Source organism: Collinsella aerofaciens (assembly GCF_015546965.1).
Lineage (GTDB): Bacteria > Actinomycetota > Coriobacteriia > Coriobacteriales > Coriobacteriaceae > Collinsella > Collinsella aerofaciens_X.
Genome location: NZ_JADMUF010000001.1, coordinates 230,687 through 288,357 on the forward strand (window position 1 = coordinate 230,687; position 57,671 = coordinate 288,357).

Genomic DNA, 57,671 nt, shown 5'->3' on the forward strand with positions numbered 1-57,671 from the left:
ATCGACGGGTAGCAGATGTCGTTGTTCACATAGCGCAGGCCGGCCTCGACGGCATCGTGGTCAGTCGAGGGCAGCAGCTCCAAGTTGTAGCCGGCACCGCGGAACACCTCTTTGACCAGGTCAAAGTGGATCGGGGCCATCTGCGGGCACAGGATGGTGTAGCCTTCCTCGCGCATCTGCTCGGTAAAGGGCACCTTGGGCCACGCGGTCGAAGCACTCTCGCGCTGAGCCTCAAACGTGTACTTGCGGCTCGCGAACGCGGGGGCATCCGTGGAGGGCGCCACCGGCGCGGCATCGCCCTGCTCGTAGGCCTCGCCCGCGGCCGTGGCCTCGGCCAAGCGCTCGGCCTCCTGGTCCTTAAGCGCTGCCATGAGCGAGCGTATGCGGATGCGCGCGGCACCCAAGTTGGATACCTCGTCGATCTTGAGCACGGTGTAGATCTTGCCGCTGGCCTCCAAGATCTCCTGCACCTGGTCGGTGGTCAGAGCGTCCAGGCCGCAGCCGAAAGAGTTGAGCTGGATCAGGTCCAGGTCGTTGCGCATCGTCACAAAGCGGGCGACGGCGTACAGGCGGCTGTGATACATCCACTGATCGACGACGCGAATCGGACGCTCGGGCTTTACCAGATGCGCGAGCGAATCCTCGGTAAAGACCGCAAAGCCAAAGCTCGAGATAAGCTCGGGCAGGGCGTGGTTGATCTCGGGGTCGTTATGGTAGGGACGGCCGGCGAGCACGATGCCGTGGCCGCCGTGGTCCTCGACCCACTTAAGGGCCTCCTCGCCCATGGTCTGGATATCCTCGTGGAAGCGCGCGTCGGCCTCAAAGGCAGCGTTGACGGCGGCATCGACCTCGGAGCGCGTGATCTTGGGTCCACGCACGCGACCGCGACCGGCCTCAGCATCGGCCACACGGTCGACGGCGAGCACCTGGAACAGACGGCGCTTGAGCTCGGTCTTGTCGTGATAGGGCACAAACGGGTACAGGAACTCGATGTTCTGCTCGCGAATCTCGTCAATGTTGAGCGCCAGCGCCGTGGGGTAGCTCATAACGATGGGGCAGTTGTAGCAGTTGCCGGCGGTCGGATCCTCCTTGCGCTCCCAGCGCACGCACGGCATCCAAATAAAGTCGACATCGCGGTCGATAAGGTTCATCACGTGACCGTGGCTCATCTTGGCCGGATAGCACACGCTCTCGGACGGCATGGACTCGATGCCCGCCTGGTAGGTCTTTTTGCTCGACTGGTCGGACAGCTGCACGCTAAAGCCCAGCCGCGTAAAGAACGCGTGCCAGAAGGGGTAGTTCTCGTACATATTGAGCGCGCGCGGAATGCCGACGGTGCCGCGCGGGGCCTCGTCGGGGCTCAGCACCTCGCGGTTAAAGAGCAGCTCGTTTTTCTTTTTGAAGAGATTGGGAGCCTCGGTCTTTTGCTTTTTGTGGCCGGCGCCCTTCTCGCAGCGGTTGCCGGTAATGAAGCGCCTGCCGCCGCCAAAGTCGTTAACGGTGAGCTGGCAGTTGTTGGAGCAGCGACCGCAGCGGACATGCTTTTGCGTCACGGTGAGGTGCGCGATATCCTCGGCCGAAAGGACGGTCGAGACGCCGTCGGCGCCAGCGCGATCGCGGGCGAGCAGGGCCGCACCGTAGGCACCCATGCAGCCGGCGATGTCGGGGCGCACGGCATGAACGCCGGTGAGCTGCTCAAACGCGCGCAGCGTGGCATCGGACATAAAGGTGCCGCCCTGGACGATCACCTGGCTGCCGATCTCCTTGGGGTCGCGCAGCTTAATGACCTTGAACAGGGCGTTCTTGATGACGGAGTAGGACAGGCCGGCAGCGATGTCGCCCACCGTGGCGCCTTCCTTTTGCGCCTGCTTGACGCGCGAGTTCATAAAGACCGTGCAGCGGCTGCCCAGGTCGACAGGGGCCTTGGCGTGGATAGCGGCGTCGGCAAACGCGCGCACGTCCATGTTCATAGACACGGCGAAGCTCTCGATAAAGCTGCCGCAGCCCGACGAGCAGGCCTCGTTGAGCATGATGTGCTCGATCACGCCGTCCTTCACGCGCAGGCACTTCATGTCCTGACCGCCAATGTCCAGGATGAACTCGACGCCAGGCAGGAATGCCTTGGCGCCGCGCAGGTGCGCGACGGTCTCGATCTCGCCGGAGTCGGCCTTGAGCGCCTCGATGAGCAGCGCCTCACCATAACCGGTGGTGGTCACATGGCCGATGGTGCAGCCGGCAGGGATGTGGTTGTAGAAATCGGCCATGATGACCTTGGCCGTGCCCAGGATGTCACCGTTGTTATTGCCGTACCAGGTGTGCAGCAGCTGGCCGTCCTCGCCCACGAGCGCGGCCTTCATGGTGGTGGAGCCGGCATCGATGCCAATGAACACGCGGCCGGTGTAGCCGTCGAGCTTGCCCTTGGGGACGACCTCGGTGTCGTGGCGGCTCTTGAACTCGGCAAAGTCCTCGTCGGTGGCAAAGAGCGGGTCCAGACGCTCGACCTCGGCACCCTGCGTGTCACCCAGACTATCGATGGCATCAATGAGCTGCGGGAACGTGCTGAGCTTGTTGGACTCATGCGCCATGGCGGCGCCGCTTGCCACAAACAGGTGGGCGTTTTGGGGCACGATGCGGTGCTCCTCGTCCAGGTTGAGCGTGAGGTAGAAGCGGTGGCGCAGCTCGGAGAGGTACTGCAGCGGGCCGCCCAGGAAGGCAACATTGCCGCGGATGGGACGGCCGCACGCCAGGCCCGAGATGGTCTGGGTCACGACGGCCTGGAAGATGGAAGCGGCGACGTCCTCGGGGCGGGCACCCTCGTTGAGCAGCGGCTGCACATCGGTCTTGGCAAAGACGCCGCAGCGGCTGGCGATGGGATAGATGGTGGTGGCGTTGGCCGCGAGCTCGTTGAGGCCGCTCGCGTCGGTGTGCAGCAGGGTTGCCATCTGATCGATGAACGCGCCCGTGCCACCGGCGCAGGTGCCGTTCATGCGCTGCTCGATGCCGTTATCGAAGTAGATGATCTTGGCGTCCTCGCCGCCCAGCTCAATGGCAACGTCGGTGGCCGGGATGAGGGTCTCGACGGCGCGCTTGCTGGCGATGACCTCCTGGACAAACTCCAGGTCGAGCCACTGGGACAGCAGCAGGCCGCCCGAGCCCGTGATGGCGCAGGTCATCTGGGCCGTCGGCAGCACGGTCGCGGCGCCCTCGAACAGATCGCGGGCGCAGGCACGGACATCGGTGTGATGACGCTGGTACTTGGCGTAGACAATCTGGTTGTCGTCGTTGAGCACGGCGAGCTTAACGGTGGTGGAGCCCACGTCGATGCCCAGGTGCAGGTTGCCACGAGCGTTCTCGGAGTTGAAGATCGCGCCTTCGGGGGCCCGGCCGGTGGCTACGGGCTCAGCGGCGGTGGTGGGCTCGCTGGTGACGGACGCCTCCCCTGCCGCGTTCTTGGCATCGACAATTGCCTCGGCAACTTTCTCGGCGGCGGCAGTCGCGGCCTTCTGCGCGGCGTCCACCACGGCGGGCGCGGCCTCGCGTGCGGCAGCGACCATGCGGTCCTTAATGCCCTCGACGAGTTTGCTCATTATCTCTCCTCTTAGTTGTTGGACTCGACGGTTGCGGCGGTGTCGGCCGTATCCTCGAGCTGCAGGTTCAATAGCTTCAAGCCGTATTCCGGCACGTTGATATCGATGGGTTGACCATATAGGTCGCCGGGACGCACAAAGGCGATAACCGTCATAATGCGTGCCATGGCCTCGGGCGATTCGGTGAGGCCGCGCTCAAACCAGCGCTGGATCAGACCAACCTCGGCACTCACGACGTAGGTAACGTAGTAGTCAAAGAACGTGCCCAGCGCCAGGCCCAAAATGCCCGTCTGCGCACGAGGCACCACGGCCTCACGCGCGGTGTCGATAATCTTCTTAATGAAAGCCTGGTCGCCGCCCGGGCCCAGCAGCGATCCGATTAAATCGCGGTTGGCCGCAAGGTAGCGCAGCAACTCAACCGAACCGGGCGCCGGCTCGAGCTCATCGATGTTGTGATAGAGATCGGGCAGCTGAGCTGCGGTGATGAGCTCAATGCGCTCACGGATCTCGGCCAGCAAGCCGTCCTCGATTTGATTGATAAAGTCGGGGATATCGCGGTAGTGCGAATAGAACGTGCGGCGCGTAAGGCCAGCGCGCTCGGTGAGCGACGCGACGTTAATGCGCGAAAGGTCGCCGCTCTCCGCAAGCTCGCTGGCAAGCGCCTGGCGAAGGGCACGCTGCGAGCGAAGGGACCGGCGGTCGCATTTCTCGAGCTGGGACAAGCGTCCTCCTTGTTACTCAGCCTGTGCGCTATTGCACAGTGCGAGTATTATTGCACACCGTGTGCATCAACACGTAAAGGCAATATTTGGATGCGACAAAGGGGCAGTCCCTTTGTCACATCGAGCCGCTGCTTGGTCCCGTTAATGGGACCAGCAATCGCCGCACCCGTTGCATCATGCCGGTAACGATTGATAAGGAGGCCGACATGAACAATCAGGCAAGCGATGGCATCACCGATGCCGGCAAAGACCTCGTCCTCAGCTGCATCAAAAGCCAAGAGCTGCGAGACCACATGCGTAAATACCTACACTGGCCGGCGCCAATCATCGCCGGCTCTCTTAAGACGCTTGATGAAAAGCGCACCATGCTCGAGCAACTCCGCAAGGAGGTTTCGCCGGAGCTGACCGAAGATATCGATTCGCATCTCGCCCAACTCAACGGCGCGCTTGAAATACTCGACAACATCGAGCGCGACCGCGGAATCCTCCTGCTGCACGTCATGGTCTACAACGAGGAGGAGCGCGACGCCGACGCCCTCGACGGTCCCTTCCCCACCGCATCGTGGGAGGCCGCGCAGGCGCTCATGAAGCGCTACATCGAAGAGTATCCTGAAGACGACTGGTCCGAATCGTACTGGAAGATCGACCTATACACCCCAGAAGACCTGCACGAGCATCAAACGGCGCAGTCCTCCCTGGCGTTTGCGGCAACCAAGGATGGCGAGCTTATATTTCTCCGCGACCAGCGCAATAACCGCACTCGCAGATCGCATGTCGAAAGCGTCTGGCGAAACGATAGCAGGCGGTTCTGCGCGAACAACGAGCCTATCTACACGCCGTGGGTACCGGGCGACATCCTCCAAATCGACGGTCGCCCCTTCGACCACGGACCTCGCTTTGCCATTGTGCTCGAAAACGACTACGAGCACACGCTCCGGGGACAGATCTGGTGCGCAGGGCCTAGCAAAGATCACGGCGTTAAGGAGGGTTCGCTTTCATCCGGCACCTACAGCGACAGTCTCTTGGACCCCTTCATCCCCTCTGCTCTCTACACCGCTGAGCGCTACACCGGCGAGCTGCCGGGCGACTGCGCTTTTATGCTCGAGCTTTCGCAGAAGCTGCACGACGACCCCGACTACGGCAAGCAGTGGTCCGAAGGCTCGGTCGGACACGATTGCCTGCAGCCGCACCGCAAGCCTACCAGCCAAAGTGAGCGGGATATTCGTCCGGACATCTTTGAGTTTTTGGACTCGCTCAGCATTAAGGAGCATCTTCAGCGAATCAACTACGAGCTCACCACACCCGTAGCGGCTTTCATCGTCAATTGCTCGCATAAAGCGACGCTGCAGCAAAAGCTCGAAGGCTGGCAAAAGGTCATCGACAATATGCCCAATTGCACCATGAGCCGCAGAAATGACACGGTCAACATCCCGAACTTCCACGCCTTTCTGCGCAATGTCATCAAACAGGAGCAAAGGAAGTTCGTGCACTTCACAAGGACGGACGGCAAGAGTCTGTATTTCTTTGAGGACTACTCGTGGGACCAGCGCGACCAGGGCAGTTGTCTTTACGGCCCTTATAGCAGCTATCAAAAGTGCTTCGATGCAATCTGGAAAGAGCTCGACGGTGACGATCCCAAAGCCATCAGGATCACTCGTCGTCCCATCGACCCAGACGAAGACCACTATGCCGACGACATGGTCTTACTCAATGCGAACGGCGAAGTAATGTCTTGCGATTACCGCAACAAAAGCGAGTGGAACGAGGCGGGCACCGCAAGCGATTTTGAGGACATGTGGTTCGATATCCCAACGCCCTTCCATGCCGGAGACATCGTCTGCAACCTCCAACGCCCCGACGAGCCGATGGTGCTGTTTGACCTGCAAACCTGGGGATCCGAACGAGTCGACAAAGAGCTTGCCTCCTCCGTCTACAAAGAGCGCCTCGTTCAAAAGGCCGACAAGCTATTGCGCTGGCACCGATATGACGGCGACACCAGCGACATGTACGCCTACGGCTGCCAAGTCTCATCCGCCTTGCATTTCCCCTTCTATATTGGGGAGCCCGAGGGGTTTCTTTTGGATATCGACTATTACCGCGCGCCGCTCAAGTCGGAGGAGCGAATTCTCTACGGCGTCAGGGCGTATGTCAAAGGAGACCTGGCGATTGACTCGCTCACCGCGATGGCCAGCGCATGCGAGCTGCAGGCGCTGGCGGAGAAGAAGATGCGCGGATTCGAGGATGCAGACGGTTGGCTCAAGGACCGCTACCCGGAACTGTTCGACGCGACGGCTGAGCCGGTCACAGCCGATCCCTCATAGCCCCTGAAAGTGTCCTCCCAGGCCTCCGCCATACCGGCGCTATTCGTCACAAGATCCAGCATCATATTCTCCATGGCAATCCTTTCAGTGCGCACACCCATGTACCAGTGCGTTTCCAGAAGTATGTTTGACGTGAGATTCATATCAGACCCGTTAATGGGACCACAAAGCACAACCTCTGATGGATGTTAACGGCAACGACCGAATTGGAGGTTGCTATGGACAGCCAAGCAGATACCGTAATCACCGACGCCGGCAGGGAGTTCGTTTGCAGTTGCATCAAGGACGATGAGCTGCGTGCTCATATGTTCAAACACATGGGAATGGCAGATGGCTCCCTCTGTAAAATCATCGGCGGCTCCCTCAAGACGCTCGACGAAAAACGGGCCATGCTCGAACAGCTTCGCAAAGAGGTCTCATCGGATTACGCCGAGGCGATCGACTCCGGCCTCGAACAGCTCGACACTGCACTCGATTTACTTTACAACGTTGACCGTGACCGCGGTATCTTGCTGGTCTCCGGCATGTTTTACGGTGAAGAGGAGCGCGGGCACGACACCTTTGATGGCCCCTTCCCCGTTGCCTCTTGGGATGCCGCTCAAACCCTTATGAAGCAATACGTCGATGACGACCCCGATGAAGATTGGTCCGAATCATTCTGGCAGATTGAGCTCTATACCGCCGAAGACTTACACGACCGCCCGCGCGCTCAAGCCTCGCTGATATTCGCCGCGACCATGACGGGCGATTTGGTCTTTTTGAGCGACCGCCGGAATCAGCGAACTCCGCATCAAAGCATCGATCACTTGCCGTGGAACAATAGCAAGCACTTCTGTGCCAATGGTGAGGTCTACTACACCCCCTGGTCCCCCGGCGACATCATCAAGATCGATAGTCGGCCCTTCGACCACGGTCCACGTTTCGCCATCGTGCTCGAAGACGACTACGATAGTTCGTTCAAAGGCCAGGTTTGGTGCGCCTATCCGAGCAAAATCTACGGCGTTGAGGAAGGCAATCTCCGCTTGAGGGATTTCACGGACGGCTTCCTCGACGACTTCACACCCTCTGCGCTCTACACCGCCGAACGCTATATCGGCGACTTGCCCGATGATTGCTCCTTTATGCTCGAACTCTCGAAAAAGCTGCACGATGACCCCAGCTACGGCAAACAATGGTCGGACGGATCGGTCGTACACGACTGCCTGCAGCCATACCGCATATCGGCCGGCGCCGGCGCCATACGTTCGGACATTCTCGAGTTTCTCGACTCACCCGACATCAAGGAACACTTAAAGGACATCGGCTACGAGCCCACCACGCCCGAGGCAGCGTTCATCGTCAACCGTTCGAGCGAAAAGACGCTGCAACAGAAGATCGAGGCCTGGCAAAAGATTCTCGAAAACATGCCCAATTGTGCGATGAACAGACGATACGGCACGTTCAATATCCCCAACTTCCATGTCTTTCTTCGCGACGTCATCAGATGGGAGCGCAAGAAAATCGCCCGGTTCAAACAGCCTGGCAAGCACATGTATTTCTTTGAGGACAAAACGGGAAGCCCCCATGAGAGCGGGTGCAATTATGGCCCCTACACCAGCTACGAAAAATGTTTCGAGGCAATCTGGAATGAGCTTGAGGAGGAGAATCCTACCTCGATTGAAATAACACGCCGCCCAATCGATCCGAACGAAGACTACTATGCCGCCGATAAGCTCATGCTCGACGCAAATGGCAAGGTCATGGATTGCCAGCTGCGCTGCATCGACAAGGAACGCGAGGGCGAAGACCCCACTTTTGCCTTTGAGCTGATGTGGTTTGACATCCCGACGCCATTCCACGCCGGCGACATCATTTGTCGTCACGGCGACCCTGGCGACCCCATGCTGCTTCTCAATATGCAGACATGGACCACGAAGCGGGTCATGGATGAGCTTCCGCCTTCCACCTACAGGGAATGCGCCGCAAATAAGGCCGACGACCTGCTCAGGCACCATCGGCAAAATGGCGATACGAGTGACATGTACGCCTACGGCTGTCAGATTGAATATCCCCTGGAGTACCCCGTCTATATCGGAGAGCCGAGTTGTTTTCTTCTCGATATGGAATACTGCCGTACCCCGCTCAAGCCGGAGGCGAGAATTCTGTACGGCGTGCGGGCATATCTCGACGGCAATCTGGGTCTTGACTCACTTATTGCGCTATCAAGTCTTTTCGAGCTGCAAGCGCTGGTCAAGAAAAAGGCCAAGCGGTTTGAAGGGGAAGACGGCGGGCTCAAGACCCGCTATCCGGAGCTGTTCGATGACACGATAGCCCCGCCGACACGATTCAAAACAAAGAGGAGCTAACCATGGACATCTTGGATTTTGTTGACTCCTGGGACATTCGGGAGCACCTGCGCAGCATCGATTTTCGGCCTAGCACCGTCGAAGCCGCCTATCTGGTTTGGTTTTCGAAGACCGCCACGCTCGATCAGAAATGCGAAGCTTGGCAGGAGATCGCCCGAACCATGCCCAATTGTTCGCTAGAGGCAACCCATGCCGGTCTTGAAAGGCCGGCCATCTCCGATTTCCATGCTTTTTTGCGCTGGACAATCGATTACAACAAGCGGTGCGTCGATGCGTTTACGAGTGGGACGGACTACGTTTATCAGTATGAAGAGGAGATTGTGCCCGACGGGCAACTTTGCGGGGCTTTCGGCGCGCCATTCAGCTGTTATGAAAAATGTGCCGAGGCGTTGCACGGTGATGATGAACTGGCGAGCCGTCCAGAGGCACGCATACGCATCACCCGGTGCCCGCTCGATATCGATGAAGCTCATCGCCGAGAAGATTGGCTCATGGTGAACGGTAAAGGCGAGGCCCTTTCCGTTTATTGCCCTTCGGCCGGCCCCGTTGAGAACGATTGGGAGATCGCATTCGAGTTCATCTGGGTCGATATCCCCACGCCGTTCCACACCGGCGATATCGTCTGGACGCCGCGAGGCAGTGCCCGTGAGCCGTTCACGTTGTTCGATCTGCCCACGTGGGACCGGACAAAGCTTGAGGCAGAGCTTCGGCAGGCAGACCGTTCTGACGAATGGCTTGATCATGCGCAGCAACGCCTCGAGCACTATCGCCATGCAGGGGACATCAGCAACATGCGTGCCACTGGTTGCTCGATTACCTACAACGAGACGTTTCCCCTCTACATCGGCGAGCCAGACCCGCTCTACCTGAATCTTGAGTATTATCGCGAGCCGCTCAAAGACGAGCAGCGAATTTTAGTCGCAGCCCAGGCGTACCTGCGTGGCGACCTGTATGTCGACTCACTTGTAGCGTTTATCGACACCATAAGGATGGAGTCCAAGGCAAGGCGCAACCTAGAAGAGCTGCGTCTTGATCAGGCACCGCTCAAGGAGAAGTACCCGCAGCTATTCGAATAGATGCAGCCATGGCCGAATCCACAAGAAGTCGCACCAATAACTCGGAGGCTATCGTGCACGAAGAAATAATCAACCTCATCGAATCTCCGGAGCTGCGAGAGCATTTGCTGCATAATCCGCAGCTCCTGAGTGGCGATCATTACGCGCAAATCATCGGTGGCGCGTCGATAGAAATCAACCGCAAACGGGAGATGCTCAGCAGGCTGGTTGCTGCCGAGCGCAGCTCGTCAGGCGAAACCTTTGATTGGTACGGACCAGAGATTTGTATCGACTACATCGATGGCTGCCTGAACGCGCTAAAGGCCGTCGACGGAAACAGGAAAGTGCTGCTTATTAGCGAAATTAGCTTTGTCGACAACGAAGTGGGATCCGCCATCACGCATGGCCCCTTCCCCGTAGCATCGTGGCAGGCAGCCCTTGCGGCAATGAAGGCATACGCGGAAAAGTGGAGCGAAACGACAGATTTATCGTCCTCATACTGGATGATCGAGCTGTTCAACCTTGCCAACGACCCGAGCTGTTCATATCCATACGACGGCTTTCTACAGCCAGACTACACTTACTACGCAAACGTCTCCGGCGAAATCCAGTACCTCTGCAGGGAAGAAGAGGGCGAATGTAGCGAGGTGCTCGACTGCATTGTGGGTGGAATCTTTGGCCCGTGGTTCAAGGGGGCATATGTCGACCTACCCACGCCGTACAGAAAGGGCGACTTTCTTGAAATCGACTGCAGGCCATGGGCACCAGGTCCTTGTTATTGTCTGGTAGCAAACTCGAAATTGGACTGCCTGTATCCCGATGGCGATGGGCGGATCAGATGTGGCTCTATCCCCTACGGCAGCTGCTTTGCCGGATGGGCGCATACGAACCTGATGTTATCGCCTGTGTTCAGAGCGAAGAAAGTAACGCAACCTTTGCCGGAAGAATACGCGACCTTGCAAGCGGTCGAGCTGGACAGGATAGAAGGCTTGCTTGAAGAGTGCGCCGACAACAAAGAGGAAGAACCCGGCTGGCTGGATATATATCGGCATCGCGCTCGATGACGGAAACTGACAATTGAAACAATTGCTGCACTCAACTCAACGCGGTCACCGTCAATCCGAGCTCTTGTGCCGTATCTTTCTAAACTGACCGCCCTATAGGACAATAAACACATGATTAGCGTTGTTATTCAAAGGAGCGCTCATGAACGATGAGAAAGAAATTTTAATTGCCAAGGTTTTTTGTGGTGGATATCTTCTCGATGGCGAGAATATAGGCCATGAAGTCATTGATTTTTTCGACACCGATAAAGGCGAAAGATATCTATATATAGCTCCTAGCGGAAACGTTAATGACCACCCCAATGTTGAAGCAGTGCTTCTAATTCGATCATATGGAAACACACTGGGTGAAGCCGTTGGGCTAGCATGCGACCTTGAAAACATTTGTTCCCCGAGAAACAAGGGGGAAACTCTTCCGATAACATATGGCAGCGTTTCCTATAATGGCGTTTCCGTGGACAAGATATTTGCCGAAAACATTTACAGGGGAGAAAAAGAAGGGACGTTCAACAATCTCAGCTACCGTGCGGGATCGTTTAAGACCCCCAACCCCAAGCACCATATCTTTATTTCCATGGACAAAACAAAAGACGAAGACAAGCGTCGTCATCCAATTGAGCTTATTTGCAATGACAAGAAGCAATGGGGTCATCAACGAACATATATCTCCAGCGTCGATGATCCAGAGGCTTATGCACGGCTAAAAGAGCTGATAGCGGATGAAGAAAAATGGGAGGAGCAAATCGAGACAAAAACCGTTAAGTCGGTGAGTTGCGGCAAAACGCAACCCTCGTTCCTTGAAATTATCGGAAAAGAAGACGATGAGCTCGTGTTCTCCAATTTGCTGGGACATTACCTAAGTTGCAGCAAAAAAGGATTTGAAGTGTTTGCCAGAGAAATTCTCGGCATTAGCGACTTCGGTCCACACCCCACGATCATTCGCGAATCAAAACACCACGTGGATGTATGGATTGAAAATGAGCGGCACATCGTCGTAATCGAAAACAAAATCCATTCGGCGATTAATGGCATTGATCCCAATTGCTCAAAAACGCAGCTTTCAAAATATCGTGAAGCAGCAGAAGACGAATGCAAAAACAGAACAGTTGAGTGCTATTTATTTGCGCCGGATTTCAATAATGTCGACGAGACAAAAGCGAAAGAAGAGGGATTTGAGGTCAAATACTATAGCGAGCTGTATGCATTTTTTAAAACCAATAAAAGCCTATTTACTGGAGATGAACGCTACGGTGTAGATGGACATTACGATGAATTCCTCATTGGGCTGGAACGACATACCCTGGCTCCTGCAGAGCGTAATGAGCGAGCGATGCTCGAAAGGTTCTCGTACATGATAGATAGAGCAAAACAAAGTTGAGCGAAGACCGACTCAGCCGGGAAGACCGTAGCCGTCATCTCGATCAACCCAGTCGGTAATAGGAGCCGCAGCCCGAGAACTCGTTAATTTCAACACGAGTTCTCGGGCTGCCGATTCTGCGTGAGGCAAGAGTTCTCATTTGATGCTCACGCTGCCCACGCACCAGGAAGCCAAGGAATCCGGCCTCCACTCAAATTAGGTCGCCGTTATCTTTCATGAACGACACCATGTTCAGATGCCTGACACCGTCTCTCTCCTGTAGCAGGGGATCAAGCGTGAAAAGGTAGCGCGGATACCCATCCCTGATGTGGCCGAACGGCCTGTACTCCCGCTCCTCCACGTCCCTATCGGCGATTGTCATCGAGACCTGGATATAAGCATAGGCATTGCGTCTGCGGGCGATGAAGTCGCACTCCAGCTTCCCGATGCGGCCTACGGATAGCTTATATCCCCTCGAGCGAAGATAGATGTACAAGGCATTTTCCAGCGAGGGCCCATAATTCAACCGAACATCGACGTTGCGAGCAAAATAGATGCCTGGATCCGCAAGGTAGTACTTCTCCTCGCCTCGTAACGATTTGCGGGACTTAAGGTCGAATCTCTCGCATCTGTAGAGCACCTTGGCATCGACGAGCATCTGGATATAGGCGGCGATCGTCCGCCGCTCGACGGCGACACGCTCCGTCTTGGTGAAATAGTCGTGGAGGCTGGTGAGGCTCGTCGGCGCACCGTAGTTGTTGATGACATAGGTCATGACACGGTTGAACGTATCAATGTTCCGAATCTTGTTGCGAGTCCTGATGTCCTTGTCGACGATCTGCCCAACGACATCCTCGATGTAGCGAGCCTTCGCCTCGGGATCGTCGTATTCCAGAGACCGGGGAAACCCGCCATACCGTAGATATTCGTCAAACTCGATTCGCGCGTCACCGACCTCTTTGCCCATGAACCTCTTCATGTCGAGGAACTCGGAAAAGGATAGGGTGAACATCTCGAACTCCACGTATCGACCCGTGAGCTTGGTCATCAGCTCACCAGACAGCAGATACGAGTTGGAGCCAGTGATGAAAATCGAGAAGCCGCCATCCGAGTTGTAGGCGTTCACGACCTCTTCGTAGTCTCGGACGTTCTGCACCTCATCGATGAAAAGGTATTTGAAGTCGTTGTCAGCCAGAAGCGACTCGATTTTTTCCTCCAGCTGATCAGGCGTCTTAATTGAGCGGTTGCCGCGCCTGTCGAGGTCGAGATAAATGATGTCCTTATCTTCGACACCACGGTTTCTCAGTTCCTCGGCAATCGTCGACATGAGGCACGATTTGCCGCAGCGGCGGATGCCCGTGATCACCTTGATCAGATCGTCGTCGTAGAACGGTCGAATCTTCTTCAAGTATTGCTCGCGATGATACAGTTTCATGGAAATCGCCTCCTCCGCTTAGCTTATCAGAGAGGATGATAATTGTCAGTTAAGGCACCTATTTTTTCGCTTTTACAGAAATTGGTTTCTTAAACATTATTCTCACTCACTAAAAATAACTGGCCCGCAGCGCGGGCGCACCACGGGCTGGGCTGTCGTTATTGGTTGCGGCTTTAGCCGAAAACTCGCGCGGAAGATGGGTCCGTGCCATCGGAGCTCATGCGGACGAGGGCGTCTGCATTGCAGTGGGTCTCCGTGAATGTTGCGTCATCCTCTCGGCCCTCAGCCGCAAAGCAGCCCGCTAGGATGGCGGATGTTGGGCTGAGCATGTTACGTAAGTCGCGCAGGACAGCGTTTATCGGGCGGTTGTCATCGAGCATCTCGAGTCCGTCGATTACGACCACGACACTCTCTAGTACTGCTCTGTTCCACGTTTGGTCGCCGAGCAGCCAGCTCGTTAAAAGGTCCATGGTCATGTTGTCCTCGACAAAAATGCCTAGGTTGCGCTGCTTAAGTCGCATCGTTGCGCGAATCGCCTCGACTTGACGCTCTTCAGAATCCTCCGGCACTTTGGTGCCCATCTCGGCACGAATAAGCCGGGCAATCGCATCCTCTTCACGCTCCCGAATCGGCACGTAGAGCACGGCGCATTGCCCACTCAGACGCAAGGCCGCATGCACTAGCACGTTGGAGACATCTTCATGCGTGCCGCCAATCACGCTGAGCTTGCCCAGCCCAACGCCGCCACCTAGAGCATCATCGACCGGCATACCGGTCTTCAACACCCGCGGAGCTTCAAGCACCGACGTCTCCACACCACGGTCGAGTCCAGAAGCCAGTCGATTGCGAAACCCGCTGAGGTCAAAACCCTCGTCATCACGCTCTCCATGATTCCCGCCGCACCGATTCGCGGACGGCGGCATCACACCCGGGAAGCTCATCATCTCGCCCATGCCCACGGAACGCCCGATTCGGTCGTCTCCAGCATTGATCTTGAGCGCCATCACAATCCTCCTTCGAACCAAAGCGGCGGCCCTCACTTCGAACCGACCAGCCTAGCCATCGATTTCCGTTTAACCACCTTTCGCCCTATTCGGGCTCTTATTGCTGCGAATACTACGGTCGCGCGGGCTACAATGAGTCCCAATAACGGGTCTTGTTTTGTATCTCCGGCTGATACCCTGCCGGCGAAAGGAGACAACGTGGCGAACAGACCAAATCAAAAGCTCCGGCTTCTGTTCCTGCTTAAAACCTTGATGGAAAAGACCGACAGCACGCACGGGCTCACAACGCAGCAGATTATCGAGGAGCTCGCCTATCACGACCTTGAGGCAGAGCGAAAGGCCATCTATCGCGATCTGCAAACGCTTCGCGACTTTGGACTCAACATCGACCAGCGCGGTGGCAAGGAATGGGCGTTGGTCTCACGCCCGCTCGACCTGCAAGAACTCATCATGCTTGTTGACGCCGTGCAGAGTTCGCCGTTTTTGACCGATGAGTTGACCGACCACCTCATCGGCAAGCTGCAGAGCCTCGCCAGCCTGGGCGAACGCGAGCTGATGCACAAACGCGTCGACGTGCCTTCGCGTGTGAAGATGCAAAACTCCGATGCCCTGCTCAACATCGACTTGATTCAGCAGGCTATGCGCGAAAAACGCAAGATTCGGTTTCGTTACTTCCACTACGACGCCGCCAAGCAAAAGGCCCTTAATCATGACGGAAAGACCTACGAGCTCACACCCGTGCGCCTTATCTACTCCGACGAGCTTTATTACATGATCGGGTTTCGAGATAAATGGGCTAATGCCGGCTCGGGTCATCAGCCGTTCACACCTTATCGCGTCGATCGTATGCTCGATGTTGCGGTGTCCGAGGAGCCCGCGACCAAAGATCCGCGCATTGCCGGCTATGTGCTCGAAGATCACGTCTCGCCATCATTTGGCGTGTATGCGGCGGACAAGACCACCGTGGTGCTGGAACTCGATGACCGCGCGATGAACCCGCTCATCGACAAGTTCGGGCTCGACGCCGTTGTGTTTGAGAACCAGGATGGGCGCTTGCTGGCGACCGTCAAAGCTCCGTTATCGCCGCAATTTTTTGGCTGGCTTTTGCAGCTCAGCACCTTCATTAAGATCGTTCAACCTCAAAGTGCCATCGATACGTATCTCGACTATCTCGATAGCACGCGTGCGCTCTACCAGGAAGACAGGTAATACTGCCATGAACATGACCCCCGAACTCATCGCATCGCTCGACCGGCTAAACCCCGAACAGCGCGAGGCCGTCGAATGCCTAGATGGTCCGCTGCTCGTCATTGCCGGCCCCGGCACCGGCAAGACGCAGCTGCTGAGCCTGCGCGCGGCGAACATCCTGGCCAAGCGCGATACCGCCCCGCGCAACATCCTCTGCCTCACCTATACCGAGGCGGGCGCGGAAGCCATGCGCAAGCGCCTGATTGAGCTGATCGGTCGCGACGCGTACGGCATCGAGGTCAGCACGTTCCACGGATTTGCGAGCAGCGTCAGGTCGCGCTATCCCGAGTACTTCACGCGCCCTTCGACCGACACGCTCGTCACGAGCCTGCACCAACAAGAGATCTTCGACCGCCTGCTCAAATCGCTGCCCTTTGGTTCTCCGTTAGGCGGAGGATCACCTGATATGCCTGCGCAAAACATCGGTAAGATGATCGGCTTTGTCTCCAAAATCAAACGCAGTGGCCTGAGCTACGACACGCTGAGCGCCATCGCGCAGCAGAATATCGACGCCGCCACCTGGCTCACCGAACATTCCGAGCTGCTTACACTTGTTTGCGGAAGGGCAAGCGCAACGCTGGCAGAGCATTTTGAGGAAGAGGTCGAGCGCGCCTGCGGTATGGCGCCAGCATCGCTCGCTCGCCCGGTCGAATGTCCCGCCGGCACGTATGTGCCCTTCATCCTTGAGCTGCGCGACACCGTTCGCCGCACCGAGCTTATTGACGAAAAGGGCAAGTCGTCGGGATACACTAAGGTGCGCGACAACTTCTTTGGCGGAAGCAACTCCCAAGGGCGTACGTTTAAGATTGCCGAGCAAAGCGAACGTCTTAAGGCTGCTTGCGACGTGGCACGCCGTTACCAAAACGAGCTCGATCAACACCATCTCTACGATTACGACGACATGATCGGCGATTTTGTTTACGCCGTTGAGTACAACGGCACACTGCGCCAGGCGCTCCAGGACACCTATACCTATATCCAGGTTGACGAGTTCCAGGACACCAATGGTGCCCAAATGCGCATCATCGAGCTGCTCTGCGATGGCGTTGATGCGCCCAATATCATGGCCGTCGGCGATGACGATCAGGCCATCATGCGTTTCCAGGGCGCCACGATCGAATGTGCCAACCAGTTTGCGGCCGAGTTCTCACCGCGGAACATCGTGCTCAAGACCAATTACCGCTCCACGCCCGCCATCGTTGAGCTTGGTCAAGCTATCGCCCAGCAAATCGAATACCGACTCGACGCCAGCTCGAATAAGTCAATCGAAGCCTTTAAGCCTCAAGGCGATCAGGTCAGCTTTAGCGAGAACGTCTATACCGGTAAAGCCGAGGAGTACGCCGCCGTCGCCGCAAGCATTAAGCAGCGGCTTGATAATCACTATCTCGATGAATGCGAAGATCCCAACGAAGGGATTGCAGTCATCTCCGCCAAACACGCCGCCCTGCGTTCGCTGATTCCCTTCCTCATCAAAGAGAATGTGCCGTTCTCCTATCGCGAGCGACAGAATCTCTTTGCCTCCGAGCGTATGCAGACGACGTTGACACTGTTGCGATGCGTCACCGCACTTGCACGCGGCCAGAAGGAACTCGCCAGCAGTTATCTTCCGCAGATTATCTGCGCGGCCGAGCTGGGCGGCGACCATCCGTCGTCTGTCGCTTTTGCGCTCAGCGCCAAGCGCGAGCACCACGGTGACTGGATGGCCGCCATGCGTGAGAGCGATAGCCCCCGCGTCAAGGAGCTGTACGACAACCTGATGCAGTGGGCGGCAGAGGCTGACGCCTCCCCCGTCAGAGCGCTGATCTTTAATATTGTCGAGCGCAGCCTTGGTTATTACCGGCATCGCAAGGAACAGGACCCGCTGGGGGTTGCCGAATTCAATGCCGGCATCCGCGCCCTGCTCGCGTTTGCCGAGGGCGAAATGGGAGATGCGCGCCGCATGGGTCGGACGCTTCGCCTGCCCGATATTGTCGACAAGCTCAATGCCGCTCAAAAGTTTGGCGTGAGCATCGATGCGTCGATCGACCTTGGCACGCCGGGGGCCGTTCGCCTTACCAGCGCCCATAGCTCTAAGGGCCTGGAATTCGACTGCGTCTATCTGCTTGATTCTGACGACTCAACCTGGCACAAGGGTGCCGGCGGCATGAGCTTGTATCCGACCAACCTGCTCATCCGCGACGAAAAGGATGACGATGATGCGCGTCGTTTACTGTTTGTCGCCATCACGCGCGCCAAACGTCATCTTGAGTTGTACCGTGCCGGCGGATCGACGCTGCAGGAGCTAACAGGGCTCATCGACTCTTGCGAAGTTTCCGTCGAGGCGGACCAACTCGGCGCTGCCATCGAAACCGAATGGCGCGACAACTATGTGTTCGATACACCCGAGCTCCGCGCGCTTTTGGAGCCTCACACCGACGTAAAACACCTCTCCGCCACAGCGCTCAACAACTTTGTGACCTACGAGCCTGGGTGTGCCAATAGCCAGCATTTCCCCGAAAAGCAAATCGTTCGCCTGCCCACCGCGCCCACGATTCAAACCGAATTTGGCACCATTGTTCACGCGATGTTCGAGGAGATCGTTAATCGAATGGCGGCCGATGGTGAAGTGGCAATTGAAGCCATCGAGGCCGAGTGCCGCCAGCAAATCTCGTGGCTCGATTTTACCCCCGAGGATGTCCATCGCTATTCGGAGCGCTTCGAGCGCATTTGTCATGTCTTCGTTCCTTGGCTTGTCGAGCACGTAGATGGTTACCGCTGCATCACAGAAGCGAATATGCAATGTCTAACTGCCGGCGGAACCCCACTCTTTGGCTTTCTCGATTTGCTCCTCGTTGACGATGCGGCCAAAACGGTGCAGATCGTCGACTACAAGACCGGCTTTGGCAAAGAGGTGCCAGCGGGCTATCATCGCCAGCTCAAGTTCTACAAACTGCTCGTCGAAGCTTCGCCCGAGTTTTGCGGCTACACCGTCACCTCCATGGGCGACTACTATGTGGAACCCGACAAGGCAACGGGAGAGCTACGCCCGCCGTTCTCGACGACCGCCAACGCCGATGACATTGCCGAGCTTGAGCAGCTTATTGACGCCGTATGGGCCCGCATTGAGCACGGTGCCTGGGATACCAGCGCTTTTGAGCAGAGCGATGCCTACGAGCTGGCCGTCGAGGAACAAAAGGGCTGCCGCAAAAAGGCCGACAAGACCGAGATCATGCAGCGCGCCTACGAGCGCTGGCTTGTCGAGAACTCCAGAATGTGACAAAGGGACTGTTCCTTTGTCACGTTATTCGATTACGGTGCGGGAGTTCTGCTCGTGCATGGTGGCGAGCATGTGCTTGGGGACAGCATGGGTCGTGCAGCTGCCGATGGTTGCACTTGCAGCAGCCTTGGCAGCATCGCTGCCATTCTTGGTGGCATAGCTGTGACGGAAACGCTTGAGCATTGCAATATCGTTGCCGCCGTCGCCGTAGACCGCGACCTCGTCCTCGGCGATACCGTAGTAGTTCGCCAGCCACGCCACGCTCTCGCCTTTGTTGCACGCCACGTCGGTGATCTCGAACATCACCGGGTCGAATGGCGCGTTGACCACACGGTCCGAACGCTCGGCCAGGTACGCCTTAAGGTCGCGCTCCAGCTCGGGTGAGGTCACGCGACAGTTGATCTTGCACACATCGTGGCGCAGGATGTCGCCGATTGACTGATCGAAATACTGCTCCTCGTGATACCCACCACGGGCGCGCATGCCGCGCATCACAATGCGTTTGATGGGACTGTCCTTCTTAAAGCCCGCCTGGTGCATCTCGAACGAGCCGCTCGAGAACATGCCATCGGGCGTGGAGCAATCAAAGCAAATGTCAGGGAACTCCTTGAGCAGCTCCTCGGTGATCTGTGGGTCGATGGTCCAGGTCTTGAGAACCTCGCCATGGCTGTCGCGCACGATGGACCCATTGGAGCAGCAGGCGTCAAGCGCCAGGCCCGTAAAGCCATGCTCACCAATCGGCAACGTCGAGCGCCCGGTCGCGGGAACCACATGCAGGCCAGCCTCGGTCAGCTCGCGAATGGCACGGCGGATGGTCCCATCTGCCTCGTGCAGGGCGTTCAGCAGCGTTCCGTCTAAGTCACTCGCAAACATCTTGATCATGGGCATGCCTCTCCTTCGCCTGCACGATATTGTAGACGAGAACGGGCGCGCCCCAAGAGAGGCACGCCCATCAGGCGAAAGATTGTCCTACACCGCGGCGGAGCCGTGTTCGCCGGTGCGGATGCGGATGACTTCCTCGACCGGCTCGACCCAAATCTTGCCGTCTCCAACGGCACCGGTGCGGGCGGCGTTGCAGATGATGTCGACAATTCCGTCGACGTGCTCGTCGGCGCAGATGAGGGTGAACTGCACCTTAGGAATCATGTTGACAAGCAACTCGTTGCCGCGCACGTATTCCTTCCAGCCATGCTGCGCGCCGCAGCCCTGCACCTGGTTGATAGTCATGCCACAAACATCGGCAGCAAACAGCGCATCTTTAAGAACCTCAAGCTTCTCGGCACGAACGATCGCCGTAATCTTCTTCATAGTGAATTCCTCTCAATAATCAACGTATCCCTTTACATGAGACGCGGGTTTTCCAAGTGCCGCAAACTAACCTCAGAAATCAAAAAAGTTCAACTGACTGGTCTTAGCAGGTTTCCCAAGTGCCGCAGATCGGCCTGAAAGAGGAGTGCCGCGTACTTAAGGTACGCAAACGACGATTGAAGGCCGAGGTGCGGTGCTTGGGGAAGCTGCTAATCGAGTCCCGAGAAGGAGGGGTAAGCACTCTCGCCGTGCTGACTCGCATCCAGGCCCAGCGCCTCGTCGGCCTCGTCCACACGCAGGCTGCCGTGGAACAGCGCCTTGACCACCGCGGCGATCACCAAATCGAGCACCAGCACAATAGCGACCGTCACCACAATGCCCAAAATCTGAGAGATGAGCAGTGAGACATCGCCCGTGTAGAACAGGCCACCCTTACCGGTCCACGAGAGCTCCGGCACGCAGAATAGGCCCGTGAGCACGCCGCCCAAGATGCCGCCGATACCATGACAACCGAACGCGTCGAGCGCATCGTCGTAGCCGAACTTGGTCTTAAGATGACTGATGGCCAGGTAGCAGACGGGCGAGACGATCAGGCCCATGACCAGCGCCGCCCACGGTTCGACAAAGCCCGCGCCCGGCGTGACAACCACAAGGCCCGCGACCAGACCGGTGCTGGCACCCACCAGCGTGGGACGACCGGTGTGCACGCGCTCGACGGCAAGCCACGAGACCATGCCCGCCGCGCTGGCCGTCACGGTGTTGAGGATGGCAAGCACAGCCACGGCGTCGGCCTTAAACTCGCTGCCGCCGTTAAAGCCGAACCAACCAAACCAAAGCAGACCGGCGCCCAGCGCCACAAACGGCACGTTATGCGGGCGATAGCTCACCATACCAAAACCGCGACGACGGCCGAGCATCAGACAGAGAATCAGGCCCGTCAGACCGGACGAGATATGCACCACGTCGCCGCCGGCAAAGTCCAGCGCGCCGATGATGTCGCCGATAAAGGAGCCCTCGCCGCCCCACACCATGTGGGCGAGCGGCGCGTAAACCACGAGCAGCCAAATGCCCAGGAAAGCCGCCATAGCGCCAAATTTAACGCGCCCGGCAAGGCTGCCCGTGACGATGGCGGCCGTGATCATGGCAAATGCCATCTGGAAGGCGATGTTGACAATCTCCGGGTAGACAGCACCGTCCGTCGCGGTGCCCTCGGCCGCCTGCAGCACCTGGTTGAGCACCGGCAGGCACAGCAGCTGGTCAAAGCCTCCAATAAACGGGCTGGAACCGTCGCCGCCGTAGGCCAGCGACCAGCCGGCCACAATCCACAGCACGCCCACCAGGCCAATGACTCCAAAGCACATGAGCATGGTGTTGATGACATTTTTGCGCCTAGACAGGCCGCCATAGAAAAACGCCAGGCCCGGTGTCATTAAAAACACGAGCATGGTGCAGATGAGCATAAACGTTGTCGATCCCGTATCGTACATTCGCTCCCCCTTGGTCGCATGAACGTTGTCGGCGCTCATGATGCGGCCGAGGAGCAACTGGTGTAGACCAGATACGGCGTTGTTAAACGCCGCGTTGTCGAATGGAAACGGTGCCGCAATCTTGGAAATGGCGCGGCAACGGACGCGAAACGAACGGGAAACGTGCGGGCGAAAGGGGCGCGCCCGGCCCGGCCCCGGCTAGCGACGGAACAGCTCGCGAGCGCGATCGCGGAGGTTGGTGGCTCGGATGACGCCTTCGTAGCGGTTGATGCGCAGGCGCGGGAAGGCATTGAAAAAGCGCAGGTCGCGGCGGCTGAGCGACACGCTCGGCACCGGACGACTCGCGCGTTTGCCGGCGCGGAGACGAGTAAGCGACGGACGCGGCATGCTCGGCGCTGCATCGGCAACACGGCGAGCGGCAAGCGCCAGGCCGCGAGCGCCGTCCGAGATAAACGTCGGCACCGAAGCCTTCTCGCGCAGGGCATCGAGCGCCGCATCGCCCAGCTCCGCCAGCCACGCGTTAACGGCACGACTGCGGATATGCGTCTGCGCCATCGAGTCAATCGTCGAATCGGGAATACGTTCGAGCATGGAGTCAGACGCATCGGCAAGCGACTCATTGATGCGGTCGGCAAGGTCGGCTCGGACGCGCTCCAGCTGATCGGACAGACGCCGCCAGCTCGCCAACGAGCACGCCGCGTCGACCATCATCGCGACCGCGACGATAAAGGCGGACAGCCGCACAATCAGCACCGGCAGATGGCCAAGCAGCCCCAGCAATGCCGGCTCCACCACGCGACAAATACACAACGCACCCAGGCCAAACGCGCAGGCCCAGTACAGGCAGATGCGCCCGTGCAGGTTAAACGGCAGATGCGAATAGTCCCAAAAGCGAGCGCCCGTTGTTTTTTCCAACAGCACGCCCACACTGTACTCAATCACGCTGCATACGAGCGCCGCAGCGACAAACTGGCTCGAGGCATCCGGAATCCCGCGCAACAGCAGCCAGCAGGCAATGCCGCCCGCGCCATAGATGGGGCAGCACGGTCCCAGCAAAAAGCCGCTGTTGGCAAAGCGCCCGTGGTTGAGCATGGCGCAGACTGTCGATTCCCATGCCCAACCGCAAAAACCGTAGAAGGCAAACGAGAGCACCAGCGCCGAGAGCGGGCAGGCGGCAAGCGTCGCGCCGCCAAACGCCATGTCGATCGCGGTCCCCACCGTCTACCCTCTCCTCTTTTCGCTCGATTCGCCGCTCACGCCATCGTCCGCCTCGTCCTTGCGCCGCAGACGACCGGCGACCGTCTCGCGCAGAGCACACCATTTATCCGCCAGGCACACAATCCATGCCTCACGACACGTCGGCGGCACTGGCACCAGCGGAAACATATGCCGCACGATGATATTCCGCTCGCGCGGCGTCAGCTCAAAATCTTCCTCGGCACGCGCCAGGGCAAAAAACGGGTGGCGAAAGCCATGCAGGCGATGGCTCGGGTCGGGATCGTGCCAATCGTAGAGAAAGTAATCGTGTAACAAGGCTCCGCGCAGCAACGAGGCGCGGTCGACCGAGACACCGACGCGGCCCAGGCGCTCGGCAAAGGACAGGCTCGCCCGCGCCACCGAGGTCACATGCGTATACACCGTCACATCGCCATGCTGGATAAACTCGCGCGTCAGGCCCAAGCGGCCCGTTTGGGCCAGCTGGCGAGCAGCATGGTCTACTTCGCACGCGATTTTCCCGGCACGAACGACATCAGACATGCTGTCTCCTTCCAGCGACTCACGGCGACAAGCTACGGCCTGTGCACAATCGATAAAAACATCATGGAACACATTAGTATGGCATCGGACAAAACGTTTTGCCCCACCAGTTGGCGAATTACCGCGCCGCCGTCACATATCAAACGCCAAAATGTGCGAGACTGTCTTGTGCAATTGTGCCGGCCGAGGGAGCGCCGGCGCTCGATTCGCATGGAGTAACCCACAACGATGCTGCTTACGCAAACGACAACGCCCGAGGACGTCAAGGCTCTTAATCGCGCCGAGCTCCCGCAGCTCTGCGGCGAGATCCGCCAGGCAATCCTCGAAAGCTCCGCCGCCGTCGGCGGGCACGTTGCCCCCAACTTGGGCGTCGTTGAGCTTACGGTTGCGCTTCATCGCGTGTTCAACTCCCCCATCGACAAGATTGTCTTTGACGTTTCGCACCAGACCTACGCCCATAAGGCGCTGACGGGGCGCGCGTACACTTATATCGATCCGGAGCGTTATGGTGAGGCTTCTGGCTTTGCCAATCCCGACGAGTCCGAGCACGACCTGTTCGCCATGGGCCATACCTCCACGTCGGTGAGCCTGGGCTGCGGCCTTGCCCACGCGCGCGACCTGGCGGGCGACACGTACAACGTCATTACCGTTATTGGCGACGGCTCGCTTTCGGGCGGTCTGGCGTTTGAGGGCTTTAACAATGCCGCCGAACTCGATAGCAACCTGATCATCATCGTCAACGATAACGACCAGTCCATTGCCGAGAACCATGGCGGCCTGTATCGCAATCTGGCCGAGCTGCGCGCCAGCAACGGCACCTGTGAGCGCAACGTTTTCCGCGCGATGGGGCTCGACTACCGCTACCTGGACGCCGGTAACGATGTGTTGGCCCTCGTCGACGCGCTACAGGAACTGCGCAATATCGATCACCCCATCGTGCTGCACGCCTCCACCGCCAAGGGCAAGGGCTTTGAGCCAGCCCAGAGCGACCCCGAGCGCTGGCACCACGTGGGTCCGTTTGACATGGCGACCGGGCGCAAGCTCTGCCCGGGCCATCCGAGCGAGCCTGCGCCGCGCACCTATGCCGACATTACGGGCGAGGCGCTCAGCGCCGCCATCGCGAACGACCCGCAGGTTGTCGCTATCACGGCTGCCACGCCCTATATCATGGGCTTTACGCCCGATCTTCGCGCCGCGGCAGGCAAGCAGTTTGTCGACGTGGGCATTGCCGAAGAGCATGCCGTCACCTTTGCCACCGCGCTCGCCAGCGCCGGCGCCAAGCCGGTCTTTGGCGCGTACGGCACGTTTTTGCAACGCGCCTACGACGAACTGTGGCACGATCTGTGCCTCAACGACGCCCCCGCAACCATCCTGGTGTTTGGCGCGTCGATTTTTGGCACCACGTCCGAGACGCACCTCTCGTTCTTTGATATTTCCATGCTGGGCGGACTTCCCAACATGCGCTACCTGGCACCGGTCTGCATGGAAGAATACCTGTCCATGCTGAGCTGGTCACTCGACCACCGCGAGCATCCCGTGGCGATCCGCGTACCGGGCATCGGCCTGGTAAGCCGCCCCGATCTGGCGCCCGCCGAGGGCACCGATTATGGCGTCGCGCGCTACGACGTCGTGCGTCAGGGTCGCGACGTTGCCGTACTCGCGCTTGGTGACTTCTTTGAACTGGGCGAGCGCGTGGCAAACCGCTTGGCTGCCGAGTACGGCATCGAGGCCACGCTCGTCAACCCGCGCTTTGCAACCGAGCTCGACCGCGAGTTCCTCGACAGCCTTGCCGCCGAGCATCGCGTTGTCGTCACCCTCGAGGACGGCATCTTGGACGGCGGCTGGGGCGAGCGCGTGGCGTGCTATTTGGCATGCACGCCGTTGCGCACGCGCACCTTCGGCATCGCCAAGGGCTTCCCCGACCGCTACGACCCCAACGAACTGCTCGCGCAGAACGGCATGACGGTCGAGAACATGGCCGCCGAAGCCGCAAGACTGCTCAACGAGTAGAAAAACCTCCGCAAGGGAAGCACCCCTGCGGAGGTTTTTGTTTTCGCGGCGCGATTATCTCGATCTGTAACATCTAGGGCCCGAATTCCCGTCTATCTGTTACAGATCGAGACAAAACGTCTTAGTCCCTGACCTTTGTCTCAATCTGTAACAGATAGAGACCTTTTGTCCGTCCAGATGTTACAGATCGAGACATTCGAATTCCCCTGAAGAGAAAATCTCGATCTGTAGCAGCTACTCGGCAAAAACGGCTGCAGATGTTACAGGTCGAGACAAAGCAGCGAGACAGGCCACCACATCTGCAAGAACCACCACAAAGGTGCCTGTCCCCTTTGTGGTGGTTTTAAGTCGTAGTCGGCGCGAAAAACGAATAACCGTTCATACGCGATCTCCTTACTTATATATGTGTCGCGCTGCCGCCATTATAGCGACCGCTGCGAGCGATCATGCCGTCTGCAAAGCGCTATCTCAGCTGCAATAATCGACGTTTGCCCAGATAAAACCTGCCAAAATAAACCTGTCCCTATTTGGAAGATAGAATTACCCATAAGGTAAGTATGTTTCTGAGTTATTTCGTGTTGACCCATTTGAGCGCGATAGGGTATAACTCTACTCAACCGCTAGGGATTTTATTGAGAAAGGTGTTCTACCATGAGCAAGAACCTCTCCCAGCAGGTCGTTCTCGACCGCCGCGGCTTTGTTGCCGCCACCTTCGCAACCGTCGCCGGCCTTGGTCTTGCCGGCTGCTCCGACACCAGCGCCGAGGCCGACAAGGGTTCCGCCGCCGGCTCCTCCAAGAGCTCCGAGGATACCGAGGCTTCCACCACGCTCGACGCTAAGGCATTCGACAAACTCGTCGACAACGGCCCCAAGGCCGATGACGACGCCATCGCCGCCAGCACCTGGGCCACGGCCGTTAAGGACGCCGGCGTCTTTAAGATCGGTAGCGTTCAGACTTCCACGCTCTTCTCCCTCCTCAACGAGAAGGACGGCAAGACCCGTGGCTTCGATGCCGGCATCGCGCAGCTTCTGTCCAACTACATCCTGGGCGAGAACAAGGTCGAGATCACCCAGGTGACCTCGGACACGCGCGAGTCCGTCCTGCAGAACGGCCAGGTCGACGCCGTCTTTGCCACCTACACCATCACTGACGAGCGCAAGAAGCTCGTCTCCTTTGCCGGCCCCTACTACTACACCCAGCAGGCCATCCTGGTGCTCGCCGATAACGACGACATCAAGAGCGTCGACGACCTGGCCGATAAGAACGTCGCCGTCCAGTCCGGCTCCAACGGCCCCGCCATCCTGGAGGAGTTCGCCCCCAAGGCCAGCCAGCAGGAGTTCAAGACCGACGAGGAGGCCCGCCAGGCACTCCAGCAGGGCCGCGTTGACGCCTACGTCATCGATAACAACATGCAGCAGAGCGCCCTGGTCCGCGAGCCCGGCAAGTACAAGATCGCCGGCAAGCCCTTCGGCAGCAAGGAGCCCTATGGCATCGGTCTGCCGCTCGATTCCGACGGCGTCGCCTTTGTCAACGACTTCCTTAAGAAGATCGAGGACGACGGCACCTGGACCAAGCTGTGGCAGATCTGCATTGGCGACCGTACGGGCGACACCAATGTTCCCGAGCTGCCCGAGGTCGGCGCCTAAGCGGCGAGCCTAGTAACGGCCGCAACGAAACCATACGGAAACGCACGATGCGCTTTATTGCGCTAAACTGTTTCCTCACTGAGTTGTCGGGGCTTCCGTACACACGGGAGCCCCTTTCCTTATCGGCAGGAGGTCCGCATGAGTCTCTCCGAGCTCTGGTCGCTCTATGGCCAGAACTATATCGACGCGTTGCTAGCAACCTGGGGCATGACGCTTGAGTCGTTTGCCATCGCCATGGTGCTGGCCGTCGCAGTCACCGTGATGCGCGTGTCGCCGCTCAAGCCGCTGCGCGTCTTTGGCGACCTGTATGTCCAGGTCTTCCGTAACATCCCCGGCATCGCACTGCTCATCATCGTCGTCTATGCGCTGCCGCCGCTCAAGGTCGTTCTGCCCTACCGCACCTGCGTTATCGTCGCCACGGTCCTTTTGGGCTCGGCCTTTGGTTCCGAGAACTTTATGAGCGGCATCAACACCGTTGGCGTCGGTCAGGTCGAAGCCGCACGTTCGCTCGGCATGAGCTTTAACCGTATCCTCGCCAAGATCGTGATTCCGCAGGCACTGCGCTCGAGCGTGCTGCCCATGACGAACCTCTTTATCGCCGTCATGCTCACTACCGCCTTGGGCAGTCAGGTGCCGCTTAAGCCGCAAGAGCTCACCGGCGTGGTGAGTTATATCAACACGCGCTCACTTGGCGGCGTTGCTGCGTTCTTTATCTCGGCGCTCGGCTACCTGGGCACGGCCTTTGTGGTTAGCCACATTGGCAACTACATCGATAAGAAGGTGAGGATCCTCCGATGAGTAAGCATTCCTCCCCTGCACTTACCATGCGCGATGCGCTCTACGAGGCTCCCGGCCCCAAGATGCGCGCCAAGATTCGCATCGGCACCGCCATCTCGCTTGTTGCCGTCGCCGCGCTCGTCGCCCTGGTGCTGCAGCGCTTTTATGTGACCGGCCAGCTTTCGGTCCACTATTGGTATTTCTTTACGCACCTCACCACCTGGAAGTTCTTGCTTGCCGGCTTTGAGGGCACCGTTAAAGTCGCACTTACCGCTGGCGTCATCGCGCTGGTGCTGGGCTTAGCCCTTATGCTCGGCCGCACCAGCGACATTAAGCCGCTGCAGTTGGTCTGCCGCGTGCTCACCGATTTCTTCCGCGGCGTGCCGAGCCTTCTGTTCATTTACTTCTTCTTTTTGGTGCTGCCCCAGTACAAGATTGCGCTGCCGTCGTTTTGGATGCTCACGCTCCCCGTCGCACTCGCTGCAGCCGGCGTGCTGGCCGAGATTTTCCGCGCCGGCGTCAACGCCGTGCCGCGCGGGCAGGTCGAGGCGGCCCAGGCGCTCGGTCTCTCCAAGGCTAAAATCACCTTTAAAATCGTGTTGCCGCAGGCCATTCGATTTATTATTCCGTCGTTGATTTCGCAGCTTGTGGTCGTCGTCAAAGACACCACCGTCGCCTACGTGGTGAGCTACCCCGACCTCATGCAAAATGCCCGCGTGCTCATTACCAACTACGACGCCCTCGTGTCGGTCTACCTGGTAATCGCGGTCATCTACATCCTCATCAACGTCGCGATTAACAAAGCCGCTGTCTACGTTTCGCACAAGACCGGTGCGACCATCATCCGCTAACGATTTGCCATTTCCAGTCATAAGGAGCCGAGCACCATGGCACAGAGCACTTCTACTTCTGGCAATCAGCCGCTTATCGAGCTCAAGCATGTCGATAAGCACTATGGCGATCTGCACGTCCTCAACGACATCAATCTCTCGGTCGACCGCGGCGAGGTCGTCGTCGTGATTGGCCCCTCGGGTTCGGGCAAGTCGACCATGTGCCGCACCATCAACCGCTTGGAGACCATCGACTCGGGCGAGATCCTCATCGAGGGCGAGCCCCTGCCGCAAGAAGGCAAGGATCTTGCCCGTATGCGCGCCGAGCTGGGCATGGTGTTCCAACAGTTCAACCTGTTTGCACATATGACGGTGCTGCAGAACGTCATGCTGGGACCGGTCGACGTGCTGGGCGTGTCCAAAGAGGAGGCTCGTGAGCGCGCCATAGACCTGCTGAGCCGCGTGGGCGTGGCCGAGCAGGCCGACAAGGTACCCGCACAGCTTTCGGGCGGCCAGCAGCAGCGCGTGGCCATCGCCCGCTCGCTCGCCATGCAGCCCAAGGCCATGCTTTTTGACGAGCCCACGAGTGCCCTTGACCCCGAAATGATCAACGAGGTGCTCGAGGTCATGGTCCGTCTTGCCCAGCAGGGCATGACGATGATCGTCATCACGCACGAGATGAACTTCGCCCGCCGCGTAGCAGACCGCGTCGTCTTTATGGCCGACGGCCAGATCGTGGAAACCGGCACGCCCGACGAGTTCTTCGACCACCCCCAGACCAAGCGTGCCCAGGACTTCCTCAACTCCATCAAGGGCCACTAGCCCAATTGCCAGCGGGGCAAATTCATCAGTAACGTTTGCCCCACGCCACCTTGTGCCATGTCCACCCGGATTCGAAAGCTACACCTATGATCGGAACTCGCACTTCATCGTCATACACCCCGCACGTCGACGTCGCCAGCGCCGACCGTCCGCTCATCCTCGTCGCGCCGCGTTGGGAAGAAGCGAAGCCGTTTTTGAGCGAGACGCTCTCCCCCAACGAGGAAATCGCCAGCGTCTTTGTCGATGCCATTCTTGCCGCCGGCGGCCTGCCGCTGCAGATGTCCATCACCGAGGACATTGAGGCCATCCGTCATTACGTCGATATCGCCGACGGCATCGCCATTCCCGGCGGCCCCGATGTCAATCCCAAACGTTGGGGCGATGATCGACCCTACGACCCCACCCTCTGCTGCGAGATCCGCGATAGCTTTGAGTTTAAGCTGGTCGGCGAGGTGCTCCGCGCCAAAAAGCCGCTCTTTACCACCTGCCGCGGCACGCAGTTGCTCAATGTCGCCACTGGCGGCACCCTGTGCATGGACGTGCCGAGCCTGGGCGCTCGTGAGGGCCGCACGCAGTGGCGCCATACCCACGTGCTCAACGATCCCGTGCATCCCGTCGAGGTCGTACCGGGCTCGCTGCTCGACCGCGCGGTTGGCGGGCACAGGCTGATCCAGACCAGCTCGGCACACCACTGCTGCGTCGATCGTCTGGGTAAAAGCACGCGCTTAGTCGCCAAGGCAACCGATGGCGTGCCCGAGTGCATCGAAGTCGAGGGCCAGCCGTTCTGCCTGGGCGTGCAATGGCATCCCGAGTACACCTGGCAGACGCTCGAGACCGACTTTAATCTGTGGAAGTCGTTTGTCGAGGCGGCGGCCAAGGTAAAGCAGGCCCGCTAGCTCGCAAGCCACACAAGTTAAAGTCTCCTAAACCAGCGGGGGGGCTGACACCAGCACGGTGCCCGCCCCCCTGTATTTGGTATGCTCGGTATGATTATTCCTCACAAACAATCAAAGAAATCTCGACCGCAATCGGTCTACGGTAAAGCAAATGGTAAAAACGCTTGCTACGTTAATTAGGCAGTCAATTAAAATCGAAACGCATTGACCGTCCCCCAACGGGGTCACGCCGCAAATCCACATGAGCATCGAGGACGGAAGCGGAAGCATGGAATTGGCCCCGAGCTGTATGTAGATCGCCACGACGTTGACAAGCAGCAGCATGCCAATCGGACCGATGCCGGACCCAAAATAGGAAACAACGATTACGCAAGAAACCACGTATGCAAGGCAGGCAGCGGCGGCAAGAACAAGTCGATAGCAAAAAATATTCAGGTTGAAATACTGCTGAGCATCCAAAACGATCGCGCAGTTAAGACAGTACAAAACGACACTCGTCAGGATAAACGCGCCCAAAAGGGCAAAAGAAGACAGCACCACTCGCGCAACGATAGCGCACACACGCTTCTCTCCCCGAGCCTCCGACAACCCCCACGGCTCCTCGACAAAGCCCGAGCTGACAAAGCGCGGCACGATACAAGCCGCGATGAACGGAAAGAACAATGCATGAGCCAACGGGGCTACGTTGAACAGCAGACCGCGAAAAACCTCTGCATTACCAAATAGAAGGACATCCTCCGCCGATAACCGAAGCGTCGGGTCTGGGAAAAAGCCCAAGAAACTGTTCTCACGGAGGCTACAGAACCACATCGGGAAAGAATCAAGCTGCAATACCACCATGTACGCATAAACTACCAGGATTAAGGCGTACGCCCATTTGCTCACATGCTTCAATTCTGACTGGAGAAGTCTTTTAATCTGACGAGCCATTGAGCACACCCCCCAGCGCGAAAGCTCACGAGAGCGTAAATCAATACCGATAGACAGCTGGCTGCCACGCCATATTCCAGAAGTGTCAGCTGACCCATATCGCTATACCCAAGGGCACATCCGACTCCAAGGTACGGCCCTGGAAGGAGGAAGATCCATCGCAAGGATGGTATGGGCGCCTGGAGGGAAGTCCCGTAGAGCGTCAAGCTCATGACAAATCCAACTATTAGCACAGCCCCGCTCAATACAGCGCTGCCTGTGATCCGATAGATGGTCACCGTCTCCAGCGCAACCGATATCACCAATACGGCGTTGATCATCATTGCAGGCAAAAATGCAGTTAGCATGTCGTGCGAGTAGTTATGCCCTCCACGTATTATGGCTATTGCAAAAAGAAGAAGGCAAAGCGCACTATATGCTGCGCCAATTATTAAAGCAGACGAAAGCACATGTGCTAGGGCCCCATTAAAGCGGGTAAGACCTCTTGCTGAAGAAATTCGGTATCCCTCTTCATAGCCGCGCTCCTGTAAAATCGCCAGGCAAACGATGAGCGGAACGAACAGAGAGGTGCCGGCAAAAGCACTGCGCACAAGGGACTCATCGGGTGCAGAAGGATCGATTAGATTCCAGAGGAAACCAATATCCTCCCCAAAAACGCTATTGCCAAAGGCGAGCAACGTTGTTCCGTTTTTTAGAAAGACACCGAAGAGAAGGCCGAACGCCAGCATAAGCGCAAGACCAAACTTCGCCGGAAACATCCGCTGCAAACGCATCATATCTGCCTTTATGGGATGGATCGCCCGCTTCATAGCGAGACCGCCTTCATCAAGCGCCTGTAATACTCTTTTAGGGATGGCGCCTCATCCCCTATGACGTCCATCGATTCCTTTTTCAGCAGTTCGCCGTCATGAAGAAACAGGCAGCTTGTTGCAACCGATGCCAGCTCATCCAAGTCGTGGCTAGAGATAAGCATAGTTTTGCCCTGCTCCCGATTCAATCGACCGATAAGGGTCCATATACTCTCGATGCCCAACGGATCCAATCCATTTGCCGGCTCATCGAAAATTAGTATGTCGGTGTCGCCCAACAAAGCCGTAGCTATATCCAGTCGCCGTTTCATTCCCAGAGAAAAACTGCTCACGCTCTTTTTCTCATCGGCATCCAGCCCGACTAGGCTCAAAACGCGGGGAATCTCACGATTCTCATCAAGCCCCCATTCCGCACATCGGATTTGAAGATTCTCAACCGCGCTGAGAGATTGGTATGCTCCGCTGGAATCTGGCACATAGCCGACACGCGTCCGCATCAGGCTCAGCTCTTTTTTCGACTTGCCTCCAAAGAGCTCCACGCTCCCCGACGATGGCTCACAGATGCCCAAGACGATTTTAATTAGCGTGCTTTTGCCCGCACCGTTTGCACCGACAAGGGCACAGAGCTCAGACTGATGCACCTCGAAGGAAACGTCATGCAAAACGCGCCGTTTCCCGTAGCGCTTTGACAGCTTTGATAGCTTTATCGCTGATGCGTTCATTGTCCTCCTGTTCTGCTTGATAGGAAAACCGCTCATATCGTTCCTTCTTTCCTTTATCGTTTTCCATAGTTGTTATTGTTTTTCGATAACTCATATTTGTCAAGATAATCTAAAGGAAGGGACCCGTGTTAGACACGGGTCCCTTCCCGCTGATACTTCGTTTTAGTTGTTCGCCTTAAGCTACTCGTCACTCAAATCGACAGCAAAGACTGATGTCGGAAGCGACGCCTCATTGCCTCCGCCGTCCCGCATCTGTCTCACGACATTTTTTGCGCGCTCGACAATAAGCTCCTCAAGCCCTTTCTCGCTCACGCGCTGAATAATATCTCCCGGTTGACAATCAAGCTCATCACAGATATCGAGAAGCGTCTTTAGGCGAATAGCTTTTATCTTTCCGTTTCTAAGCTTTGAAATATTAGCCGGAGTATGCCCCGTCGCCCGAATCAGATCAGCGCTGGTCTTTCCGGTCTTAAGCAGCTGCGTCTCAAGCTCGATGATGAGATAGCTCATGTTTCCTCCTACACAAGCTCGTCAGACTGCTCTTGGAGCAGCGAGGCATAACTCCAGATCGCCGAGATAAACAAACAGACAACTGCGCCGATAAACGACCCCGTATCAAAGGTAGCGCCTTGGCAAATCTCAATAACGAAGGAATGAGGCACGATGTAAAGCTCCAGTCCGCCAATGGTGAGATTGACCGATCCATAGGCACCAACAAGCGAAACCGCGGCGTTAACAGCAAAGGCAAGCGCGAGAACACGGATAAGCCGCACATGCGTCTTGGTAAAGGGCGAGACGCCTCGCGAGATGTTACGGCTGATCCCGCACAGAACGACAAGCGAAATACCCACGACGAGTGCCAGGCACAGTCCGCTTGGGATAACGATGCACCCGCCATTGAGAAGCGTCACGACACCGAAAGCATCGACAGAAGCAACGTTTGCAACCGCATACCAGATCACGTAAACAACCAACGCGGCAAAAGCGACGAGCATCCCTGCAAAAACGGCTGCCATGCAAAAACCAAGCTTCCTGATATTTTCGCCCGCCTTGGCCATACGCTGAACGCTGTTGGACATACACTCACCCTCATCGACTCTATCGTTATTCGAACAGTTTATCGAACAACGATATGGATTGCATGCGGAAAGCCCTGCCAGTGCGCATAGGCCATTCACTAATCAGAAAGGGTGAGAGTGGATTTTTGGACACGTATCGAACGAGAGTGGATAATCTCCCACTTTGAGGCCGCCACCGGGCCTAAAACGGGAGATTATCCACTCTCATAGTCATCAAAGCACGCAAGCTTTTATTCAGCCGTCTCGCGCAGGGCCGACATCGTAGCCGCATATTGCTGCTGCAACGCATGCATTCCCTCGCGAGCGCCGTCAACGGCATCGGCGCCGCGCAGTGCTTCGGTCACCACAACCGCCGGCTCGTACAGATTATCGAATCCCAGGTTCTGGCTCACGCCCTTGAGCGTGTGCGCTGCCATAAACGCACCTTCGGCGTCTCCTGCCGCCATGGCGGCCTCCAGCTTGTCCATGCTCTCGTCATCTAAAAACTTGAGGGCAAAGCGGGCAAGCATTTCCTCGCCCATCAGCCGAGCGCACGCGTCATCATAATTAGCGCCGATCTTCTCATACGCCTCACGCATGGAAATCATGGATTAAAACTCCTTTGGTCAAACTAAATCGTGGGAAACGCGACAACGTCGGCGGGGCGTGCCAACGTCTCGGCAATATGGTCTTGCACCTCGAGCAAGCAGTCGAGCAACAGCGGGTTAAAGGTGCCGCACTTACCGTCCAGGATCATCTGGATCGCCTCCTTGTGCGGGATAGCGTCTTTGTATACGCGCACGCTCGTCAGGGCATCGTACACGTCGGCCACCGAAACCACCTGTGCGGCAATGGGAATTTCGTCGCCCTTAAGGCCATCGGGGTAACCCTTGCCGTCCCAGCGCTCGTGGTGCCAACGCGCAATCTGGTACGCATATTCCATAAGCGCATTGCCGGCGTGATGGCTACCCAGCTCACGCAGCATGTCGGCGCCGATCGTGGTATGCGTCTTCATAATCTCGAACTCCTCGGGCGTAAGGCGTCCGGGCTTGTTGAGAATCGCATCGTCAATCGACATCTTGCCGATATCGTGCAGCGCCGAAGCCAGGGCGATCGTGGAGCGTTCCTCATTGTCGAGGAAGATCGTGCCGCTACGCTGGACCAGACAGCCAAGCAGCAGCTCGGTCAGCTTCTCGATGTTCGTAACGTGCCTGCCGCTCTCGCCGTTGCGAAGCTCCATGACGCCGGCCATGATGTCGATGAGCATGCGACTGTTCTTGACGCGCTCGTTGTACTGCTGGGACAGCAGGTTCGTCAGGCGGCGCTGTTTGGCGTATAGGCGGATGGTGTTGCTTACACGGCGGCGCACGACACGGGAGTCAAACGGGCGGTTGATATAGTCCGAGGCGCCCAGCTCGTACGCGCGCAGAACCATATCATCGGAATCTTCGCTCGAAATCATGATGACAGGCAGATTGTCGATACCCGATCGACGCGACAGATCGGCCAGCACCTCAAAGCCGCTTATGCCCGGCATGACAATATCCAGCAGCACGAGCGACAACTCATCGCCATAGCGATCGACCATGTCGAGCGCCGTACGACCGTTATCGGCCTCGAGGATGCAATACTCGTCCTTGAGCATCTCGTTGAGAATGGCTCGGTTCATCTCGGAGTCATCGATAATAAGCACCAAAGGCTTTTCGCTTTGGAAGGCCTCGATGGAATCAGCATCGGTCACGACCGTACCGGCTTTTGCCTTAGCGCGGCTCAGTAACTGGACAGCGCGGCCAACTCCCTCATCGACCGTCTCGCCATGAATGCGAACGCCACCAACACATGCCGTCAAGCTCACGTACTCATGGCCCGGAACAATCGTGGCATGAACGGCATCGGACACCTGATGCAGGCGACGGGTGAAGTCATCGGAGGGAATATTGGGCATGACGACCACAAACTTGTCGCAGCCATAGCGCACAAGCTCGTCAGTCGAACGAATTCCGCTGCGTATGGCCGTCGCCACAGCACCGAGCGCAAGGTCGCCGGCATGACGGCCACACGTATCGTTGAAGACCCTAAAATCATCAAGGTCGATCACCGCAACGCCGGCATTCATGCGGGCGCTACGGAGCTTTTCCTCGTAATATCGGCGATTGCGCACACTCGTCAGCACGTCGGTGTAGACGAGGTCCTCTTCTGCAGCCTCTTGCTCATCGATCGGACGCACCATCAGCAGGACGTGAGGCTCGCCCTCGACCTTCAGAGGGCGCAGGCGAGCGCGGTACTCGGTACCATCATTGAGCAGCTGCTCCGATACATCATCGGAACCCGCCAAGGCCTCAAGACTTGACTGACGTAGACAAGGGCACCGATTGCCGGCGAGCAGGCAGTTAGGCTCGCTCTTAATCTGATCGGCCGACAGCAAACGCACCACGGGGTAGGTCTTCGCGACGCGGGCGACCTCGGCGGCAGCCTCCTCGTCGGTTAGATTGACCTCGTGATTATTGAGCATATGGGGCCCTTTCTATCGTTACGCACGGCAACGGTGCATATCAATTGGTACAAGGGTAGCATCTAACAGCTGAAGGCAAACGCGCGATTATCGTTACATTTTTATGACTTGGCAAACGGCGGTAATGGAGCCGCGGGCACGCGGTTATGGGCGCATTCGTTAACAATGACGAAACGCTAACAGCCCCTCTGCCCGCAGGTCATCGAGCGTGCTAACGCTCCAAGACATCGCGAACGGCGTTTGCCGCCGTAACGGGACGATCGCGCAGACCGTTATGCGCGCCCGGGATCGTCACAAGGGGGCAATCGAGATATTCGGCAGCCGCTCGCGTGCCAGCCTCGCGAGGTGTATCGACCGAAAGCTCGCCCAAAAACACGGCCGACACCGCCTTTGACGCGCGGGCGCGCTCCCAGTCGGGAGCATATGTCATATTTGTTCCGTATTCATTGGCCATAAAGCAACGACCATTGCGCAGGGCATGTTTGGCTTCCGCTTCGGTCGTCCCGGGAGCCTCGGGGTCCAAGTCGCCGAGGGCTCCCAAGAAAAGCCGGAGCGCCCTTGAAACCTTTCCAGCCGCAATCATATCGAGCAAAACCGGAGCTGCGCCCATGCCGACGCCTTCGGCCGACACAGCCGGCTCATGCAGAATCGCACGGGCGACGAGATGGGGTTCGGTGCGAAGAAGCTCCAGCGCCACCAACGTACCGGCGCTATGCGCAAGCACATTTGCCGGAGCGCCAACGTGTTCGATCACGGCTTGCAGGTCGGCGGCCTGAGCGGCAAGATCATAGCTGCCGTCTGCCGCATCACTGCTGCCACCGCAGCCGCGGCGGTCGTAGGCAATTACGCGGTAGTTGCGGCTGAGCTCACAAGCGATACCGTCGAAAAATGTGCCGTCGACACAAGCGCCGTGCACGCACACCAAGGCAGGAGTATCAGGCGACACATCTGGGCCGGCATATTCGCGACAGGCAATCGTGGTGCCCGCATTCTCGACCGTAAAATCCATGTTGTGCCCCCATCATCAACGCTCATCCGGTTGCACGTCAGTGCGGTTGGATGGACCCGTATTGCCTTACGCCTTGTTAACAGATTAACTGTACCCGACCCGAGGCTTTTCATGGCACCGCATAATGAGCGACGTGAAAAAACGAAACTTGTAAAGCAAGAGCCCGCACCTTGCTTTGGAGCCGATGCTATGCTTAGGCACAATTGTCTTGAGGAGCATATGCCTATGTCTACGTTTTTGAATGCCAGCCCCATCTTTGGGCCCGTTCGCAGCCGTCGCCTTGGTCTCTCGCTCGGCGTCAACATGATGCCGGCCAGCGGCAAAATCTGCACGTTCGACTGCATTTACTGCGAAAACGGCCTCAACGCCGAGCGCCCCTGCCATGAGCCGTACAGCACAGCCGCCGTGGTACTCGACGCACTCGAGGCAAAGCTGCGCGAGATGGCAGCCGAGGGCGAGCTCCCCGATGTGATCACCTTCGCAGGCAACGGCGAGCCCACCGCCGCACCGGAGTTTCCGCAGGCCATCGCCGGCGCCGTCGCGCTGCGCGATCAGCTGGCCCCAAACTCCAAGATCGCCGTGCTCTCCAACGGCACGCGCGCCGACCGCCCCGAGGTGCACGACGCGCTCATGATGGTCGACGACAACATTCTTAAGCTCGATACCGTCGACCCGGCGTTTATCCAGCTGCTCGACCAGCCTGTTGGCCCCTACGACGTCGAGCACCAGATCGAGACGTTCGCGAGCTTTGACGGTCACGTTATTATCCAGACGATCTTTTTGACCGGCGAGTATCAGGGCAAGCTCATCGACAACACCGGCGAGGAGTACGTTGCCCCCTGGCTCGCGGCGCTTGAGCGCATTCGCCCACAAGAAGCGACCATCTACACGGTGGCGCGCGAGACACCGATTGCCGGCCTTGCCAAAGCAGCGCCCGAGGTGCTCGATGCCATTGCCGCACGCGTGCGCGCCCTCGGCATTCCCTGCCAGGTGAGCTACTAGCGCGCAGCTGCCCTGTGGGTGGGCTATACTAGCTGCGAATGAAAGGAAGTTAGCCATGTTTGACAATGGACCCGTGCCTGGCCGCAACGACGCTTGCTGGTGCGGCAGCGGCAAAAAATATAAGAAATGCCATAGCGCCTTTGATGAGCGCCTTGAGCGCCTGTGGGAAGAGGGCTGGGAGGTCCTGCCCCGCACGCTCTACAAGACGCCCACCGATATCGAGGGCATCAAGCGCTCGGCCGCCATCAACGTGGGTGTGCTCGATTACGTAGGCGAACACATCGCCGCGGGCATGACCACCAACCAGATCGACCAGATGATCTACGACTACACCGTCGAGCACGGCGGCACGCCGGCCGATCTTAACTACGAGGGCTATCCCAAGAGCGTGTGCACCTCGATCAACGACGTCGTCTGCCACGGTATCCCCTGCGATGCGGATGTGCTGCACGAGGGCGACATCATCAACGTGGACTGCTCCACGATCCTAGACGGCTACTTTAGCGACTCGAGCCGTATGTTCTGCATCGGCGAGGTCTCTGCCGAGCGTCAGCGCCTGGTCGACGTCACCCGCGCCAGCGTGGAGGCGGGTCTGGCGGCCGTCAAGCCATGGCTGCCGCTGTCCGTGATGGCCGAGGCCGTGCAAAAGACGGTCGAGGACGCCGGCTTTAGCGTGGTGCGCGAGTACGGTGGACACGGCATCGGCAAGGAGTTCCACGAGGACCCGTTTGTGGGCTTTACCACCGAGGCGCCCGATGTGGACACCATCATGGCCCCGGGCATGGTCTTTACCATCGAGCCCATGGTCAATGCCGGAGCGCCCGACATCAAGATCAGCAAGGGTGACGGCTGGTGCGTGCGCACCAAGGACGGCAGCGATTCGGCCCAGTGCGAGGTACAGCTCGTGGTGACCGAGGATGGTTACGAGCTGCTGAGCTGGTAGCTGTGGATGCGCCGGGCTACGCGATGGATATGTTAACCATCGCGTAGCCCGGCGTTTTTATAACGTTTTGCCTGATACAACCTGCCAAAATAAACCTGTCCCTTTTTGGCAGGTCGAGCGGAGAGGACTGCTTGTGAACATCCTGGTTTTGCTGCCCGTCAACGACCGCCATCGCGCAATTCTTGAGTCGAGCGCTCCGGGCGAGGACTTTATCTACACGAGCTCCGACGCCATCACGCGTGAACAGGTCGCCAATGCCGACGTGATCCTGGGCAACATAGACCCTTCCCTGCTGACCGCATGCGAGCGCCTCCAGCTGCTGCAACTGCAGACCGCCGGCTATGACGACTATCTCGCCGCCGGCACCGTGCCGGCTGAAGCCAAGCTGTCTTGCTCAATCGGCGCCTACGGCCAGGCCGTGAGCGAGCACATGTTTGCCATGGTGCTGTCTATGATGAAGCGCCTGCCCGGCTACCAGGACCTGCAGCGCGAGCATCGCTGGGAGGATTTGGGGCCGGTCACCTCGCTCAAAAACGCCAATGTGCTGGTGCTGGGCGCGGGCGATATCGGTGGCCACTTCGCCACGCTCTGCCGCAACATGGGTGCGCACGTCCGCGGCATCAAGCGCCATCCGCTCGTCTACCCCATTGTGTTTGAGGACATGGACAGCATGGACGCCCTGCCCGAGCGTCTGGCCGAGGCTGACATCGTCGCATCCTTTATGCCCAGCACGCCCGAGACCCGCGGCTTGGCGAACGCCGAGTTCTTCGCTGCGATGAAACCGGGCGCCTTCTTTGCCAACGGCGGCCGCGGCGACCTTGTGGTCGCCGACGACTTGGTTGCCGCCCTGGAGTCGGGTCATCTCGCCGGCGCCGCGGTCGACGTCACCGACCCCGAGCCGCTGCCTGAGACAAGCCCACTGTGGGATGCGCCTAACATGCTCATTACGCCGCATATCTCGGGCTGGTTCCATCTGGCCGCCACGCTCAACAATGTGGTCGACATTGCCGCAGAGAATCTGCGTCACCTGCAAGCCGGCGAGACCCTGCGTTGCTGGATTGAACACTGATTTGTTCCGGCGTTTTGCCAAACGCCGGAACCCCTCGACGCTGCGCGCCGCCCAGAGCGACAATTTGTCATTCAAAAGGCGAGGCATGACCAGAAGGTCAATACCTCGCCTTTTTCATGCCAACTTGTTCGCTCTGGACGTCGCTCGCTGACGCTTGCTCAACCTGCGGTGTCTTAACAATTCTGTCCAGCTGTTGGTGTTGCGGCATTTGCCCAGATAAAACCTGCCAAAATAAACCTGTCCCTTTTTGGCAGGTTTTAGAGTTCCACGCTTTCGGCGCCGTTGATGGTTAGGTTTCGCTCGTAGAAGGCGGTGAGGGCGCGGATGGCGTACATTACGTCGCGCACGCCGCCGGTCTCGTAGCTCGAGTGCATGGCAAGCTGCGGCAGGCCCACGTCCACGGCATGCATGCTCGCCTGCATATTGGACAGATTGCCGAGCGTGGAGCCGCCGGCCATGTCGCTCTTGTTGGCGAAGGCCTGCGTGGGCACGTCGGCGTCATCGCAGATGGCCTGGAACACCGCGCGGCTAAAGGCATCGGTGCAGTAGTGCTGGTTGGCGGCTTCCTTGATGACGATGCCGCCGTTGAGCACCACCTGGTTGCGGGCATCGCACTTCTCGGCGTGGTTGGGATGCACGGCATGCGCGTTGTCGCAGCTCACGAGCATCGAGGCGGCAAGCGCACGATGGTATGATTCGTCATCAAATCCGAGCGACCCGTTGATGCGGCGCAGCGCGTCGGCCAAAAACGTCGACATGGCGCCCTGCTTGGTCTCGGAGCCAACCTCCTCGTTATCAAAGCAGCAGAAGACCGAGATGTCGTGCGCATTCTCGGCACCCAAAAATGCCTGCAGCGAGGTATAGGCGCAGGCCAGGTCATCGAGCTTGGGCGTCGAGATAAACTCGTCGGCCCAGCCCCAAATGCGCGCATCCTGACAATTGACCAGGAATAGGTCGCGACCAAGAATCTGTTCGGGCTCAACGTCCAGCTCTTCGGCGATCAGGGCATCAAAATCCCCCTGCTTAAGCTCGCCGGCGCTGATAAGCGGGCACAGATCGACAGCGCGATTGGGCGCAAAACCCTCGTTGACGCCGCGGTTCATATGGATGGCAAGGCTCGGAATGATGGCAACCTCGCGCTCGGTGGCAAGCAGGCGGCTCTCAATGCGGTCACCCTCGCGCACCAGCACGCGGCCCGCGAGCGCCAACGGGCGGTCGAACCAGGTGTAGTCGATCATGCCGCCGTAGGCCTCGGTGTTCAGGCGCAGCGTCTCGCCCGCGCCGTCGAGCTCGGGCACGGCCTTGACCTTAAACGTCGGAGAATCGCTGTGCGACGCCGTGAGTTGAAAATGATAGTCACCGGCAACGCCGTCCTCGCCCCACGTCGCGGCCAGGTCCTCGCCCACCTTAAAGGCGATGACGCTCGAGGTGTTGCGCTGCGTGTAATAGCGACCGCCCGGCTCGATATCCCACGCCGCGTTCTCGGGCAGGTAGGTAAAGCCCGCCTCGTCGAGCTCGGCCATAATGGTCGCTGCCGTATGGAACATGCTGGGGCATGCCTCGATAAAGTCGATAAGGTCGTTGGCGGCCTCGATATCGTCGGCCGTCACATGCGCGCGCCCGGGCGTTTCCTGATCCGTCATGCTCTCCCCTTTCGCTGGGTTGATGGTCCCCTCCAGCATACCCCCAACTGACCGGCCTGTCCGACAAATCGAATGCCGAACAAAGTCAGACGCTCCAAACAGAAAAGTCGATGCTCTTGCGTTACGAGCAAACGACAATTGAATTGACAAGTTAACCAGTGGTAATTTCTGGTATTTTTGTTAACTGCCTATAACTTTTTGCGACAAACAATATAAGTTATACGGCACTTGCCTGTCATGTGCGACGTACATGACCACTGTCCATCCGGGTGCAAAAGGAAAGGAGAGCAGCACCCAACGACCGATCGATAGAAAAGAGGTTCTATGCACAACGATAACGCTGTGCTGCGCAAGCTCAACACCGTGGGCAGCAATGCCTGCCGAGGCGCACTCATCGCCGCGATGACTGTCTCGATGATGCCTACCAGCGCTTTTGCCGCAGCAGCAACAACGGAGACCGGCTCCGAAGCTACCAACAACGCGCCGATCTCCGCCACAAATGAGGAAACGAAGTCCCTCAGCTCCGAGTATAGCCTGAGTGCCGTCTCTGACGACGCCACGTCCTCCACGACCAGCTACGATTTGACCAAAATCGCAGATGGTACGTATGAGGGCACGGCCACGGCCGACTCGAATGACCCGCTCAATAAAGCTGGCGACGAATGGAACGCAGCTGATGGAAAGTATGACGTCAACGTCAGCGTAACCATCAAGTCTGGCAAAATTACCAAGGTCGAAGTCGCCGACTACAGTAGCTTGGGCGACGATGACTGGGACCGCATGGACAAGGCCGTTAACGGTTTTAGCAAAAAAGGCACGTCCTATACGGGCATCGTTGAGCAAATCGAGACCGCCGGCAACACTACCGCAATCGATGCCGTCTCGACCGCCACGATCTCGTCCAACGCCATCAAGGCTGCCGTCGATAATGCCCTGCAGGCTGCCTATGACGAGCAGAATCCGTCGACCCCTGCGACCGACGAGTACACCTACGGCTACGCTGGCCTGACGTGGGCCGAGTATTGGGCGGGTGAAAGCGTGCAGGCGGCAGGGTCCTCCGCTTCGTCGAGCGAGCTCGATTCCCGCAACGAGGCTGACAAGGGCGCTTTTGACGTGGTGACCCGCGCAACCTTTAACCACGGCCTGCATCGCGGCAGCTATCAGTGCACCGACGTGATCGAAACTGCCGAGGGCGTAAAAATTTACCCTTCGCATTATCCTGACAGCAAGTCCTTTGTTGATGTCAATGGCAACGTCTTTTCTATTGACAGCAAGGCTAAGACCGTGACGGCGGCCGACGGCACGGTGTACACCATGACGGGTCACGAGGTCACGGGGCTCAAGTACGTTCCCGTCAAAATCAAGACCAGCGATCTTGATGCCTTCAAGGCGAACCACAGCTTTGTCGCCAATGGCGAGACACTCGCCGGCGGCTACGGCGAAAATAACCTCCAGGCTTACTCCGGCCTGGTTGCGGCCGTCGACGCCGACACCAACGGCCTTAAGACCGTGACCAACAACAACGGAACCTTCAGCTTCTCGGCCGCCACCACCGGCACCGACTCGGGCATCAAGGGCCAGGAGCTCAAGACCGCCACGGGTATTAAACCCACGGTTAAGGACGCGAGCGGCTCCTACGGCGAGTTCCTGCGCGTAGACCTCAACGGCAACTATGGCGACCTGGGCGCCAACATGCAAAGCGTCACCTGGACCTATTACGGCGACGACGCGACCTACACCAACGCCCTTGCCACCTACGGCACCAAGTTCGCGGCCGACAACTGGATGCACAAGTCCATGGGCATTCAGCTGGGCCTCACTAAATCAGAGCGCTGCCAGCTGCCCGAGGGCACCAACGGCACCGGCTACTGGAAGCTTACCGTCCACGCCTTGGGCTACAACGACTACACCTACACCTTCCAGGCGACCGATGACAACATCGTGGGCGCCAAGGAGCCGGTGACCGACGCCACCAAGGCCCAGCTGCAGGAGCTCTACGACAAGGCGACGTCCCTCGATAAGTCCAAGTACACCAAGGACTCCTGGACCGCCTCGTCCATCGAGACCGAAACTGCCGAGACCAAGGACCTACTCGCCAAGAAAAACCTGGGCGAAGCCGAGGCCGCCGAGCAGATCACTCACCTTCAGGGCGCGCTCGACGCGCTCGTGAGCCTGTATCCCCAGGCCGGCGACTATGTGCTCATGAACATCCCCTACAGCGACTTCTATGCTGCCGAGCAGAACAACTCAGGTACCGACGTGGTGACGTCCGCCACGAAGCAGAAGACGCGCTCCAGCTTGGCGAGCGGCTCCTACCACGTCAATTCCGACGGTACGGATATCTCGGGCGCCACGTTTGCCGTCAAGGTGGGCGAAGGCGACATCGATTGGTCCAAGTTCACCCGCGTGACCGACGACAGCTCCGTTACGATCACCACCTCGATCAAGGGCAAGGTGTCCACGACAACCTACAAGGGCAAGGACGCCCTGTTTGAGTCTGCGGACTACTCTTACTACGTGCTGCCCGCCGGCGAGGGTCCGACCAATTACAAGGAGCTCACCTCCGATTCCGAGGGCAACCTGCGCTTTGGCGCTGTCGAGGGCAAGGAAGCCACCAAGCTTGAAAACGTCACCGTCGACTTTAAGACCTCCAGCAAGTACGGCGACTACGAGATCGACTTTAAGAACCTGCGCGAGCAGATGGTCGACGCCGACGGCAACCAGGCGACCGTATACGGTGCCGTGGTCAACGCCGCCGATGCGGACGGCACCACCGAGGGCTATGGCATGCGCACCGTCGAGAACATCTGGAAGGGCAAGGAGATTGCCTGGAGCTGCGGCCTGGTCAACGAGTCTCACGGCAGCCCGTTGAGCTCGCGGCACTACACGTCCATGATGGGCAAGACCATCAAGAGTGTGACGTTCTACACCTCTACGGGCACCTACACCGTTGCCATGGACCAGTACGTCCCCGTCAAGGCTTCCAAGTCCGAGATCAACGTCGAGGCGAGCGCCGAGGCCGACGCAAAGACCGCTGAGGTCAAGGCGACGCTGCCGGCAGACTTCAAGGTCGAGTACAAGCTCGACGACGCCGATGCCACGGTCGACAACGGCACGTTCTCCATCGAGAACCTCAAGCCCGGCAAGCATAAGCTCGTGGCGCACGACGCCTTGGGCAAGTACGCTGACGTGACGAGCGAGTTCACCGTCTCCACCGACAAGACCGTCGCGATCTTCGATGAGGGCACCTCGAGGATCACCGCCGCCAACGAGGGCGACGATGTTAAGAACTTTATCGGCAACATCACCACGGTCAACGTCAACGGCACCGACTACGCCGCCTCCGGTCGCGATTCCGTCAAGATCATTAACGCCGACGGCTCTATCAACCTCGAAGCCGTCGCCGGCGGCCAGCAGGGTGGCAAGCCTAAGGCCGCAGGCCAGCAGCAGGGCACCAAGGTGTTTGCCAACTACGGCACCTACACCATCAAGGTGACCTCCACGGGCTACAACACCCCGCTCGAGTTCACCTTTACCTACAAGGCCGACCGCACCGACCTCGATAAGGCCATCGGCGCAGCCGAGCAGCTCGACCAGAGCGCCTTTACCGCTGTCTCCTGGAACGCCATGAGCGACGCCCTCAGCGCCGCCAAGACCGTCCAGGCCAACGCCGCCGCCACCGACGACGACATCGCCCAGGCCCTGAACGCGCTCAACAGCGCCGTGGCCAACCTCGCCGCCAAGGCGACTGATGAGGCCAAGTCCGCGCTCGCCAGCCAAATCGAGAGCGCCGGCGCTGTCAAGAATGACGGCTACACCGACGCCTCCTGGAACGACTTCCAGACAGCACTCGATGAGGCCAAGCAGGTTGCCGCCTCCGAGGACCCCTCCGCCAGCGAGGTGGCTTCTGCCGTTGACAAGCTGAAGGCCACCCAGGACGCACTTACCAAGAAGGGCACGGGGGGAAAGCCCGCCGGTGGCTCCACCTCTACGACGACCACAACGACGACCACCGATACCAAGAAGGCCAATGCATCCAAGAAGGACGCAAGCGGCCTCCCCGGCACCGGTGATACCCAGATCGCCACGGTCGGCATCTTCGCCGGTATCGGCGCCGCCATCGCGGCCGCCGGCGTCGCCATCCGCCGCCGCATGCAGCACTAGCGCCTAAAACGCGCGCCACGCGCTCGCAACGCAAGCGCCCGCAGCCCCAACCAGGGCTGCGGGCCTTTTCTCATACTCGACCACGGGAGACCACCCACAAATGGACAACTACCAACCCAAGCACTCAAAAGCCAAGGCGCTCGGCCACGGCCTCGCCACGGCAGGCTTCATCGTGCCCTCGATCGCCGTGGGCGCAACCGTGGCCCTCGTGGTGTCCCAGTACACCCCGCTCGTGGCCAAGACGGTCGCCGCCACGCCCACGCAAGAGGCCGCAGGCGCCGACCTCAAGACCGTCGACACCTCCAACGTCCAGAAGGAGACGGCAACGCCGGCAACCGAATCGCTCGACCCCTCGGCCTATGGTATGGACGCCGCAAACCTCAAGGACGGCACCTATGAAGGCACAGGTACCGGCTTTAGGGGCAGTATCACCGTGCGCGTGACCATCGCGGGCGGCAAGATCGTGGCAATCGACATAGTGTCGTCTGCGGACGACCCAGCCTACTTTGGGCGTGCCCGGGCGATCACCCAGTCGGTGATCAGCGCGCAGTCGACGTCGGTCGACACTATCTCGGGTGCCACGTATTCATCAAAAGGCCTGCTCATGGCCATCAAAAACGCACTGGTCAAGGCATCGGGCGGGCTTGCCGAGGCTGTTGCCCCCGCCCCTGCGGCCGGCGGCTCCTCCAATAAGCCCCACCACACCATCGACCCCTTCACGCCCGCCGGCGGCTACGCAGACGGCGTCTACACCGACTCCGCCTGGGGCTACAGCGAGGACACGCCCGTCAGCGTGCGCGTGACCATCGCGGGCGGCAAGATCGCCAACATCGAGCTCGTGAACACGGGCGACACGCCCGAGTATTGGAGCCGCGCCTGGAACGCGCTCCCCGGGCTCGTCATACAAAAGCAAAGCGTCAACGTCGATACCGTGACAGGAGCCACGTATTCGAGCGAGGGCATCCTCGGCGCCATCCAGGGATGCCTTAAGCAGGCCGCAGCTGGCACAAAGGACCCCGAGCCCACGCCTAACCCCGACCCCGCGCCCAACCCGGACCCCTCGCCCGACACGCCAGACGAGGTCCACTACGCCGACGGCGACTTTACAGGCTACGCCCTCTGCAAAAACGAGGAGAACGACGAAGCCTTCAGCCCCTATTACGTCAAGCTCACCGCCACCGTTAAGGACGGCAAGGTTACCGGCATCCACGATATCGAGGGCGTGGGCGGCAAGCCTGACGAGAGCCTCTCCGAGGCGCTCGACCCCTTCGATGAGGCAAACGAGCCCTACCTCGATAACGCCATCGAGGGCCGCACCTTCCGCGGTACCGTCTACACCGGCATCCCCGAACAGCTGCTCGCGGGCACCGAGGCCGGCAAGATCGACGTGGTGGCGCGCGCCACCTACTCCAGCCGCGCCATCGCCAACGCCTACGCCGACGCCCTCGCGCGCTCGGCCGCGGCCTATAAGGACGCAAACGACAGCAAGGGCGACAAGGCGGACGCTTCTGACAAGACAAACGCCCCCGATGAGACTGCGGCCAACACGACCGCCGCAAGCGGAGTCGACGAGGAGGCTGACGCCCATGCGTAACCCGTTTGCCCTCCTTGGGCGCCACCTCTGGCGCAACCGCAATTTCTATCTCAAAGCCGTCAACGCCGCAGCCGTCGTCGCCATCGTGGCGGGCTACAGCAGCTGGGCCGCCCAGGCGGCAGAGGCCGACGCCCGCACCCAGGCGGAGGCTGTCCAGGCCGAGCGCTCGCAGACGCGCGGGGCCTATGCCACCGACGGCACCTTCGAGGGCAGCGCCCAGGGCTACGGCGGCACTGTCACCTGCCGCGTGACCATCGAGAACGGATACATCGAGAGCGTCGAGGTCACGGACCACGCCGGCGAGACCCCCGCCTACTTTGCGCAGGCCGAGGGCCTCACGCAGACCATCTGCGATGCCCAGGGAACCAACGTCGACACCGTCTCGGGTGCCACGTTCTCGAGTGCCGGCATCCTAAACGCCGTCAACGCGGCGCTTGAGCAGAGCAATGCGGGAGGTACGCAGTAATGGCCAGGACTGCATCCGCCAAGGCCCGCGGCGCAAAGCGCCCCGCGGGAACCCTTGAGAGCTTGCGCAACGGCGCAAACGTCATCGCGCACCCCAAGAACAAGATGCAGGAGCGCCTGCGCCGACAGTACCTCCATCGCGGCGTGCGCTGGTGCGTACAGCTCGGCTTTCTCATCTGCTTCCCGGCCGCCTGGAACGCCGCCTTCAACGGCGTCAAGTACATCTTCACGCAGCTCGGGAGCCATGCACCCATCGAGCTCACCGGCTTTTTATCCCTGCTTTTGGCCCTCTTGGCCTTCACCTGCGTGTTCGGCCGTTTCTTCTGCGGCTTTGCCTGCGCCTTCGGTACGCTCGGCGATATCGTCTACGCACTTGCGACCCCGCTGCGCCGGGCACTCCGCCTTGAGGGCAAGGGCGCGCACCGGCTCCCCGCGGGCGTGCAGCACGCGCTCCAGCTCGTCAAGTACGCCGTCCTCGTGGGTATCTGCGCCCTCTGCGTGATGGGTATCTGGCCCCAGATCTCGGGCGCGAGCCCCTGGGTCGCCTTCGCCGGCATCACCGCGCGCTCGCTCGAGGGCATCGCGCCCGCGGCCTTTGCCGCGCTTGGCGCGGTCATGGTGGGAATGGCCCTTGTCGAGCGTTTCTTCTGCCAGTTCCTCTGCCCCTTCGGTGCCGTATTCTCACTGCTGCCGGTGCTGCCGATCTCACTTTTCAACCGACGCCGCGAAAGCTGTGCGCGCGGTTGCAACCGCTGCCAGGACAGCTGCCCGGTGCGCATCCACCCCGAGCGCGCCGACCTGCGATCGGGCGAGTGTATCGCCTGCGGGCGCTGCACCGATGGCTGCCCCATGGCCAACGTGACGTTCGCCCGGCTCGACGGCTTTAAGCGCGATCAGGCAACCGACGATGCCAGCGAGCTCGCGCAAGGCAACACCCGCAAGCGCCCGCCCGCAGGGCCCGCCATTCGCGGGACCGAGGTTGCGCTCACGCTCGTCAAGGCTGCCATCCTCGCCGCGCTCTGCCACCTGCTCATGTAGGGCACGCGCACCCGCAGCCCGACGCCCCGTCAGCACCGAGTCGTGCAGGCGCAGGCTCATCCGTAACGCCACCGACCAGAAAGCTCGCCATGATCCAGACCCCCCACACCATCGACCGCCGCACGTTTATCGCCCTCGCAGGCGGGGCCCTCGTCTCTTGCGCCGGTGCACTTACCGGCTGCTCGGGCACGCAGGGCGGCTCGGGCTCTGCAGCCGCGTCCAAAGCGGGCTCCGCGGGCTCCGACAGCTCGCCCAAGGTGCAGAGCACGACGCTCTTTGTCTTCGACACTGTCGTGAATATCAGCGCCCAGTGCGGCAAAAAGGTCATGGACGAGGTCGCCGACCGCTGCACCTACTTTGAGAACAAGTTCTCGCGCACCGTGGAGGGCTCGGATATCTGGAACATCAACAATGCAGGCGGCAAGCCCGTGGAAGTCGCGCACGAGACCGCCGAGGTCATCGAGGCAGCCATCCGCTACGCCGAGGAGTCCGACGGGCTCTTTGACATCACCATCGGCGCCGTCTCGAGCCTCTGGGATTTTGACAACGAGGTCAAGCCCGCAGACGAGGACATCCAGGCGGCACTGCCCCATGTCGACTATCGCACCATCACGGTCGACGGTACCACCGTCACCCTCTCTGACCCCGAGGCCAAGCTCGACTTGGGTGGTATCGCCAAGGGCTACATCACCGACGACCTCGTGGCGCTCTTTAAGAAGAGCGGCGTCAGAGATGCTTCCATCAGCCTGGGCGGCAACGTCTACGTGATGGGCAAGAGCTTTGACGGCGACGCCTGGAACGTGGGCGTGCAAGACCCCAACGGCGCGCAGGACGACGTGCTCGCCACCGTCAAGACGCGCAACCGCTCCCTTGTGACGAGCGGCCTCTATGAGCGCGGCTTTGAGCAGGACGGCACGTTCTACTACCACATCCTCGACCCCAAAACGGGCTACCCCGCCGCCACCGACCTCAAGAGCGCCTCAATCATGACCAAGAAATCCGTGCTGGGGGACGCCTACTCCACCATCCTGTTTTTGCTCGGCCACGACCGCGCCATGGAGCTCATCGAAAGCGATGAGCGCTTTGAGGGCGGCGTTTTAGTCGATATGGACGATCGTGCCACCAAGAGCGACGGCTCGGCGTTCAAGATCTTGCAGGACTAGGAGCCATGATGGTCAAGCGTAAAGGTGCGCGCGATGGGCGCGACAACAAAAGACTCAACCTCATCCTGGTTTTGGCGATAGCGGCCGCCGCATGCGTCGGCTTGGTCGCCACGCGTCTGATGGGAGCAAACACGAACGCCGATACGGCCACGGTCGTTATCCGCGATGGAGAGCAAAACGTCTACGAGCTTCCTCTGAACCAGAACACGACCAAGACCGTTACGACCGACTTGGGAACCAACCTCATCGAAATCAAAGACGGACGCGTGCACGTCGAGGAGGCAGACTGTCCCAACCAGGATTGCGTGCACCAGGGCTGGGTTGACGCTGCCGGGGAGCAAATTGTCTGCCTTCCGCACAAGCTTACCGTCGATATCGTCGACGAGAGCGCCAAGGCCACCTACGACGTAGTGGGGCGCTAATCCGTGGAGATGGTCGATATCGAGCACGCTCGCCGCCTGGCGCGCGTTTCGCTGTTGTGCGCCTGCGCATTGGTACTGTCCTATCTGGAGACCATGATTCCGCTGCCCATCGCGGTACCTGGCATTAAACTGGGCCTTGCCAACGTGGCCGTAGTCGTCGCGCTCTATTCACTCGATGTTAAAAGCGCCGCCGCCGTTGCGCTCGTCAAGGTCTTTGCATCGGGCTTTTTGTTTGGCTCGCCCATGATGCTCGCCTATAGCCTGGGCGGCACGGTCCTCGCCTTTATCGGCATGGTCGCCCTTGCTGCCGTGCCGGGTGTTGGCTTGGTGCCCGTGAGTATGCTTGCCGCCGTGCTGCACAATGTAGGCCAGCTAGGCGTTGCCGCCATGGCGCTGCAGACCCCGGCAGTCTTTATCAATCTGGGTGTTCTGGGCGTTGCCGCCTGCGTCACCGGTGGCATTACGGGCGCGGTGGCAGAAGGCGCGCTCGCCGGTATTGAGCAAACCGATGACACACGCTCCTCCGTCGATTGCGCTGCACTTGCCGCCAATATCGTGGCAGGAGAGCGCATCGCCTTTGTCGGCGCCAACGGCAGCGGCAAAAGCACCTGTGCACTCGAGCTTGCGGGGCTGCTCAAAGACGTGAACGGGCACGCTATGCGCGCGCAGGGCACCGTAGGCCTTGCTTTTCAGGATCCCGATAACCAGATCGTCGCTCCAGTCGTGCGAGACGACATCGCCTTTGGACTCGAAAACCGCGGTGTCCCCCGCGACGAAATGCGTTCAGAAGTCTTGCAGGCACTCAGCGAGCTTGGCATCGTCGAGCTTGAGCGTCGCGATGTCGCCACGCTCTCGGGCGGCCAAAAACAACGCGTGGCGACATCTGGATTGGTTGCGCTCACCCCTTCGCTCATGATTTTTGACGAGACGACCTCCATGCTCGACGAGACCGCCCGTGAGGCCGTCAATGATCTCATCGACCATCTTTGCCAACGCGATGTTGCCGTGATCCAGGTCACGCAGCTGCTCGACGAGGTTGCCCGCGCCGACCGCGTCGCCGTCTTCGAGGCGGGCGCCATCGCATACCTGGGTGCCGTGCAAGATCTTGCCGACCAGCGCGATCTGCTCATTCGATGCGGCCTGGAGGAACTGTGTCGTTAACCTGCTCAAACATAACCGTCCGCCATCCCGAAGCAGACACCTGTACCCTATCTCATGTTTCGCTGGAAATTCGGCCCGGCAGCGTGATCGGTATCGTGGGCGCCTCTGGCTCCGGCAAGTCGACGCTGCTGCGCGTCCTTGCCGGAGCGCTTGCCGTGCAGGCGGGGTCTGTCGTGGCGGACGGCACCGCGCTTGGCACACACCCCACGACGGATGAACTTCGCACGCACCGCAAAACCGTGGCACTGGTGCAGCAACGCCCCGAACAGCAGTTTTTTGCCGCCACGGTCTTTGACGAGGTGGCATTTGGCCCTCGCAATCTTGGACTGGACGAAGCCGAGGTCAAGCGGCGCGTTGGCACATCGCTCGCCAGCGTCGGGCTTGATCTCGCCGCTATCGGCGATACAAGTCCCTTCGCCCATTCCGGCGGAGAGCAGCGCCGTATCGCCGTTGCCGATATGCTCGCGCTCGAGACACCGTATTTGCTGCTCGACGAGCCAACCGCAGGACTCGACCCCCATGCCCACCAGATGCTACTTGAGTGTTTGACCCAACTCGCACGCCACGGCCGCGGCATTGTTATCGCCACGCACGATCCGCGTGTGCTGAGCATCTGCGACAAGGCCTTTCGACTGCAGGACGGCTTGTTGCTGCCGCAACGTTCAGGGGGCGTCCAGACGGCAGCCGTTGGCGCGGCGGCCACGCATCCCGCGGAAACCGGACATACCCCGTTGGCGTCCAAGGCGGTCTCGTTTGGCATCTTTCGTCCGGGGTCAAGCCTCGTTCACCTGCTGCACCCCGCCACCAAGCTTGTATTCTGTTTGCTCTTTATGATTGCCGGCTTTATCGCCCAGCAGCCCGGCGCCCTTGCCGCCGTCGCGCTCACCACCCTTGCCTCACTCGTCGCAAGCGACAGCTCGGTGCGCCAGGCGCTTCGTGCCCTCAAGCCATTTCGCTGGCTTATGGGGTTTGTCCTGGTCTTCAACGCACTCTTTACCGCATCGGGTGCTTTGCTGCTACAGGTGGGTCCTTTGCAGATCACCTCGGGGGGCCTGCTCTTTGGCGTGCTCTGCGTGCTACGCTTTGCCCTCATTATGCTGGGGACATCGACACTCATGGCGACCACCTCCCCCACCGCACTCGCCGATGGCGCCGCAGCACTCCTGAGACCCCTCGCCCGCCTGGGCCTGCGCACCGACGATGCCACCATCGCCATCCAGCTCACGCTTCGTTTTGTCCCCGTGCTTATTGAGGAATTCAATCGCATCAAGGCGGCTCAGGAAGCACGGCTGGCGCGTTTTGACAGCCCCTCGCCCCTGCAGCGTGCACGTGCTTTTATCCCCGTCATCACGCCTTTGTTTAGCAGCGCGCTGCGGCGCTCTGACACGCTCGCACTCGCCATGGTCAACCGCGAATACGGAGCGCACCCGGCTGTCAGCAGAACCTGCCTGCGCAGCTATCGCTTTGACCGAGCGGACCTTGCTGTTTTGGCGCTCGGATGCTGCATCGTTGCGATTGCGCTGCTCTAGGGCTCGGCATGCCATGCCACTCGCCGGAATGCGGCGTGTGGCATGGCATGCCGTTTGCGATAATGTCTATAGCATCGCTTTGAGAGGAGTCCTCATGAAGCCACGTAACATTGCCATCGCCTGCGGTGTCGCAGGAGTCGCCGTCGGCCTTGCCGCTGCCACCGGTATCGTTTATCACAAGCAAATCAAGTCCGCCGCGTCGCTCAAACGCTTGACTGGCTACGCAGACGGCTATGACCTGTACGCAATCGACATCGCCTACGACTACAACCTTGACCGCATCATCGCAGCCGATGTGCGCGACGACCAGGCCTACATTGATGCCGTAGTGGCTCAGGTGCTCCCCGGCGTACCAGCACATGTCCAAGCGCCGCAGTTTGCCTGCAGTGCCTTTGTCGCCGTAGATGCCGAAGGCCGCGTGCGCACCGGTCGCAATTACGACTTTAAGGACGACACCTCGGCGCTGCTGGTGCGCAATCACCCGCGCGACGGCTATGCCTCCATCGGCTTTGCGGCCCTCAATAACCTGGGCGCCAACACTCCGCTTGACTCCGTCGCCGGACGCGCCGCCGCACTCATGGGCCCGTTTGCCCAGCTCGACGGTATTAACGAATGCGGCGTGTCCATTGCCGTACTCACCCTGGATTCCAAGCCCTGTGACCAGGACACGCAACGCCCCGTCATCAATACCTCGCTCGCCATCCGTCTGGTGCTCGACCGTGCCGCCACCACGCAGGAGGCCGTAGACCTGCTTTCTGCCTACGACATGCACGCCATGGCAGGACGCGATTACCACTTCTTTATCAACGACGCCGCCGGTGACGCGCGGGTGGTGGAGTGGGATCCGCGCGACCCCGACCGTACATGCAAGGCGACGCCCGTCCGCCAGGTCACGAACTTCTACGCCTGCTATGGCGACGAGGTGCTGCCCAACCAAAAGAATGGCGAGCTGGGACATGGTAAAGAGCGCGCCGTCGCAATCGCCGATGTCCTCGACGCCCATGTCGGTGCCCAAGACGAGGCAGTCGCTTGGAAAGCCCTACGCGCTGCGGCGCAAGAGCCCAATCCGGAAGACATCACCAGCAACACGCAGTGGTCGGTCGTCTTTGACAATACCGAACCCGCCGCCGCCATTACGCTGCGCCGTCACTGGGGCGACGTCGACGCCTTCGCGCTGTAAGGAGCTGGCGCCGTCGTCCTTACGATCGCCTGACGTTGCTTACATTTCTATACATCTGAGCTAACACGTTTTACCCCCGTATCAACAGTGTGCGGGGGTAAACTTATGCGCATGTTATAACTTGCCCGGAAGGATTCACCATGCTTAGGATCGGTCTTCTTACTAGTGGCGGCGACTGCCAGGCGCTCAACGCCACCATGCGCGGCATCGTCAAAACGCTTATGACCAATAGCGAAGAACCTATCGAGATTTATGGCTTTGAGGACGGCTACCAGGGCCTTATCTACAGCAGATTCCGTGTCATGACGCCCGCCGATTTTAGCGGCATCCTCACCCGCGGCGGCACTATCCTGGGCACGAGCCGCACGCCGTTCAAGCGCCTGAACATTCCCGAGGCCGACGGCGTCGAGAAGGTGCCCGCGATGGTCCACACCTATCACAAGCTGCAGCTCGACTGCCTGTTTATGCTGGGCGGCAACGGCTCCACCAAGACCGCCAACCGCCTGCGCGAAGAGGGCCTCAACGTTATCGCCCTGCCCAAGACCATCGATAACGACACCTGGGGCACCGAGCTGACGTTTGGCTTTACGAGCGCCATCGACGTCGCCACCAAGTGCATCGACGACATCCACACCACTGCCTCGAGTCACGGCCGCGTGTTTGTCATCGAGATCATGGGCCACAAGGTTGGCTGGATTCCGCTGTATGCCGGCGTCGCGGGCGGTGCGGACGTCATCCTGATCCCCGAGATTCCCTACGACATGGATAACGTCATCAAGACCATCGAGCATCGCATGGAGACCGGCAGCCGCTTTACGATTGTAGCCGTCGCCGAGGGCGCTATCTCCAAGGAGGACGCGGCGCTGTCCAAGAAGGAGTACAAGAAGAAGCTCGCCGAGCGCACGAGCCCGTCAATCGTGTACGACATCGCCAAGGAGATCGAGGCCAAGACCGGTCGCGAGACCCGCGTCGCCATCCCCGGTCACACGCAGCGCGGCGGCCAGCCCGACGCTCAGGACCGCATCTTTGCGACCCAGTGCGGCGTCGAGGCGGCACTGGGCTGCCTGCGCGGCGAGTTTGGCTACATGATTGCCCTGCGCGATGGCAAGATGTGCCACATGCCGCTCGAGGATGTCGCCGGCAAGCTCAAGTTTGTCGACCCCCAGAGCGATCTGGTGCGCGAGGCCAAGGCGTTGGGCATCAGCTTCGGCGACGAATAGCCTCGGCTGGAACCGCCCCATCGGAGGCCCCAGGGCTTACCTCCCAAATCGTCCTCGGACATGTCAGGACCCCACCGTGCGCTTCGCGCGGCGGGGTCCTTCCGTCCTGCGGAAAGATTTGGGAGGTAAGCCCTGGGGCCTCCTGCGGTAACTGGGGAAGCCGAGGCTATTCGTCTTCTTGCTTCGGGTGCGTGGGCTGAGATTGTGGGATGTTGCAGGCTCTTAGCTGAGAGTAGCACTGACATTTGTCCTGAAATGGCTGGTCGTTAGGGGTTGCTACCGGTGGTTGCGGTAGGGTTGGAGCAGATTCTAACTAGAAATGGTGGTCGCTACCGGCTGTTCTCGGCATACTCGGCTCATTCGATTACGGTCACCACATGAAAGGAACTGCCATGGATCTTGCGATGGCGCAGCGGCTCGTTGATCGCCGCAAGGCTGCCGGGCTTTCTCAGGAGGCGCTTGCCGCCCAGCTGGGTGTGAGCCGTCAGGCTGTCAGTAAATGGGAACGCAGCGAGTCCTCACCCGATACCGATAACCTCATTGCGCTCGCCGCGCTGTATGGTGTGTCGCTGGATAAGTTGTTGTATGGGGAAGCGGCTAGTGATGCCGATGGCTCAGAGGACGGCAGCACCGAAACGGTGGATGAGGCTAAAGAGGCCGAAGATTCTGCCGAGCACGCCGATTGTGGCGACAAACCACTTGTCGATATTTCCCTCGCGCGCGGCATCCACGTCATTGATCCCAATAAAGGCGAGGAAGTCCATGTTGGCTGGAACGGCATCCATGTGACAAACGAGCGCAAGGGCGAAGAGGTGCATGTGGGGCCGGACGGCGTGCATGTCGATACGCTTGAGGACGATGGACATAGCGTGCATACCAATGACGACGGCACCGTCACCATCGACGGCGAGACGTTCTCCAGCTGGAAGGAAGCACACAACAAGCTCGACCATCATGGCAAGCATTTCCACACCAAGGTCGGACGTACATGGAACAAATTCCCCTTCCCCGCGCTTGTCGCCCTCGCCTATCTGGTGCTCGGCATTGTCTACGGCACATGGGGCATGGGGCTCTTGCTCGTCTTTTTGGTTCCCGCTTACTACGCGATT

General features: G+C 59.2%; 45 protein-coding genes (2 of these 45 running past the window's edge). 27 read left to right on the plus strand and 18 right to left on the minus strand.

Annotated features, from left to right (window positions below; translation table 11 throughout):
• Both I1M21_RS01040 and I1M21_RS01045 read right to left on the minus strand, forming a co-directional pair.
• Positions 1-3,587, minus strand: partial view of a 2-hydroxyacyl-CoA dehydratase gene (locus tag I1M21_RS01040; protein ID WP_195192062.1) — the 5' portion only. Its footprint begins 1,195 nt before the window's first position; the window shows 3,587 of its 4,782 coding nt (coding positions 1-3,587); it begins with the start codon at positions 3,585-3,587; the stop codon falls past the left edge of the window.
• An 11-nt stretch (positions 3,588-3,598) separates the two neighbouring features.
• Positions 3,599-4,309, minus strand: coding sequence for a TetR/AcrR family transcriptional regulator (locus I1M21_RS01045; protein ID WP_195192063.1), 711 nt, complete (start codon positions 4,307-4,309; stop codon positions 3,599-3,601).
• Between the two features lie 206 nt (positions 4,310-4,515).
• Here I1M21_RS01045 and I1M21_RS01050 point away from each other — a divergent pair, with 206 nt between their 5' ends.
• The 5 genes from I1M21_RS01050 to I1M21_RS01070 all read left to right on the plus strand — a co-directional run bounded on the left by I1M21_RS01050 (position 4,516) and on the right by I1M21_RS01070 (position 12,472).
• Entirely contained in the window at positions 4,516-6,630 is a 2,115-nt protein-coding gene (locus I1M21_RS01050; protein ID WP_229025492.1) for a hypothetical protein, read from the plus strand.
• Positions 6,631-6,848: 218 nt separating this feature from the next.
• Positions 6,849-8,975: a hypothetical protein gene (locus I1M21_RS01055; RefSeq protein WP_195192065.1), complete on the plus strand. Its 2,127-nt coding sequence runs from the start codon at positions 6,849-6,851 to the stop codon at positions 8,973-8,975.
• 2 nt (positions 8,976-8,977) lie between these two features.
• Entirely contained in the window at positions 8,978-10,051 is a 1,074-nt protein-coding gene (locus I1M21_RS01060; protein WP_195192066.1) for a hypothetical protein, read from the plus strand.
• 8 nt (positions 10,052-10,059) lie between these two features.
• Positions 10,060-11,094 carry a hypothetical protein gene (locus tag I1M21_RS01065; protein ID WP_195192067.1) on the plus strand — a complete coding sequence of 345 codons (1,035 nt, stop codon included), beginning with the start codon at positions 10,060-10,062 and terminating at the stop codon, positions 11,092-11,094.
• A gap of 142 nt (positions 11,095-11,236) precedes the next feature.
• Positions 11,237-12,472: a PD-(D/E)XK nuclease family protein gene (locus I1M21_RS01070; protein WP_195192068.1), complete on the plus strand. Its 1,236-nt coding sequence runs from the start codon at positions 11,237-11,239 to the stop codon at positions 12,470-12,472.
• A 190-nt stretch (positions 12,473-12,662) separates the two neighbouring features.
• Here I1M21_RS01070 and I1M21_RS01075 read toward each other — a convergent pair whose 3' ends face one another.
• Positions 12,663-13,886: an ATP-binding protein gene (locus I1M21_RS01075; protein WP_195192069.1), complete on the minus strand. Its 1,224-nt coding sequence runs from the start codon at positions 13,884-13,886 to the stop codon at positions 12,663-12,665.
• 173 nt (positions 13,887-14,059) lie between these two features.
• The gene (locus tag I1M21_RS01080) at positions 14,060-14,890 is read right to left on the minus strand and encodes a hypothetical protein (protein ID WP_195192070.1); all 831 of its coding nucleotides are present in this window, start codon (positions 14,888-14,890) and stop codon (positions 14,060-14,062) included.
• A gap of 198 nt (positions 14,891-15,088) precedes the next feature.
• On the opposite strand from I1M21_RS01080, the gene I1M21_RS09945 reads away from it, so the two are divergent.
• The gene (locus I1M21_RS09945) at positions 15,089-16,099 is read left to right on the plus strand and encodes a helix-turn-helix transcriptional regulator (protein ID WP_195192071.1); all 1,011 of its coding nucleotides are present in this window, start codon (positions 15,089-15,091) and stop codon (positions 16,097-16,099) included.
• 7 nt (positions 16,100-16,106) lie between these two features.
• On the plus strand, positions 16,107-19,394 hold the full coding sequence (locus tag I1M21_RS01090) for an ATP-dependent helicase (RefSeq protein ID WP_195192072.1): 3,288 nt from the start codon (positions 16,107-16,109) through the stop codon (positions 19,392-19,394).
• 24 nt (positions 19,395-19,418) lie between these two features.
• Here the strand turns inward: I1M21_RS01090 and I1M21_RS01095 are convergent, their stop codons facing one another.
• The 5 genes from I1M21_RS01095 to I1M21_RS01115 form a co-directional block, all read right to left on the minus strand.
• On the minus strand, positions 19,419-20,276 hold the full coding sequence (locus tag I1M21_RS01095; RefSeq protein ID WP_195192073.1) for an HAD-IIB family hydrolase: 858 nt from the start codon (positions 20,274-20,276) through the stop codon (positions 19,419-19,421).
• Between the two features lie 87 nt (positions 20,277-20,363).
• Positions 20,364-20,702, minus strand: coding sequence for a P-II family nitrogen regulator (locus tag I1M21_RS01100; protein WP_195192074.1), 339 nt, complete (start codon positions 20,700-20,702; stop codon positions 20,364-20,366).
• Positions 20,703-20,911: 209 nt separating this feature from the next.
• Positions 20,912-22,189, minus strand: a complete 1,278-nt coding sequence (locus tag I1M21_RS01105) for an ammonium transporter (RefSeq protein WP_195192075.1) — start codon at positions 22,187-22,189, stop codon at positions 20,912-20,914.
• 198 nt (positions 22,190-22,387) lie between these two features.
• Positions 22,388-23,407 carry a putative ABC transporter permease gene (locus tag I1M21_RS01110; RefSeq protein ID WP_271762596.1) on the minus strand — a complete coding sequence of 340 codons (1,020 nt, stop codon included), beginning with the start codon at positions 23,405-23,407 and terminating at the stop codon, positions 22,388-22,390.
• 3 nt (positions 23,408-23,410) lie between these two features.
• Complete coding sequence (locus tag I1M21_RS01115; protein WP_195192076.1) at positions 23,411-23,947, minus strand: HD domain-containing protein; 537 nt, start codon at positions 23,945-23,947, stop codon at positions 23,411-23,413.
• A 228-nt stretch (positions 23,948-24,175) separates the two neighbouring features.
• Between I1M21_RS01115 and I1M21_RS01120 the strand changes: the two genes are divergently transcribed.
• The 6 genes from I1M21_RS01120 (at position 24,176) to I1M21_RS01145 (ending at position 30,929) form a co-directional block, all read left to right on the plus strand.
• On the plus strand, positions 24,176-25,957 hold the full coding sequence (locus tag I1M21_RS01120; RefSeq protein ID WP_195192077.1) for a 1-deoxy-D-xylulose-5-phosphate synthase: 1,782 nt from the start codon (positions 24,176-24,178) through the stop codon (positions 25,955-25,957).
• A 651-nt stretch (positions 25,958-26,608) separates the two neighbouring features.
• Positions 26,609-27,604 (plus strand): glutamate ABC transporter substrate-binding protein, encoded by a 996-nt coding sequence (locus I1M21_RS01125; RefSeq protein ID WP_195192078.1) that lies wholly within the window; start codon positions 26,609-26,611, stop codon positions 27,602-27,604.
• Positions 27,605-27,742: 138 nt separating this feature from the next.
• The gene (locus tag I1M21_RS01130; protein ID WP_006234894.1) at positions 27,743-28,402 is read left to right on the plus strand and encodes an amino acid ABC transporter permease; all 660 of its coding nucleotides are present in this window, start codon (positions 27,743-27,745) and stop codon (positions 28,400-28,402) included.
• Positions 28,399-29,232 (plus strand): amino acid ABC transporter permease, encoded by an 834-nt coding sequence (locus tag I1M21_RS01135; RefSeq protein ID WP_195192079.1) that lies wholly within the window; start codon positions 28,399-28,401, stop codon positions 29,230-29,232. The genes I1M21_RS01130 and I1M21_RS01135 overlap by 4 nt, the downstream gene beginning before the upstream one ends.
• 36 nt (positions 29,233-29,268) lie before the next feature.
• Complete coding sequence (locus tag I1M21_RS01140) at positions 29,269-30,033, plus strand: amino acid ABC transporter ATP-binding protein (protein WP_195192080.1); 765 nt, start codon at positions 29,269-29,271, stop codon at positions 30,031-30,033.
• Positions 30,034-30,119: 86 nt separating this feature from the next.
• Complete coding sequence (locus tag I1M21_RS01145) at positions 30,120-30,929, plus strand: gamma-glutamyl-gamma-aminobutyrate hydrolase family protein (protein ID WP_195192081.1); 810 nt, start codon at positions 30,120-30,122, stop codon at positions 30,927-30,929.
• Between the two features lie 111 nt (positions 30,930-31,040).
• On the opposite strand, the gene I1M21_RS01150 is transcribed toward I1M21_RS01145, so the two are convergent.
• The 8 genes from I1M21_RS01150 to I1M21_RS01185 all read right to left on the minus strand — a co-directional run bounded on the left by I1M21_RS01150 (position 31,041) and on the right by I1M21_RS01185 (position 37,969).
• Positions 31,041-31,859 (minus strand): hypothetical protein, encoded by an 819-nt coding sequence (locus tag I1M21_RS01150; protein ID WP_195192082.1) that lies wholly within the window; start codon positions 31,857-31,859, stop codon positions 31,041-31,043.
• The gene (locus tag I1M21_RS01155; protein WP_195192083.1) at positions 31,820-32,668 is read right to left on the minus strand and encodes a hypothetical protein; all 849 of its coding nucleotides are present in this window, start codon (positions 32,666-32,668) and stop codon (positions 31,820-31,822) included. The genes I1M21_RS01150 and I1M21_RS01155 overlap by 40 nt, the downstream gene beginning before the upstream one ends.
• Entirely contained in the window at positions 32,665-33,426 is a 762-nt protein-coding gene (locus I1M21_RS01160) for an ABC transporter ATP-binding protein (RefSeq protein WP_195192084.1), read from the minus strand. The genes I1M21_RS01155 and I1M21_RS01160 overlap by 4 nt, the downstream gene beginning before the upstream one ends.
• A 144-nt stretch (positions 33,427-33,570) precedes the next feature.
• Positions 33,571-33,900 (minus strand): helix-turn-helix domain-containing protein, encoded by a 330-nt coding sequence (locus I1M21_RS01165; protein WP_195192085.1) that lies wholly within the window; start codon positions 33,898-33,900, stop codon positions 33,571-33,573.
• Positions 33,901-33,908: 8 nt separating this feature from the next.
• The gene (locus I1M21_RS01170) at positions 33,909-34,448 is read right to left on the minus strand and encodes a hypothetical protein (RefSeq protein WP_195192086.1); all 540 of its coding nucleotides are present in this window, start codon (positions 34,446-34,448) and stop codon (positions 33,909-33,911) included.
• A gap of 251 nt (positions 34,449-34,699) precedes the next feature.
• The gene (locus I1M21_RS01175) at positions 34,700-35,056 is read right to left on the minus strand and encodes an Hpt domain-containing protein (protein WP_022094661.1); all 357 of its coding nucleotides are present in this window, start codon (positions 35,054-35,056) and stop codon (positions 34,700-34,702) included.
• A gap of 23 nt (positions 35,057-35,079) precedes the next feature.
• Positions 35,080-36,960, minus strand: coding sequence for a diguanylate cyclase (locus tag I1M21_RS01180; RefSeq protein WP_195192087.1), 1,881 nt, complete (start codon positions 36,958-36,960; stop codon positions 35,080-35,082).
• A gap of 211 nt (positions 36,961-37,171) precedes the next feature.
• On the minus strand, positions 37,172-37,969 hold the full coding sequence (locus I1M21_RS01185) for an alpha/beta fold hydrolase (protein ID WP_195192088.1): 798 nt from the start codon (positions 37,967-37,969) through the stop codon (positions 37,172-37,174).
• Between the two features lie 225 nt (positions 37,970-38,194).
• Here I1M21_RS01185 and I1M21_RS01190 point away from each other — a divergent pair, with 225 nt between their 5' ends.
• The 3 genes from I1M21_RS01190 (at position 38,195) to I1M21_RS01200 (ending at position 40,983) form a co-directional block, all read left to right on the plus strand.
• Positions 38,195-38,971, plus strand: a complete 777-nt coding sequence (locus I1M21_RS01190; protein ID WP_195192089.1) for a radical SAM protein — start codon at positions 38,195-38,197, stop codon at positions 38,969-38,971.
• A 55-nt stretch (positions 38,972-39,026) separates the two neighbouring features.
• Positions 39,027-39,914 carry a type I methionyl aminopeptidase gene (map, locus tag I1M21_RS01195; protein WP_195192090.1) on the plus strand — a complete coding sequence of 296 codons (888 nt, stop codon included), beginning with the start codon at positions 39,027-39,029 and terminating at the stop codon, positions 39,912-39,914.
• A gap of 133 nt (positions 39,915-40,047) precedes the next feature.
• Entirely contained in the window at positions 40,048-40,983 is a 936-nt protein-coding gene (locus tag I1M21_RS01200; protein ID WP_195192091.1) for a D-2-hydroxyacid dehydrogenase, read from the plus strand.
• Positions 40,984-41,240: 257 nt separating this feature from the next.
• Here the strand turns inward: I1M21_RS01200 and I1M21_RS01205 are convergent, their stop codons facing one another.
• Positions 41,241-42,626: a M18 family aminopeptidase gene (locus I1M21_RS01205; RefSeq protein ID WP_195192092.1), complete on the minus strand. Its 1,386-nt coding sequence runs from the start codon at positions 42,624-42,626 to the stop codon at positions 41,241-41,243.
• Between the two features lie 324 nt (positions 42,627-42,950).
• On the opposite strand from I1M21_RS01205, the gene I1M21_RS09730 reads away from it, so the two are divergent.
• The 11 genes from I1M21_RS09730 to I1M21_RS01260 form a co-directional block, all read left to right on the plus strand.
• Positions 42,951-46,790, plus strand: coding sequence for a penicillin-binding Tp47 domain C-containing protein (locus tag I1M21_RS09730; protein WP_229025493.1), 3,840 nt, complete (start codon positions 42,951-42,953; stop codon positions 46,788-46,790).
• A gap of 100 nt (positions 46,791-46,890) precedes the next feature.
• On the plus strand, positions 46,891-48,384 hold the full coding sequence (locus I1M21_RS01215; protein ID WP_195192093.1) for an FMN-binding protein: 1,494 nt from the start codon (positions 46,891-46,893) through the stop codon (positions 48,382-48,384).
• The gene (locus I1M21_RS01220; RefSeq protein ID WP_195192094.1) at positions 48,377-48,850 is read left to right on the plus strand and encodes an FMN-binding protein; all 474 of its coding nucleotides are present in this window, start codon (positions 48,377-48,379) and stop codon (positions 48,848-48,850) included. Before I1M21_RS01215 ends, I1M21_RS01220 begins: the two co-directional genes overlap by 8 nt.
• Positions 48,850-49,887, plus strand: coding sequence for a 4Fe-4S binding protein (locus I1M21_RS01225; RefSeq protein WP_195192095.1), 1,038 nt, complete (start codon positions 48,850-48,852; stop codon positions 49,885-49,887). The genes I1M21_RS01220 and I1M21_RS01225 overlap by 1 nt, the downstream gene beginning before the upstream one ends.
• 89 nt (positions 49,888-49,976) lie before the next feature.
• A complete protein-coding gene (locus I1M21_RS01230; protein WP_195192096.1) occupies positions 49,977-51,050 on the plus strand; it encodes an FAD:protein FMN transferase in 1,074 nt (357 codons plus the stop codon).
• Positions 51,051-51,058: 8 nt separating this feature from the next.
• On the plus strand, positions 51,059-51,472 hold the full coding sequence (locus tag I1M21_RS01235) for a NusG domain II-containing protein (protein WP_195192097.1): 414 nt from the start codon (positions 51,059-51,061) through the stop codon (positions 51,470-51,472).
• 9 nt (positions 51,473-51,481) lie between these two features.
• A complete protein-coding gene (locus I1M21_RS01240) occupies positions 51,482-52,633 on the plus strand; it encodes a Gx transporter family protein (RefSeq protein WP_229025518.1) in 1,152 nt (383 codons plus the stop codon).
• 83 nt (positions 52,634-52,716) lie between these two features.
• A complete protein-coding gene (locus tag I1M21_RS01245) occupies positions 52,717-54,162 on the plus strand; it encodes a CbiQ family ECF transporter T component (protein ID WP_195192099.1) in 1,446 nt (481 codons plus the stop codon).
• Positions 54,163-54,256: 94 nt separating this feature from the next.
• On the plus strand, positions 54,257-55,342 hold the full coding sequence (locus I1M21_RS01250) for a carcinine hydrolase/isopenicillin-N N-acyltransferase family protein (protein ID WP_195192100.1): 1,086 nt from the start codon (positions 54,257-54,259) through the stop codon (positions 55,340-55,342).
• Between the two features lie 140 nt (positions 55,343-55,482).
• Positions 55,483-56,562, plus strand: a complete 1,080-nt coding sequence (locus tag I1M21_RS01255) for a 6-phosphofructokinase (protein ID WP_195192101.1) — start codon at positions 55,483-55,485, stop codon at positions 56,560-56,562.
• Between the two features lie 392 nt (positions 56,563-56,954).
• Positions 56,955-57,671, plus strand: the 5' portion of a protein-coding gene (locus I1M21_RS01260; protein WP_195192102.1) for a helix-turn-helix domain-containing protein. Its footprint extends 198 nt past the window's final position; only the first 717 of its 915 coding nucleotides appear in the window; the start codon lies at positions 56,955-56,957; the stop codon falls past the right edge of the window.

Bases quoted from the DNA above. Each gene is read 5' to 3' on its own strand.
- map (WP_195192090.1), top strand. From the start codon at position 39,027: ATGTTTGACAATGGACCCGTGCCTGGCCGCAACGACGCTTGCTGGTGC.
- I1M21_RS01105 (WP_195192075.1), bottom strand. From the start codon at position 22,189: ATGTACGATACGGGATCGACAACGTTTATGCTCATCTGCACCATGCTC.
- I1M21_RS01155 (WP_195192083.1), bottom strand. From the start codon at position 32,668: ATGAAGCGGGCGATCCATCCCATAAAGGCAGATATGATGCGTTTGCAG.
- I1M21_RS01130 (WP_006234894.1), top strand. From the start codon at position 27,743: ATGAGTCTCTCCGAGCTCTGGTCGCTCTATGGCCAGAACTATATCGAC.
- I1M21_RS01170 (WP_195192086.1), bottom strand. From the start codon at position 34,448: ATGGCCAAGGCGGGCGAAAATATCAGGAAGCTTGGTTTTTGCATGGCA.
- I1M21_RS01145 (WP_195192081.1), top strand. From the start codon at position 30,120: ATGATCGGAACTCGCACTTCATCGTCATACACCCCGCACGTCGACGTC.
- I1M21_RS01095 (WP_195192073.1), bottom strand. From the start codon at position 20,276: ATGATCAAGATGTTTGCGAGTGACTTAGACGGAACGCTGCTGAACGCC.
- I1M21_RS01190 (WP_195192089.1), top strand. From the start codon at position 38,195: ATGTCTACGTTTTTGAATGCCAGCCCCATCTTTGGGCCCGTTCGCAGC.
- I1M21_RS01120 (WP_195192077.1), top strand. From the start codon at position 24,176: ATGCTGCTTACGCAAACGACAACGCCCGAGGACGTCAAGGCTCTTAAT.
- I1M21_RS01125 (WP_195192078.1), top strand. From the start codon at position 26,609: ATGAGCAAGAACCTCTCCCAGCAGGTCGTTCTCGACCGCCGCGGCTTT.
- I1M21_RS01055 (WP_195192065.1), top strand. From the start codon at position 6,849: ATGGACAGCCAAGCAGATACCGTAATCACCGACGCCGGCAGGGAGTTC.
- I1M21_RS01050 (WP_229025492.1), top strand. From the start codon at position 4,516: ATGAACAATCAGGCAAGCGATGGCATCACCGATGCCGGCAAAGACCTC.
- I1M21_RS01215 (WP_195192093.1), top strand. From the start codon at position 46,891: ATGGACAACTACCAACCCAAGCACTCAAAAGCCAAGGCGCTCGGCCAC.
- I1M21_RS01160 (WP_195192084.1), bottom strand. From the start codon at position 33,426: ATGAGCGGTTTTCCTATCAAGCAGAACAGGAGGACAATGAACGCATCA.
- I1M21_RS01135 (WP_195192079.1), top strand. From the start codon at position 28,399: ATGAGTAAGCATTCCTCCCCTGCACTTACCATGCGCGATGCGCTCTAC.
- I1M21_RS09730 (WP_229025493.1), top strand. From the start codon at position 42,951: ATGCACAACGATAACGCTGTGCTGCGCAAGCTCAACACCGTGGGCAGC.
- I1M21_RS01255 (WP_195192101.1), top strand. From the start codon at position 55,483: ATGCTTAGGATCGGTCTTCTTACTAGTGGCGGCGACTGCCAGGCGCTC.
- I1M21_RS01165 (WP_195192085.1), bottom strand. From the start codon at position 33,900: ATGAGCTATCTCATCATCGAGCTTGAGACGCAGCTGCTTAAGACCGGA.
- I1M21_RS01220 (WP_195192094.1), top strand. From the start codon at position 48,377: ATGCGTAACCCGTTTGCCCTCCTTGGGCGCCACCTCTGGCGCAACCGC.
- I1M21_RS01175 (WP_022094661.1), bottom strand. From the start codon at position 35,056: ATGATTTCCATGCGTGAGGCGTATGAGAAGATCGGCGCTAATTATGAT.
- I1M21_RS01240 (WP_229025518.1), top strand. From the start codon at position 51,482: ATGGTCGATATCGAGCACGCTCGCCGCCTGGCGCGCGTTTCGCTGTTG.
- I1M21_RS01150 (WP_195192082.1), bottom strand. From the start codon at position 31,859: ATGGCTCGTCAGATTAAAAGACTTCTCCAGTCAGAATTGAAGCATGTG.
- I1M21_RS01065 (WP_195192067.1), top strand. From the start codon at position 10,060: ATGGCCGAATCCACAAGAAGTCGCACCAATAACTCGGAGGCTATCGTG.
- I1M21_RS01075 (WP_195192069.1), bottom strand. From the start codon at position 13,886: ATGAAACTGTATCATCGCGAGCAATACTTGAAGAAGATTCGACCGTTC.
- I1M21_RS01140 (WP_195192080.1), top strand. From the start codon at position 29,269: ATGGCACAGAGCACTTCTACTTCTGGCAATCAGCCGCTTATCGAGCTC.
- I1M21_RS01230 (WP_195192096.1), top strand. From the start codon at position 49,977: ATGATCCAGACCCCCCACACCATCGACCGCCGCACGTTTATCGCCCTC.
- I1M21_RS01235 (WP_195192097.1), top strand. From the start codon at position 51,059: ATGGTCAAGCGTAAAGGTGCGCGCGATGGGCGCGACAACAAAAGACTC.
- I1M21_RS01250 (WP_195192100.1), top strand. From the start codon at position 54,257: ATGAAGCCACGTAACATTGCCATCGCCTGCGGTGTCGCAGGAGTCGCC.
- I1M21_RS01060 (WP_195192066.1), top strand. From the start codon at position 8,978: ATGGACATCTTGGATTTTGTTGACTCCTGGGACATTCGGGAGCACCTG.
- I1M21_RS01185 (WP_195192088.1), bottom strand. From the start codon at position 37,969: ATGGATTTTACGGTCGAGAATGCGGGCACCACGATTGCCTGTCGCGAA.
- I1M21_RS01080 (WP_195192070.1), bottom strand. From the start codon at position 14,890: ATGGCGCTCAAGATCAATGCTGGAGACGACCGAATCGGGCGTTCCGTG.
- I1M21_RS01180 (WP_195192087.1), bottom strand. From the start codon at position 36,960: ATGCTCAATAATCACGAGGTCAATCTAACCGACGAGGAGGCTGCCGCC.
- I1M21_RS01115 (WP_195192076.1), bottom strand. From the start codon at position 23,947: ATGTCTGATGTCGTTCGTGCCGGGAAAATCGCGTGCGAAGTAGACCAT.
- I1M21_RS01205 (WP_195192092.1), bottom strand. From the start codon at position 42,626: ATGACGGATCAGGAAACGCCCGGGCGCGCGCATGTGACGGCCGACGAT.
- I1M21_RS01070 (WP_195192068.1), top strand. From the start codon at position 11,237: ATGAACGATGAGAAAGAAATTTTAATTGCCAAGGTTTTTTGTGGTGGA.
- I1M21_RS01100 (WP_195192074.1), bottom strand. From the start codon at position 20,702: ATGAAGAAGATTACGGCGATCGTTCGTGCCGAGAAGCTTGAGGTTCTT.
- I1M21_RS01090 (WP_195192072.1), top strand. From the start codon at position 16,107: ATGAACATGACCCCCGAACTCATCGCATCGCTCGACCGGCTAAACCCC.
- I1M21_RS01225 (WP_195192095.1), top strand. From the start codon at position 48,850: ATGGCCAGGACTGCATCCGCCAAGGCCCGCGGCGCAAAGCGCCCCGCG.